This window comes from Clostridium cylindrosporum DSM 605, assembly GCF_001047375.1.
Classification (GTDB): domain Bacteria; phylum Bacillota; class Clostridia; order Clostridiales; family Caloramatoraceae; genus Clostridium_AB; species Clostridium_AB cylindrosporum.
In genome coordinates, this window is record NZ_LFVU01000004.1 from 173,014 (window position 1) to 214,349 (window position 41,336).

At 32.8% G+C, this 41,336-nt stretch carries 39 protein-coding genes, 1 rRNA gene and 1 other annotated feature; of the genes, 6 read left to right on the plus strand and 34 right to left on the minus strand.

The features are described from left to right. Positions 1-147 precede the first annotated feature (147 nt). From CLCY_RS02940 to metG, 18 genes are all read right to left on the minus strand, one after another. On the minus strand, positions 148-921 hold the full coding sequence (locus tag CLCY_RS02940; RefSeq protein WP_048569645.1) for an aldehyde dehydrogenase family protein: 774 nt from the start codon (positions 919-921) through the stop codon (positions 148-150). Between the two features lie 9 nt (positions 922-930). Continuing rightward, the gene (locus CLCY_RS02945) at positions 931-1,467 is read right to left on the minus strand and encodes a GNAT family N-acetyltransferase (RefSeq protein WP_048569646.1); all 537 of its coding nucleotides are present in this window, start codon (positions 1,465-1,467) and stop codon (positions 931-933) included. Positions 1,468-1,751: 284 nt separating this feature from the next. Continuing rightward, the gene (locus CLCY_RS02950; protein ID WP_200899959.1) at positions 1,752-2,063 is read right to left on the minus strand and encodes a nucleotidyltransferase domain-containing protein; all 312 of its coding nucleotides are present in this window, start codon (positions 2,061-2,063) and stop codon (positions 1,752-1,754) included. After that, positions 2,044-2,466, minus strand: a complete 423-nt coding sequence (locus CLCY_RS02955) for a nucleotidyltransferase substrate binding protein (RefSeq protein ID WP_048569648.1) — start codon at positions 2,464-2,466, stop codon at positions 2,044-2,046. The genes CLCY_RS02950 and CLCY_RS02955 overlap by 20 nt, the downstream gene beginning before the upstream one ends. 134 nt (positions 2,467-2,600) lie before the next feature. Beyond that, a complete protein-coding gene (locus tag CLCY_RS13870; RefSeq protein ID WP_053083244.1) occupies positions 2,601-4,862 on the minus strand; it encodes a DUF7922 domain-containing protein in 2,262 nt (753 codons plus the stop codon). A gap of 575 nt (positions 4,863-5,437) precedes the next feature. Then, complete coding sequence (rsmA, locus tag CLCY_RS02965; protein ID WP_048569649.1) at positions 5,438-6,280, minus strand: 16S rRNA (adenine(1518)-N(6)/adenine(1519)-N(6))-dimethyltransferase RsmA; 843 nt, start codon at positions 6,278-6,280, stop codon at positions 5,438-5,440. Positions 6,281-6,284: 4 nt separating this feature from the next. Next, positions 6,285-6,815 (minus strand): ribonuclease M5, encoded by a 531-nt coding sequence (gene rnmV, locus CLCY_RS02970; RefSeq protein ID WP_048569650.1) that lies wholly within the window; start codon positions 6,813-6,815, stop codon positions 6,285-6,287. A 124-nt stretch (positions 6,816-6,939) separates the two neighbouring features. Continuing rightward, the gene (locus CLCY_RS02975; protein ID WP_082141677.1) at positions 6,940-8,619 is read right to left on the minus strand and encodes a flotillin family protein; all 1,680 of its coding nucleotides are present in this window, start codon (positions 8,617-8,619) and stop codon (positions 6,940-6,942) included. Positions 8,620-8,639: 20 nt separating this feature from the next. After that, positions 8,640-9,218: a DUF1449 family protein gene (locus CLCY_RS02980; protein ID WP_152668079.1), complete on the minus strand. Its 579-nt coding sequence runs from the start codon at positions 9,216-9,218 to the stop codon at positions 8,640-8,642. 155 nt (positions 9,219-9,373) lie between these two features. Further along, positions 9,374-10,099 carry an ABC transporter permease gene (locus tag CLCY_RS02985; RefSeq protein WP_048569652.1) on the minus strand — a complete coding sequence of 242 codons (726 nt, stop codon included), beginning with the start codon at positions 10,097-10,099 and terminating at the stop codon, positions 9,374-9,376. Next, complete coding sequence (locus CLCY_RS02990; protein ID WP_053083246.1) at positions 10,071-11,075, minus strand: ABC transporter ATP-binding protein; 1,005 nt, start codon at positions 11,073-11,075, stop codon at positions 10,071-10,073. The genes CLCY_RS02985 and CLCY_RS02990 overlap by 29 nt, the downstream gene beginning before the upstream one ends. Before the next feature lie 12 nt (positions 11,076-11,087). Then, a complete protein-coding gene (locus tag CLCY_RS02995) occupies positions 11,088-12,227 on the minus strand; it encodes an ABC transporter permease (RefSeq protein ID WP_048569653.1) in 1,140 nt (379 codons plus the stop codon). 18 nt (positions 12,228-12,245) lie between these two features. Further along, the gene (locus tag CLCY_RS03000; protein WP_048569654.1) at positions 12,246-13,196 is read right to left on the minus strand and encodes a glycine betaine ABC transporter substrate-binding protein; all 951 of its coding nucleotides are present in this window, start codon (positions 13,194-13,196) and stop codon (positions 12,246-12,248) included. 18 nt (positions 13,197-13,214) lie between these two features. Further along, complete coding sequence (locus tag CLCY_RS14140; RefSeq protein WP_082141684.1) at positions 13,215-13,301, minus strand: 4Fe-4S binding protein; 87 nt, start codon at positions 13,299-13,301, stop codon at positions 13,215-13,217. A 6-nt stretch (positions 13,302-13,307) separates the two neighbouring features. Continuing rightward, a complete protein-coding gene (locus tag CLCY_RS14145) occupies positions 13,308-13,445 on the minus strand; it encodes a 4Fe-4S binding protein (RefSeq protein ID WP_082141679.1) in 138 nt (45 codons plus the stop codon). Between the two features lie 327 nt (positions 13,446-13,772). Then, positions 13,773-14,798: a 3D domain-containing protein gene (locus CLCY_RS14035; RefSeq protein WP_048569655.1), complete on the minus strand. Its 1,026-nt coding sequence runs from the start codon at positions 14,796-14,798 to the stop codon at positions 13,773-13,775. A 159-nt stretch (positions 14,799-14,957) separates the two neighbouring features. Further along, on the minus strand, positions 14,958-15,719 hold the full coding sequence (locus CLCY_RS03010) for a TatD family hydrolase (RefSeq protein ID WP_048569656.1): 762 nt from the start codon (positions 15,717-15,719) through the stop codon (positions 14,958-14,960). Between the two features lie 943 nt (positions 15,720-16,662). After that, the gene (gene metG, locus CLCY_RS03015) at positions 16,663-18,612 is read right to left on the minus strand and encodes a methionine--tRNA ligase (protein WP_048569657.1); all 1,950 of its coding nucleotides are present in this window, start codon (positions 18,610-18,612) and stop codon (positions 16,663-16,665) included. A 72-nt stretch (positions 18,613-18,684) separates the two neighbouring features. Continuing rightward, positions 18,685-18,891, minus strand: a binding site (T-box leader). Between the two features lie 384 nt (positions 18,892-19,275). Here metG and CLCY_RS03020 point away from each other — a divergent pair. Together CLCY_RS03020 and CLCY_RS03025 are read left to right on the plus strand one after the other, a co-directional pair. Further along, a complete protein-coding gene (locus CLCY_RS03020; protein WP_152668080.1) occupies positions 19,276-21,288 on the plus strand; it encodes a methyl-accepting chemotaxis protein in 2,013 nt (670 codons plus the stop codon). Positions 21,289-21,423: 135 nt separating this feature from the next. Next, complete coding sequence (locus CLCY_RS03025; protein ID WP_048569659.1) at positions 21,424-23,433, plus strand: methyl-accepting chemotaxis protein; 2,010 nt, start codon at positions 21,424-21,426, stop codon at positions 23,431-23,433. A gap of 491 nt (positions 23,434-23,924) precedes the next feature. Here CLCY_RS03025 and CLCY_RS13725 read toward each other — a convergent pair whose 3' ends face one another. After that, positions 23,925-24,083 (minus strand): hypothetical protein, encoded by a 159-nt coding sequence (locus CLCY_RS13725; protein ID WP_161797099.1) that lies wholly within the window; start codon positions 24,081-24,083, stop codon positions 23,925-23,927. A 362-nt stretch (positions 24,084-24,445) separates the two neighbouring features. Here CLCY_RS13725 and CLCY_RS03030 point away from each other — a divergent pair, with 362 nt between their 5' ends. Then, entirely contained in the window at positions 24,446-25,960 is a 1,515-nt protein-coding gene (locus tag CLCY_RS03030) for an RDD family protein (RefSeq protein WP_048569660.1), read from the plus strand. Positions 25,961-26,425: 465 nt separating this feature from the next. Here CLCY_RS03030 and CLCY_RS03035 read toward each other — a convergent pair whose 3' ends face one another. Both CLCY_RS03035 and CLCY_RS03040 read right to left on the minus strand, forming a co-directional pair. Next, positions 26,426-26,938, minus strand: a complete 513-nt coding sequence (locus CLCY_RS03035) for a spore maturation protein (RefSeq protein ID WP_048569661.1) — start codon at positions 26,936-26,938, stop codon at positions 26,426-26,428. A gap of 11 nt (positions 26,939-26,949) precedes the next feature. Next, positions 26,950-27,531, minus strand: coding sequence for a nucleoside recognition domain-containing protein (locus CLCY_RS03040; protein ID WP_048569662.1), 582 nt, complete (start codon positions 27,529-27,531; stop codon positions 26,950-26,952). A 356-nt stretch (positions 27,532-27,887) separates the two neighbouring features. Here CLCY_RS03040 and CLCY_RS03045 point away from each other — a divergent pair, with 356 nt between their 5' ends. Further along, the gene (locus CLCY_RS03045; RefSeq protein ID WP_152668081.1) at positions 27,888-28,349 is read left to right on the plus strand and encodes a hypothetical protein; all 462 of its coding nucleotides are present in this window, start codon (positions 27,888-27,890) and stop codon (positions 28,347-28,349) included. Between the two features lie 378 nt (positions 28,350-28,727). Further along, positions 28,728-28,964: an AbrB/MazE/SpoVT family DNA-binding domain-containing protein gene (locus CLCY_RS03050; RefSeq protein ID WP_048569664.1), complete on the plus strand. Its 237-nt coding sequence runs from the start codon at positions 28,728-28,730 to the stop codon at positions 28,962-28,964. A 152-nt stretch (positions 28,965-29,116) separates the two neighbouring features. Here the strand turns inward: CLCY_RS03050 and rsmI are convergent, their stop codons facing one another. From rsmI to CLCY_RS03080, 6 genes are all read right to left on the minus strand, one after another. Then, the gene (gene rsmI, locus CLCY_RS03055) at positions 29,117-29,962 is read right to left on the minus strand and encodes a 16S rRNA (cytidine(1402)-2'-O)-methyltransferase (protein ID WP_048569665.1); all 846 of its coding nucleotides are present in this window, start codon (positions 29,960-29,962) and stop codon (positions 29,117-29,119) included. A 4-nt stretch (positions 29,963-29,966) separates the two neighbouring features. Beyond that, on the minus strand, positions 29,967-30,692 hold the full coding sequence (locus CLCY_RS03060; RefSeq protein ID WP_048569666.1) for a tRNA1(Val) (adenine(37)-N6)-methyltransferase: 726 nt from the start codon (positions 30,690-30,692) through the stop codon (positions 29,967-29,969). A 13-nt stretch (positions 30,693-30,705) separates the two neighbouring features. Further along, on the minus strand, positions 30,706-31,248 hold the full coding sequence (locus tag CLCY_RS03065; protein WP_048569667.1) for a TlpA family protein disulfide reductase: 543 nt from the start codon (positions 31,246-31,248) through the stop codon (positions 30,706-30,708). A 217-nt stretch (positions 31,249-31,465) separates the two neighbouring features. Further along, positions 31,466-32,383, minus strand: a complete 918-nt coding sequence (locus CLCY_RS03070; RefSeq protein WP_048569668.1) for a PSP1 domain-containing protein — start codon at positions 32,381-32,383, stop codon at positions 31,466-31,468. A gap of 3 nt (positions 32,384-32,386) precedes the next feature. Beyond that, positions 32,387-33,355, minus strand: coding sequence for a DNA polymerase III subunit (locus CLCY_RS03075; RefSeq protein WP_048569669.1), 969 nt, complete (start codon positions 33,353-33,355; stop codon positions 32,387-32,389). 834 nt (positions 33,356-34,189) lie between these two features. Beyond that, positions 34,190-34,519, minus strand: coding sequence for a cyclic-di-AMP receptor (locus CLCY_RS03080; protein WP_048569670.1), 330 nt, complete (start codon positions 34,517-34,519; stop codon positions 34,190-34,192). 251 nt (positions 34,520-34,770) lie between these two features. Here CLCY_RS03080 and CLCY_RS13830 point away from each other — a divergent pair, with 251 nt between their 5' ends. Then, positions 34,771-35,016 (plus strand): hypothetical protein, encoded by a 246-nt coding sequence (locus tag CLCY_RS13830; protein WP_048569671.1) that lies wholly within the window; start codon positions 34,771-34,773, stop codon positions 35,014-35,016. 12 nt (positions 35,017-35,028) lie between these two features. Here CLCY_RS13830 and CLCY_RS03090 read toward each other — a convergent pair whose 3' ends face one another. The 7 genes from CLCY_RS03090 to rrf form a co-directional block, all read right to left on the minus strand. After that, positions 35,029-35,613, minus strand: coding sequence for a nucleoside/nucleotide kinase family protein (locus CLCY_RS03090; RefSeq protein ID WP_048569672.1), 585 nt, complete (start codon positions 35,611-35,613; stop codon positions 35,029-35,031). A gap of 12 nt (positions 35,614-35,625) precedes the next feature. Then, complete coding sequence (locus CLCY_RS03095) at positions 35,626-37,086, minus strand: aminotransferase class I/II-fold pyridoxal phosphate-dependent enzyme (protein WP_048569673.1); 1,461 nt, start codon at positions 37,084-37,086, stop codon at positions 35,626-35,628. Positions 37,087-37,266: 180 nt separating this feature from the next. Further along, the gene (locus CLCY_RS03100) at positions 37,267-37,806 is read right to left on the minus strand and encodes a hypothetical protein (RefSeq protein WP_048569674.1); all 540 of its coding nucleotides are present in this window, start codon (positions 37,804-37,806) and stop codon (positions 37,267-37,269) included. A gap of 136 nt (positions 37,807-37,942) precedes the next feature. Beyond that, positions 37,943-38,446 (minus strand): hypothetical protein, encoded by a 504-nt coding sequence (locus CLCY_RS03105; protein ID WP_048569675.1) that lies wholly within the window; start codon positions 38,444-38,446, stop codon positions 37,943-37,945. Between the two features lie 323 nt (positions 38,447-38,769). After that, positions 38,770-39,663, minus strand: a complete 894-nt coding sequence (gene thrB / locus CLCY_RS03110) for a homoserine kinase (RefSeq protein ID WP_048569676.1) — start codon at positions 39,661-39,663, stop codon at positions 38,770-38,772. 15 nt (positions 39,664-39,678) lie between these two features. Continuing rightward, a complete protein-coding gene (gene thrC, locus CLCY_RS03115; RefSeq protein WP_048569677.1) occupies positions 39,679-40,734 on the minus strand; it encodes a threonine synthase in 1,056 nt (351 codons plus the stop codon). A gap of 404 nt (positions 40,735-41,138) precedes the next feature. Next, positions 41,139-41,255: ribosomal RNA gene (rrf, locus tag CLCY_RS03120) — 5S ribosomal RNA — on the minus strand. Positions 41,256-41,336: the final 81 nt, after the last annotated feature.

The following is a 41,336-nucleotide window of genomic DNA, read 5'->3' on the forward strand; positions in this document are numbered from 1 at the left end:
AATTTTAGCCTTAGTATGGCTGCATGTTTGAGCCTTTAGGCGAGTTTGCGCCAAACTTAGGCTAAAGTTAATACTGAGTTTTAGAATATCTGCAGGCAATCTCACCGCATTGAGGTTTTGATAGCCCTAGTTGTAGCTTCACTTACCCTATTTAAACTTAATATGAAACTCCCAATCTCCACTTTTATAGTTTCCTGAGACTTCATATTTTGTTACTTTACCTTCTTTATCCCTAACTGATATAACAGCTTCACTTGATGTGTTGTTATATTTTCCTGTTTTTACTTCTATACTATAATCGAAGTTTTTAGAATCAGTTGGGAAATTTACTGATATTTTATTTGCACTTACACTGTTTAGAATACTCTTTTGGTCTACTGAGGTTATTGACCTTGTAACTGAATAGTCCTTACCTATATCAGCTACAACCTTGCTTCCCTCTTTCATTCCATGCTTCTTTATAATTGTGCTAATAAGGGATATGTAATACTCTGGTACATTTACTAGGTCGTTTTTCTTCATAAGTCTTTTCATGAATATGTCTTCTATACTTCTCGATATTCTGTATAGCTTTCCATTCATGTCTATAAGGTTAGCCTCACTTGAATCCGTAACCCCTGCTATATACTTAAAGTTACCAACACTTCTAGTTCCATCATATAGCTCAAATACGAAGTCAGGCTCAAGTCCTGGATCTTCCTTGGCTATTCTAGCCTTTTCTATATATCCCTTGAATCTTTCCATACTCTTTTTATCTATAATCGTATATCTTCCCGCATATCTCGCATTGGTAATTGTTATTCTTTCTATTTGTGCATTTTGCATAGCTTTCTTGATTTCTACTGCACTACCACCACCTGAACAAGCAGAAAGTAGTATAGTAAATATTAAAATAGCTACTATGGATATTGTTTTTTTCAATTTTCTCACCTACTTTAGTGTTTTTCCCATTAGATAAATATCGTAGAACCTACTATCTACAAGCATACCCTTTGATATTCTTCCCTCTATCTGAAATCCGAACTTTAGGTAAAGGCTTATTGCTGGTATATTGTCTTCTCTAACTAATAGGTCTATCTTCTTAGTTATTCCGTTTGACTTAGCCCACTTTAGGAAACAGTCCATAAGAGCCTTTCCAACACCTACTCCCCAAAAGTCTTTAAGTACTGCTATACCCATTTCCCCTCTATGTTCCATTCGTTTTCTACTTGAAGATAAAAAAGTAACAGATGCTACTATCTTACCATCTATTATCCCAACTAAAAAGCACGAATTTCTGGAATCTTTCAATCTACTTATATATGAATACTGTTGATCATAGGTCATGTAATATTCTCCTTTAGAGTAGGAAAGATTACTCGTTTCACCTGCAACCTGATTGGAAATATTCAAAATTTCCTCAGTATCTTCAACAACTGCCTTTCTTATACAAAGGCTTTTTGAATTTTTTAGAGTATATATATACAACGTCTTCTCCCCTTTAGTCTATAGATTTAGATTCCCTACTTCCTAGTAAACCCTTAATGCTAGAAAGTCATGGATTATTCCATGTATAGAAACTCTAGTATAAATTTCATTCTAATAACTTTAATCGCCTATCTAGAAGATATTCTTCATAAAATATTCTAGAAATAAAATTACACCTTAATAGAATTTATCTTCTACATGATTGATATCATTTCCTTGTTTTTTAATATGAAGTATATTCGCATATAGCACTTTTGGTGTATAAGAGGAAAAATTAGTCTCGTTTACTTATTCTTTATGTAAATTTGTTTACCATCTTTAAGTATGTTCTCTTTAAGACCATCCTTTTTTATATCCTCAAAATTTATAAGATCTACTGTATATATTATATCAAGTTCATAAATTGCATCTCTTAGTAAATTAAGTCTAGTAGAAGTTATTCTAGTTCCAAACAAAGCTATATCTATATCCGATGTAGTTTTATAGTCTCCTCTTGCCCTAGACCCAAAAATCATAGCCTTCTCTATCTCTTGAAATTTTTCTAACTGCTTTACTATGGACCCTATTACATAATCTTTAAGACCAAACATCATCATCAACAACCTTCATGCTTAATATATTCTTCATATTCTCAAGCTCACAAAAATATTTATCTATTATTTTTTTATAAATAATTTCTACCAATTCCTCATCATAAACATGTGATGTAAGATTTCTATCCTTAAGCATATCTATCCATAGTTCCCCATCACTGATAAGTCCATACTTAAATCCTTCTCTGAATGTAGAGCGAGGACTTTTAGCTTCTTCTATACCTTCATTTTCTAAAAATACCTTCATAGACTTCCAGCACAGCTCATATGTAAACTCAAATCTTTGAATTACTCCATCCTTTAAAACTGTTGATTCTACATTATTACTACTTTCCTCTATAGCTTCCTTAAGTCTCAAAACTGCTCTACTAAAATCATCAATTCTTTCTTCCCATCTCTTACTCATAACCTTCTTAACCGCCCTTTTATATAATCAATTCTCACTAAAATAATTATATCATTCTTTAGAACCTAAAACATATTCATCTCTATAAAAAAGGACCGTTGACAGTACTTGTCAACAGTCCTCTATAATTATTACTATTTTTTCTTCTTATCCTTTTCCTTAGGAAGCATTACACATCCTGTATATGGGTTATAGTACATAAGCCATATACCTGCGTTCCCATGCTTAGCCCAGCTTACAAATCCGGTCATTCCCTTATATGGTTGATGTGATTCCTTCTTTTCCCCTTCAACACCATATACAAGGTATTTAACTTCTCCATCCTTATCATACTTAATACCAAAGTAGTAATATCCTTTACACTTAAAGTATTTTACATAATTGATATATGGATAAGTCATTTTTAGATGATGGATTGCACTATGATATGGGTAATGTGCATTATCCTTATTAGGGAACTTGTGGTTTTCACGAACCTTCCAGAATCTTATATCCTTGGCTCCCTTAACTTTAACCTCTTCAAATTCCTCTAGAATTTTATGAAGGATTTTCGCATATCCCTTTTTCTTATGGTCATGATGATCATGATGCTTATTACCATGATCGTGTTTATGATGATTATGATTGCATCCACAATTATTATGATGACCATGGTGGTCTTTATCATGATGGTCATGACCTATATGATCTCCGTGTTTACCACACCCATGATGTTCATGGTGTCCTTGTCCATGATGCTTGTGGTCGTCATCATCATGGCATCCGTGATGTCCTTGGTGTCCATGTCCGTGATGCTTGTGGTCGTTATCGTCATGGCATCCATGATGTCCTTGGTGTCCTTGTCCATGATGCTTGTGGTCGTCATCGTCATGGCATCCGTGATGCCCCTGGTGTCCATGTCCATGATGCTTGTGGTCATCATCATCATGATCTCCGTGATGCCCCTGGTGTCCATGTCCTTGATGCCCGTGATTATCATCATCATGGCCTCCATGATGTCCTTGGTGTCCATGTCCGTGATGCCCGTAGTCGTCATCATCATGGCCTCCTTGGTGTCCATGTCCGTGATGCCCGTGCTCGTCATCATCATGGCCTCCATGATGTCCTTGGTGTCCATGGTGCCCGTGATGATTGTTACATGAGTGATTTTCTAGTAAATTTTTATACTTTCTGATTTCCTGATCTAAGAATTCTTTAAATAGCCTTTGGACTTCATCATCTAGCCTATCAAAGTCAACTTTAACATCATCAGAAAGCTTATCCTTATCTAAATTAACTACCTCTAATGCTCTAGTAAGAATACTTACTTCACAACCAATAGATCTATTAAGATCCCTTGCATCCTCTATAATTTCATCATAGTGGAAGGCATCTGAGAACCTATCTTCGCTTTCAAGTATATACATTTTATTAACTTCAGGAATATTTAGACAATCCATTTCTTCAAAATCTCTAGTCATACTTTCTGCATAGCTATTGTCAAAATCTATAAAACTTATTTCATTCTCATAGTGTTCAAACTTCAAGCCTTCTTCTGAATAAGAGTCTATATAATCATCGTCATTTCTTTGAAGTTGTTCGTCAATGTCACTAAGACTAGTGTAGTCAGGTATATCATTATCAACTTCCTCAAATTCAATTGAATCATTTCTATCTTCTACTGAATCTTCAGCATCAGATTGTACATCCTCTGTCTCTTCTATTGACTTTTCTACTAATTGTCTTGTCTCTTCAACTATGTCCTGACTTTCTTTTAAAACTTCTATTGACTCTTCTATAGATTCTTCTATTGATTCCTCTATTGATTCCTCTACTAGTTGTCTTGTTTCTTTAACTATATCTTGATTTTCTTCTAGAACTTCAACTTGAGCTCTTTCTACTATATCAGCAATTTCTTCTTCTATAGTAGTTTGTTCAGCTTGTTCAGTTTCTTTAATTTCTTCTGAAGAAGTTTTCTCCTCCTCAGCAGAAACGAATGACCTACTGCTAATCTTTTCCCTCCATGGCGTTCTATCCTTTCCAGAATAGCCTGCAAGTGGAACCTGTAGTCTGTTACCTTCCTTAACTACAGCTGCTACATTAAATTTATCTGGAGTAAGACCTGTACCAAATATGTTCTTTGCGTCTTGTTCCCATACAGTTTCTCCCTTACCAGACTCGTCAACTTCAAGTTCACCAAGATTTGCAACAATAGCTGGATTTTTAGATGAGTCTACTAAGTAACAAGAATATGGACCCTTATCCCTATTTAGGTTTTGAGCGTATACTGTGATCTTGCACTTCCCACTTCTAGTCTCAATTTTAGTGTACCCTGTAGGTTGCTTATCACTTGATATCTCAAAGCCCTTGTCTTCCTCACCAAATATGAGAAAGTATCTATTGTACTTTTTACTCAACGATTTCCCTCCCTAGGCATAGTTATCATTACATTATATGCATGGCTAATGAAAAATGTACCTTTAGGGGAAATTTTCTTTGTTAATGTAAGTATAGGGTGATGCAGTAGTTGTGTATGGGCTAAGCCAGGCGAGGTCTTCGAGAAGATCTTCTACTCTGCCTAAATGCTCCTAGACTAAGTGCGACGCAAACTCGCTTCTCTCAAACATGCTTTCTTACTAAGTCTAAGAACATTTAAACAGATAAGAAGCTCTACCTCTTGACTCTATTGACTTAGCCCCATGCACAACTACTTACAATCAAACAAATCCTATATAACGATATTGAATTTTGTCTTTGTATATATGAAGACTTTTTAGATGGATTGGCTTTTTACTTACCCGAAGTGTTTAAAAGTAAAGCATTATCCCTAGCACTGTGAAGATGATTAAGTCTTTTAGAGCACTTATAATATTAAAAACCTGTAAGCAATAGCTTTTTAAATTTAAGCATACAAAATATCCTCTGTCTAGAATCACTGCCTGAAGGTCTCGTGGTTTCAGACACCAATACCACTACTGCATAGCAGCCTTTCCTACATCATCTCATATATTACATTAGAAAGCATAGCAAATTCTTGAATAGTTAGTGTTTCTCCACGTCTTTTCTCATCTATTCCTGCTGCCGCAAATGCTTCCTTTAGCTTGTCACTTGGAAGACCCACTGGCTTTAAGCTGTTTAGTAGTGTTTTACGTCTCATGTTAAATGAGTCTCTTATTATTCTGAAGAATAGCTTTTCGTCTTTTACATCTACTTCAGGTTCTTTTATGTTCATTTTAACTACCATTGATTCAACCTTTGGATTCGGTATAAAGCATGATGGTGGTGCTTTTACTACTTTCTCTACATCTGAGTAGTAGTTAGCAAGTAGAGTTAATGCACCATAGTCTTTAGTTGAAGGCTTTGCTATAAGTCTTTCAGCTACTTCTTTTTGTATCATAACTGTTATACTTTTAACTCCCTTAGCTTCCTTGAATATCTTATTAATTATAGGAGTTGTTACATAATAAGGTAGGTTGGCAACTACTTTTATGTTGTCCATTCCCTTTTCTTCAAATAGCTTGTTAAAGTCAACCTTAAGTGCATCTGAATGTACTATTTCAACGTTATCATAACTACTTAGTGTTTCTCCAAGGATTGGGATTAATCTATCGTCTATTTCTATAGCAACTACTTTCTTACATCTGCTTGCCATTTCTTGAGTAAGGACTCCTATTCCAGGGCCTATTTCAAGTGCACATGATGTATCATCAAGTTCTGCTGAGTCTACTATTTTAGTTAGTACATTGTTATCTACTAGGAAGTTTTGTCCTAGTGACTTTGCAAATCTAAAGTCAAAATGACTTACTATATCCTTTGTTTTTGAAGCTAAATTCATATTATTATATCCTTTCTAGTGCTTTTTCAAATTCTTCACGTGTAATGGAATATCTATTTAGTCTACTTAGGAACTGCTTAGCATTACCATAGCCTATTCCAAGAATGGCACCTAACGCATCACGACGCTTCGTAGCATCGTTTCCTCCTGAAAGTCTATAGACAATCATATCAGTCATAGTGAATTCCTCGCGAGGGTTCTCAACCTCTGTCTTAACCTTAGATAAGGCTGCAAGTATGCTCTCAGGAGATGCATTCTCTATTCCTATATCTCCATTTAGTGTTCCCTCAATTCTTGGAAGATACGCATGCTTACATCCTTTTATCTTAGATGCTATAGTTTTTCTGATTTTCTCCCCTGGAAAATCTGGGTCAGTGAATATAATCACTCCCCTTTTCTCTACTGCATCTTCTATTCTCTTAAGTATCTTAGGGGTAATCCCGAAACCAGATGTAATAATACAGTCAGCATCTACTGCTCTTTTAACTGCACTAACGTCATCTTTCCCCTCAACTACTATAAGTTCTTTTATCATAAGTTCAACGCCTTTCTTTTATGACTACTATTTATTCTATTATATCATCTTAATAGAAATAAGCGGTAAATAACTTTTAATCTTGTTAGTTATTCACCGCTTAGGTTTAATTTAATAGTACTTTTTAATTTTTCTCACTTTCAGTTTCAGATTCTTCTATATCTATTTCTGGAATTATAACATTCTCTTCTTCTATATCTACCTCTGGCACTATGACATCCTCTATTACTATATTTTCAAATACCGCTTCATTCACCCTTTGACCCTCAGGTAACCCTTTAATATCTAGGTTAATGTTCTTCATAGTCTTAGCTTGAATTGTATTTGATTTCATTACATCTGTTAAGTCAAATCCTATTGTCTCCTTTACTGCCTCATTAACAGCCTTCATCGCTCCAACTGTGTACCTTGCAACATCACTTGCTCCGTTTTGACCCTCACCAGAGCCTCCTATGATTGTAATATTTCCAATCTTAGATAATGGTTCTGCTACGGCTCTCGCTATTTCCGGTAGTTTCTCAATTACCATTTGCAGCTTACCAGCCTCATCCATTTTAGCAAGTGCTTCAGCTTTCTTTTCTAGGGCCTCTGCCTCAGCGAGTCCCTTTGCCTTTATTGAATCTGCTTCAGCTTTACCTTGGGCCTCAATTACCTTAGCCTTAGCTTGTCCTTCAAGTTCAAGCTTTCCAGCCTCAGCTTCTGCTTTCTTTAATTCCTCAAACTTGTTAGCTTCAGCCTCAAGTTCTCTCTTCTTTCTTTCAGCCTCAGCTGGTTTTACTACTGTTTCTAGTAGTTCAGCTTCTTTTCTTTCAGCTTTCTTTTGAGCTAGTTCGATATTTCTTTGTTCCTTGGCTATTTGAACTTGTACCTCTGCTTCAGCAACTTCTTTATTACGTTGCTCTTCAAGAACTCTTGCATCCATTTCAGTATTTTTAACTTCCTTAGATGTTATATTTTCTTGAATCTTATATGCTGCATCTGATACTGCTCTTTGAGTCTCTTGTTCTCTACTATAGTCTAATATCTTAAGCTCTTTATTTTTCTCTGCTTCAGCGATTTGTGCCTCTGCTTCTAGTTCAGCTTGCTTACCAAGTTTACGTGCTTCAGCTGTTCTAATTTGCTTTTCCTTCATAGCTTCTGCTGTACGTATTTCACGTTCCTTAGCAGCTTCTGCCTCTGCTATAGCCGCTGATGACTTAACCTTAGCGATTTGCTCCTTACCTAGTGCCTCTATATATCCATCATCATCGGTTATATCATTAATAGTAAATGACTTAAGTTCAAGACCCATTTCTCCAAGCTCAGTTCCTGCTACTTCTTGAATTCTAGCTGCGAAGTCTTCTCTGTTATTGTATATCTCTTCAACACTCATTGCTGAAACTATTTCACGAAGTTTACCTTTACATACCTCAGATGCTTGAGTTCTAATTGTATCTACTGTTTGAGATTCCTTAGCACAGTTAAACTGTTGAACCGCTGCCATTATACTATTTTCATCGTTTTTAACTTTTAATACTACTATACCTTCAGCATTAATTGGTACCCCAAGGGATGTCTTAGTTTGTTTTATTTGTACATCAAACATGATATTCTCTAGTGTAATTATATCCATTCTCTGAACTATTGGAATAACCATGGTTCCTCCGCCTGTTACAACTTTAGGCTTTCCAAGACCTACAATGATTGCCGCCTTATCTGAGGGTATCTTCTTCCATGTACTCAATATCCCTATTAAAATAATTACAAGCCCCAGAATAATTAATCCTGCAACTCCTAAAGCTGAACCAAATATCAAATCTCCCATTATTCTTCCCTACCTTTACTTTAATATTTTTGTAATGGTGACACATAACAAACCTTCGCCTGCTTATCAAAGTCTACTATTAGAACCTTATCCCCTTGACGCAGTTCATATAGTTCCTCAGTATCTAACTCATGACTCATTTTTGCTGCATATGTTATTTTGGCTCCTGTACTGTCCAGTATCGATACTGTGCCAGCTTTGTCATTTGTCACTCTTAGTGTTAATGTTCCTGTTTTTCCAACTAACTCATTATGTGTTAATGCCCTTGGTACATTAGCCTTAAGCCTTTTTATTATTAGCTTAAAACATAACACGTAAGCTATTATTGAAATAAATAATGATGCTACTATACATATCATTATAGTTAACTTATTGGTTGCACCTTGTACTAGAAACCTTCCAAGTGCACCAAACACTATTAATGAAAAGCATAAACTCATTAAATTAAATGGGAGAGCTCCTTCACCCCCTGCATCTGTATCGAATCCCACATGAAAAGCTGCTCCCATTGTTCCAATAAATATATTTAGTAGTGGTATACCGATTCCTAGTATCATACATACATTAAAAATCAGTATTAACCTATCTACACTCAACATACCACCCCCTATAGATAATGTTTAATTTCATATTGTATAAAATATTACCAACAAAATCACCATTTGTAAAATATTCACTAATTTTTACCTTAATAAAATTAAAACAAAAACTCCTCAAGGATTCTCTCATATATCCCTGGGGAGTTAATCTTCATCTAGGCAAAGTAGTTCTCTATATTTTTTAAGGATCTATCTACAATTAAAGCAATTAAGCATATTGGAATGGTTCCTTCCATTATAGCTATAGGATTACTATTTTTCATGGATGAAAATAAAAGCATTCCAAGGCCTCCACCACCTATATTAGAGGCTAAAGTAGCTGCAGATATATTTATTATAAGTGAAGTTCTTAAACCTGAAATAATAACAGGAATAGACATAGGCAATTCTACTTTATATAAGCACTGTAGCTCACTCATTCCAATCCCTTTAGAAACTTCTTTAATATCATGTGGAACATTTTCTATTCCTGAAACAAATGCCATAAATATAGGTACAATACCTGTTATTGTAAGTGCTACTATTGCAGGTTTTATTCCTGTTCCCATAAGGGGTACCATTATATATAGTATTGCCATTGATGGCACCATATATAAAGTGTAAGTCCATTTTTCAAAAATCAATTTTACTTCTTTACCGATTTTTAACGAACATATTATTCCTAAGGACCCCCCTATTAATATAGCTAAAATACTTGAGATTAATACTATATTAATATGCTGCTTAATTAACTCTAACAATTCATACCTACCATCCCAGGCAATATTAGAGCCAAAAATATCATATAAATAAACCTTATACTTTTGAAAGTAAAGTGTAAATAGTAATAATATAATACTATTTATTATTACACTAACCCATGACTTTAGCTTTGAGTTCATTTGCAGTTCCATCCAATCTATTACAATTATTCTCTGTAATATTAAGCCTTAAAAAACTTAATATATCTTGAATCTCAACAGTATACTTGTACTTGCTTTGAATATCGTTAATTTCAATTTTACTCTTACCATCCTTAACCATAACCGCAAGTAATTCTTGTATAGACATTTCTTTTATTACTATATTTTTGCTACTATACTCTACTTTGCTTTTTAACACATCTGAAACTTTATACTTTAATAATAACTTTAAGGAATATTCACTTCCTAAAAAGTCTTCTACGAATTCATTTTTATTTTTCATTATTAAATTAACAGGGTCATCATAATTTTGTACTTTCCCATCACTTAAAACAGCAATTTTGTTCCCTAAGATTATAGCTTCCTCTACATCATGGGTAACAAATATAACTGTTTTCTTTAATGACTGTTGTATTTTTAAAAATTCTATCTGCAGCCTTTTTCGATTTAAAGGGTCAACAGCTCCAAAGGGCTCGTCCATCAATAATATTGGTGGGTCTCCAGCAAGTGCCCTAGCTACACCAACTCTTTGTGCTTCTCCACCTGATAATTCCCTTGGCTTTTTTTTCTTAAATGTTTCTGGTTCTAATCCTACTAATTCAAGTAATTCATTTACTCTATTATTAATTTTGCTCTTAGACCATTTTAGAAGCTTTGGGGTTACAGCAATATTTTCATAAACCGTCATATGTGGAAAAAGCCCTACAGACTGAACCACATATCCAATGCTTCTGCGTAAAGCTACTATGTCATAATCATTAATATTTTTATTATCAATATAAATATTGCCTTTACTTGGAGTAATAAGTCTATTTATCATTCTTATGATTGTTGATTTCCCACATCCTGAAGACCCTAATAAAACCGATATTTCACCTTTGTTTATTTTTAGGCTTACATCATTTACAGCTAAAGTGTCTTCATATGTTTTTGTGATATTTTCTAAACGTATCATAAATTCACACCTTTAATATTTTGTTTTTTCAATTATTATCTTTATAAAGCTATCGAATAAAAATGTTACTATTACTATTGGCAATATTCCTAGTATCATAAGATCCATAGATTCCCTCTCTACTAGAAATACTCCTAGGCCTCCTCCACCAGTAAATGCAGCTAATGATACTGCGGATATAGTATAAATTACAGCTAATCTAATCCCTGATAAAATAATTGGTAAGGCAATAGGAACTTCTATACTAAGAAAAATCTTCCCATATCTCATTCCCATAGATTGAGCTGTTTCTAAATAGCTTTTATCAATACTTTTAAATGCCGCTCTTGTATTATGTAAAATAGGAAACAATGCATAAAATAATAATGCAATAAAGGCTGGTGCAACGCCAAACCCTGATATTCCCATTTTCCTCAATACGTGAAATTTATTAGATAAAATATATAAAGGAATCATTAATATAGCAATAAATGATATAGCAGGTAAAGTTTCCGTTATATTTAAAATGCTAAATATTATTTTGTCTAACTTTTGTGATCTATTTATCAAATAGCCTAAGGGAACACCTATTAAAATAGCTGATGCAATAACAGAAATTGAAATTTCAATATGCTTTATTAATGCAAGCCATAATCGATCTTTTTTACTTTCGTATTCCATAACAATCCCTAATCCAGATAAATTGTGTGTTATTAATAAAATAATTAATAATGCTAGTGGAATAAAAATAATAGAATACCTTTGAAATTTATTATTGATACCTTCTAAGGACTTAATAATTATTCCATACATAACAAATAACCATATCCACATTGTTAATCCTATAGTTAAACGTGAATAGGGAGTTTTATCTAAAGGTAACCACTTAAGTGCATTTGACATGTAATATAGAGTAACAATAATCAATATGCCAGCTAACAAACCACAAAAATACCCAGTATATTTATATCTTTTTCTAACTAAACTTAATAAAAATATAATTATGCATCCTATTAATATAAATTTAAAACCAGAACCAAGACAAGTGTTTGCGCTAAGCGAAACACTTGTCTGAATTCTCATTTTCTTAAAATTAATAAAATTAGGGGAAAATAAAAGCATAATTGAAAATAAAGTAAGAACACTTAATACCTTATCTATTTTTCCGCTCATTTTACTCTCCTTAAAACACTACTTAATATAGCCCTTTTGCTTTAGATACTCCTTAGCTACTTCTTCACCACTTGCACCCTTAGATAGTACCTTTGCATTCATTGTCATTAATTCATCTGTAGTCATATTTTCAAATATAGGATTTAATATTTTTGAAATCTGTGGATACTTTTCTAGAGTTTCACCTGAAACTACTGGAGTTGGAGCATAATATGGTGGGATTTTAAGTGGATCTTCTATGATATACATACCTAATTCCTTTAATATCCCATCAGTTGTAAATACCATAATACTGTTTAGACCATCTACACCACTGGCTACTTGCTCTGCTTTAAACTCTCCAAGTACTAACTGTTCTTTTTTAAGTTTAAATCCATATGCCTTTTCAAGGTCTCCTAATCCACCATCTGGTTCAGCCCAATAGGCAAGTGTTGCTAACTTTACTTTTCCACCTTTATTTACATACTTAGCAAAGTCATTCATGTTTTTTATATTGTTTTCTTTTGCAAATTTATCAGTAACAGCTATAAGTTCAGTGTTGTTAGCCTTAGCTGGGGATAGCCAAACTAGATTATTTTGCTTTTTATCAAAATCACGAATAAGTTTATACCCATCTTCTAATTTTCTCCATGCTGGGTCTTTTACATTTGTTTTATCTCCCATGTAGTACATTCCACTTCCTGTATAACTTACTGTTATATCAGCTTGACGTTGAATTGCAGCTTCTCTATTAAGTTTAGTACTACCTAAAGTTCCTGTATTATCTTCTACTTCAAATCCATTTGCTTTTAGGGCTTGTACAATAATTTGTCCTAGAGTACTACCTTCAGTATCTGTCATAGTTGAAACTATAACCTTTCCTGTTTTTTCATTAGAAGTAGATGTTGAACTAACTTCTTTGTTAGATGAACATCCAATTAATGATATTGAAAAAACCACTAAAATTAAAAAAGTAATTATTCTTTTCATATTTTACCCCTCCATATTTTAAATTTTCACCATTGTAATTGCACTTACTGGGCACTTACTTTCACAAAGTCCACATCCAATGCATTTATCACTTTTGATATTAATATGTCCTTATTCTTTAGTTATAGCTTTCATTGGACATCTTTTAATACATACCCCGCACTTAAGACATTTTTTATTGCTAATAACAGCGTTGTATTCTATTTGAGAATAATTATTCTGAAATCCTTCTTTTATTAAAAATCTCATAGGATAACAGCAACAATTACAACAGTTGCAAATATAACTACCTTAGGTACTTTAAATAAATTAAAAAACTCCCTAATATTGATCATCTCTATTAATTTTTATTACTTTTAATGCATAATTATTATTTTTATCACATTCCAAATTTTATCAAACATTTAAAATTCATTCAAATAGAATATTCTAATATAATTTCTGTTTACTATTTAGTAAATTTAGCATTAATTTGTAAAACCTTCGCATTATCATACAATACTATTTTGGCATAATTATAAATTTATAAAAAAAAACCTCAGGGATTCTCTCATCTATCCCTGAGGGTTCTATACACTATTTTATAATGTAAACCTTAACTGTCTTCTTACCCCATCTCTCATATTCTGAGCCTGGGTTAAAGTATAAGTCTATTTTGTTGCCCTTAATAGCTCCCCCTGTGTCTGAAGCTATTGCCATTCCGTACCCTTCAACATAAACCTTTGTTCCTAGTGGAATTACTCTTGGATCAACTGCAACAGTACTAATACCTTTAGGATTTCTTATAACCTTAGTACCTGATGCTGTTATACTTCCTCCACCAGTTGGGTCGTATGGTGCCTGTGAATAAGCTGTAGCAGTCATTGTCATAATACTCTTATATGTGAAGTCCAATCCCCCTCTTGAGGCTGTTAGGACTACCTTCTTAGGTCCTGATGCTATTAACTTATTTACTGGTTTTACAACTATCTTTTCTTCTATCTTTTGTTTACTAATTAATTTTCCGTTTTCGTATACTGACTTAAAGACTATTTCACGTCTACCGTTAGCACCTTCTTTAACAACCTTTGTTGTTCCTGGTGAAAGTGACTTATCATCTTGCTTTTTTATAGTATAAGGAATAGTCTCTGAATTTGCTTCTAATTTCTCAGTTACTCTAGTTATATTTATCTTCATGTTTGGTTGAATTTTCGCTGTCACACCTGGATTAATTTTGTCTAGAGCACTAATGCTCAACTTTTCTTCCTTTAGCATATCAGAAACAGTAGTAGCTGTTGTTTTTATTTCCTTTAGCTTTCCTGCTTCTTCAACCTTTATAGGAACTGCTCTTTTTATACTTATTTTCATATCCTTTTCCAGGTTACTATCTAGTGAATGGGATATCTTATCTTCTTTATCTAGCACTATATTTTGTGCCTCGATAAGTCCCTTAACTGTGCTTTTGTTTGTTGTAAGGATGTCTATCCTTCCATCATATGCTAGTGTTACTTTTTTTCTTTTCCCTGCGATTACGAAGAATGAAACCACAAGCATTAGAATTAATGATGCGATAAGAATCTTCTGCCCCGAGGGTCCTTTTAGTGTTTCCTTTAGTTTAGTCATATTTTTACCTCCCTTTCGTTGACTGAAGATAGAGATAGGCCTCTTCTCTTCTTCACCTTGATAATTCTCGGTTACTCAATTTAGGGGTACGTATCAAAATTCATAAGCCTATTGGCATTTACTAAATATATTATTAGTAAACCAGCAAAAGTATTCCATCTATTTTAAACCAAATAGATTTGAGGCATTTTCAAATGTTAGTTGACATGTCTCGTTGTAAGTCTTTCCTATGGTCTTAGCCATAACATTTAAAGTATGAATTAAGTAAGAGGAATCATTTCTTTTTCCTCTATTAGGAACAGGTGTTAGGTATGGACAATCTGTCTCAACCAATATTCTGTCTAGAGGAGTTTGTTCTAATACCTCTAGAGATTTTCTAGCATTCTTAAATGTAATCACACCTGTGAAACCAAGATAATAATCAAGTTTTAGTACTTCCTTCGCAAATTCCGGGCTTCCTGAGTAGCAATGAAGTACCCCTTTGACGCTCTTAAATTCCTTTAAGATTTTTAATGTGTCCTCATGAGCGTCTCTGTCGTGTATCACTACTGGAAGATTTAAATCCCTTGCAAGTACCATTTGTTCTCTGAATATTTTTTTCTGTATCTCTCTATCTGAAATGTCATAGTAGTAATCAAGTCCAATTTCTCCTACAGCAAGTATCTTATCACTCTTACCAAACATGTCCCCTAGTATGTTAATACCACCTAGCAGCTCCTCTGCATCGTGTGGATGCACTCCTAGTGCACCATAGAAGAAATCATGTTTTGAAGTAAGACTTAGAGTATCTTCACAGCCCTTAAGATTCGCTGCACAATTAAGTACTCTAGTTACCCCTGCTTTATTTATCTTATCTATAACATCGTTTCTGTCTTCATTAAACATCTCACTATCATAGTGAGCATGTGAATCAAATATCATAACTTAAATTCTCCTTTTGCGCTTGTAACACTGTCAGAAAACTAGCCTAATTTATTTACTTCGCTCATTATAACAGTAAGAGAATTAAAAGGCAAATTTACAAATCAGTATAGTGTGTGAACATTTTGTTAACAATAACCAAAATTTCCTGCCTTTTAACACATTTTTTTACATTTTGTCCTAAGTTATGACATAATATTATCACTGCATATTTTTTGTGAAATTCAACATAATTTGAAAATGGCTATTTTACCCATGTGGATAACTCTAAATAACAGGAGAGATTGTCAAAGCCTTTATTTACAGTAAATCACAAATAACCTAAAACTTATTTACCACAATTATCCACACAAAATTTCATCCAAAACTTTACAATTATCTATGTCATAATATTCAGATAATACTGTAAAAATATTCACTTCAATTTTCTACACAACATTTTTCAAATCTTTAAAGTTTTTATTTACAATTGTTTAAAAAAATTTTTTTAAGTTTGTTTTTCATCTAGGTTTGCGCTCTTGTAAGGATGTGTATCTAAAACAACTTTTAAATTCGAGGTTTAGTTTTTAATTTTTTAATTACCTAGAACATATATAAAAACTATATATTGATTTAAATTGTAAAAACTATCAACTATATACTAATTATCCCCACTTCTAATAAATGTAATATGGCCTTATTTAAAAAAATCCCTTCTATTATATATACGCTTTTTTTGGTATGTATTTTTTGATTCATAAAAATATCTGTAAATACAAAAAAATCCTTAACATATAAATTCTATAATAATATTAATTTCATAATTTTTGGATTCTATATTTGTAGATTTAACAAATCCAAATTCGGTACCTTTTGAGCATTTTCAACCCCACTTTAAACTATTCAAATTTACATAAAAGAAGGCCGCTGACATTTTCATGTAAGCGGCCTTAAATTTTTATATCTATCTTACTTGGCTTCCTGATGGAATATCCTTATTTATCATTGGAATTTCTAGTATTGAATCATCATCTGTTGATGCTGCAAGTATCATTCCATGTGATTCTATTCCACGTAGTTTTGCTGGCTTTAGGTTAGCTACTAGTATAACCTTTTTACCTATTATGTCCTCTGGTGCATAGTGCTTAGCTATTCCTGAAACTATTGTACGAGTTTCTCCTCCTAGTTCCACTGTTAGCTTAAGTAGCTTATCAGCTTTCTTTACCTTTTCGCACTCTAGTACCTTTACTACTCTAAGGTCTATCTTTGAGAAGTCATCTATTGTTATCTCTTCTTTTATAGGGATTATTTCTCTCTTTTCTACTCCTTGAGCCTTTAGCATTTCTTCTCTTATCTTGTCTAGTTCTTCTAGCTTCTTTTCTACGTCTATTCTTGGGAACATTACTTCTCCTCTTTCAATGCTTAGGTTAAAGTCTATATCCCCGAATACTTTTATGCTGTCTAGTGTAAGAATATTTTCTTCAAACTTGAACTGTGAGTTTATCTTAACTGCTGTGTCTGGAAGGAATGGTGATATAAGTGTGCTTATAAATCTTATAGCTTCAGTTAGGTTGTATAGTACACCCTTTAGTCTTTCACTATTTGCTTCATCCTTCGCTAGTACCCATGGTGCAGTTTCATCTATATACTTGTTCGCTCTAGCTACAAGCTTCATAACTGATTCAACAGCATCATTAACCTTTAAATTGTCCATGAACTTATCCACATTATTAACAGTTTCCTCTGCAAAACTCTTTAAAGCTTCATCAAATTCATCTTCAATAAGTCCCTTTGAGATATTACCATCAAAGTATTTTACTATCATTTGAAGTGTTCTTGAAACAAGGTTTCCAAGGTCATTTGCAAGGTCTGAGTTTGTTCTCTTTATGAAGTTTTCACTTGTGTATTGTCCGTCACTTCCAAATGATACTTCACGAAGTAGGTAGTATCTAACAGCGTCTACTGAGAAGTGCTCTGAAAGTAGAATTGGGTCTACTACATTACCCTTTGACTTTGACATTTTTCCACCGTCAACTAATAGCCAACCATGTCCATATACCTTTTTAGGTAGTGGCATGTCTAGTGCCATTAATAGAGATGGCCATATAATAGTATGGAATCTTATAATATCTTTTCCTACTATGTGAACATCTGCTGGCCAGAACTTTTCTAGCATTTCTTCATTTTCTGAACTATACCCAAGTGCTGTTATGTAGTTTGAAAGTGCATCTATCCAAACATATACAACGTGGTCAGTATCAAATGTTACAGGAATTCCCCAGTTAAATGTAGTTCTTGATACACATAAATCCTCAAGTCCTGGCTTTATGAAGTTGTTTATCATTTCGTTTTGTCTACTAACTGGTTCTATGAACCCTGGGTTTTCTTCTATATGCTTAAGTAGTCTATCTTGGTATTTAGATAGCTTAAAGAAGTATGCTTCTTCCTTAGCCTCTTCAACATCTCTTCCACAGTCTGGACATTTTCCATCTACTAATTGTGTTTCTGTGAAGAAAGTTTCACAAGGTGTACAATACTTTCCTTCATAATGCCCCTTGTATATATCACCTTGATCATAAAGTTTTTTGAATATCTTTTGAACTGCTGCTATATGATAATCATCAGTTGTTCTTATGAACTTGTCATTAGATATATTCATTACCTTCCAAAGGTCTTGAATACCAGCTACTATCTCGTCTACGTATTCCTTAGGAGTTACCCCTTTATCCTCTGCTTTTCTTTGAATCTTTTGACCATGCTCATCTGTTCCAGTTAAGAACATAACATCGTATCCTGCAAGTCTTTTGTATCTAGCAATTGCATCTGCAATAACTGTTGAATATGTATTTCCTATATGTAGTTTATCACTTGGATAATATATAGGAGTAGTAATGTAAAAAGGTTTCTTTGTCATTATTATTCCTCCATTCTATATAGGGTTTCCCCTAAAAGTTACTTAAAAATAAAAAAGCCCCACCCCTAGTATCCTAGGGGCGAAGCGCCGCGTTACCACCCTAATTCATCTTAATGACCTTAAGTGCTATAACGGTGCAACCGTTTTGACCTAAACTAAATTAGATTCAGCCAAAAAGCTCAGGAGCCATCTTCCTATAATACACATTCTATCGGCTTTCACCTAACCCGACTCTCTTGAAGATACACATTATAGTACTCTTTCCTTCGTAGCTATAAACAGAATTCTTAAATCAGTAGTAGTTTTACTCCAACGGATTCTTAGATGTCCTTATCCAGGAACTTAGCGTAGCTAAGTTATCGGATAAAAAGAATTCTCTTATCATTATGTTATATCAAAATGTAAATAGAGTCAATTACAACTCTAGCCTAATTTTCACTGTTACAAATAGCGAATTATTTTGAACAAATTCACTATAATATTCTTAATTGTCGAGCAAATTCCAACTGTTTCAACAGTATTTTCACTTTTTTACTGTATAAAGTCGATATACATATATATTTTTTACATTTTTAATCGAAAATTATTATAAACGCTTCTATTTTAGTCGATAACTAATTTTTTTGATTTATTTTTAATATTTATTTAAAGGGGGTAATACAAATGCTAAAAATTCAATTTAAAAGTTTAAGTAGACAAATGCTGTTAAGTATAATTCTACTGATAACTATAGTATGTTTAGGTATAGCTATAATTTCAAATATAATATCTAAAAATGCTATTATAAAAACAGTAAATACTGATCTACCTGAAATAGCAGATCAAGCTTCAAAAACTATAGAAGCTGAGATAAACCAACAACTTAAAGTATTAGAACTATTTTCTCTGAATCCTACTTTAGGTGATGAAAAGGCTCCTATAAACATTAAAATGGAGCTACTAAACAAAGAAAAAACTAGAAGTGGACATTTAGATATGGCTATAGTAGATGCTGCTGGTAATGGCATTAATACTAGTGGTGACACTTTTAATTCTAAGGGTCAAATAGGATATGAAAAGGCAATATCAGGTACACCTAACGTTTCTGATCCTTTAATTAGTAAAGCTAATGGTAAACTCATAGTTATATATTCTGTTCCTATAATAAAAAATGGTTCCTTAGTAGGGGTTTTACAATCAGTTAGAAGCGGTGATGCATTAAGTGCTTATACAAGTTCTATTAATCTCGGAAAAACAGGTAAAGCATATATTATAAGTAAGGATGGTACATTAATTGCAAGTGAAAATAAGGATCTTGTAATGTCTCAAAGCAATAACATAAAAAATTCTGAGAAGGATTCATCTCTAAAGGAAATTGCAGATATTGAAAAAGAAATGGTTTCAGGAAAAAAATCCGCTGCTAAATACAAGTCTAATGGAGTTGAACACTATATAGGTTATTCTCCTATAAAAAGTGCAGGTTGGTCACTTGGAATAGATGTTGAGTCAAGTGAGGTTCTAGCTTCAATTACTACACTAACAAAAAGTATAGTAGTTGTGTCCATTTTATTTATCATAATCGGTGCTGCAATTGCATATTTAATTTCAAAGTCTATTACAAAACCTATTAATAATTCTGTAAGTGAACTTGAGACTATTGCAAACGGAGACTTAACTGGAGAGATATCAGATAAGCTTCTTTCTAGAAAAGATGAAATAGGAAGTATGGTTAAGGCTATAAACACTATGAAGGAATCAATTTTACACATGTTACATGATGTAGAAGGCAGCTCATCAAGCATAGATCAACAAATAAACACTATCCATGGAATCTCCCAGGAATTAGCTTCATCAAGTGAAGATATAACTGTTGCAACAAATGATGTTGCTAAGGGAAATACAGAACAAGCAGGTGATCTTGTTGACATAACCTCTATAATTGAAGACTTTAGCAATAAACTAAGTGATATGATCGACCTTATAAAAAATGTTGATACTAGTACCGTAGATATTAAAAATATGGCCGATAATAGTAGTATAGACATGGATAATCTCGTAATATCTATAAAAAATGTTAATGAGGTATTTAGGGACCTCATTATAAAAACGAAAAACGTCGAAGAAAACATTCTAAAAATTAACACAATCACTAATCTAATAAATCAAATTTCAGATCAAACTAACTTATTAGCACTTAACGCAGCAATCGAAGCAGCAAGAGCTGGAGAAGCTGGTAGAGGATTTTCAGTGGTAGCCGACGAAATAAGGAAGCTAGCTGAACAAAGTAAAACCTCATCGGTTAATATTTCAAGCTTAATCGAACAAATTTCCACAGATACAGAGCGTATGGCAAATGCTACTGATATAGTAAATACAGAACTTAGCGCTCAGGAAGAGAATATATACACAGCTATAGAATCCTTTAAGACTATTACACAGGCTGTAGACGATATTACTCCTAAAATGCATGAAGCTAACAAATCAATAGCGCACTTAAACGAAAGTAAAGAAGTAATTCTATCTAAGGTAGAAGGCGCATCTGCAATTGCTGAGGAAGTATCAGCATCCTCTGAGGAAATAGCAGCTTCTACTGCGGACATGGGTACATCAGCTAAAAATATTGAAGATTCACTTGCATTATTATCAGATATGAGCCAAAAATTAATGAACAATGTAACAAAATTTAAGATTAATTAATTATAATAGGTCTTTTTCAGGATACCTTTGTTATAGTATTTGAAGTTTTTACATACTAGTCCTACTTTGTATTATGTTTTGAAGATTTACGATATTATTAATATTTTTTTAAAATATTTATTTGGGGGTAATGTTATGAAACTAGTACAATTTAAAAGCCTAAAGCAACAAATGCTAGTAAGCATAATAATGCTAATAGTATTGATATGTTTAGGACTATCTTTAATATCAATTATAGTTTCCAAACAATCTATAATAAAAACTGCAAATAAAACATTACCAGAAGTAGCTAAGCAAGCAGCTTCTACGGTAGAAAGTGGAATTCAAGAGGAACTTAAAGTACTTGAATTACTTGCAACAAACCCTATTCTAAGCGATGAAAAGATAGCAATAGAGCAAAAAATGCAAGTACTAAAGGAAGAAGTAAAAAGAAGTAATCATATAGATATGACCTTAGTTGATGTAAATGGAAATGCCTTAAATACATCTGGAAATAAGTTTAACATCAAGGAACAGGAGCATTTTAAAAAGGCCCTAGGCGGAGTCAGTAACGTATCTAATCCTATGATTAGTAAGAACAATGGAAAGTTAATAGTTCTTTATGATGTTCCAATAAAAAAGAATGGTAATGTAATTGGAGTTATTAATGCTGTAAGAAGTGGTGATGAACTTAGTAGTTACACAAAGCCTATAAAACTAGGTGTAACAGGACAAACCTATATGCTAAGTACTGAGGGAACACTGATTGCAGACAATAACTCAGAGCTTGTTTTATCCCAAAATAATAACATTAAAAACCTAGAAAAAGACCCATCTCTTAATGATGTTGTAGACATAGAAAAGAAAATGATTGCAGGAGAAACTGGCGTAGGCAGATTCGTAAAAAATGGCATTGAAGAATATGTTGGGTATGCCCCTATCAAAACCGCTGGATGGTCTATTGCAACAGTTATTGAGTCAAGTGAACTACTTGGTGAGTTAAACAAACTAAACATAAGTATAGGTATAGTGTCTATAATCTTCTTAGCACTTGGTACACTACTTGCTTATGTTATATCAAGTTCTATTTCAAAACCTATAAACGCATCTGTTAATGAACTATCACTTATAGCAGATGGTGACTTAACAGGAACTATTCCTGATAAGCTTCTTAATAGAAAAGATGAAATAGGAAAAATGGTTAAGGCAATTGATACTATGAAACACTCTATTCTATCAATGCTTGATGATATAAAAATAAGTTCTATTAACATTAATGACCAAACTGAGCAGCTACACATTGTATCTAAGGAACTTATGGCTTCAAGCGAAAATATCAGTATTGCAACTAGTGACGTAGCTAAAGGCAATACTGAACAAGCTGGTGATTTAATCGACATAACACAAATTGTTGAAGCATTTAGTTCAAAGCTTGATGAAATGACTACTTTAATAAAGGATGTAGACAAAAACACAACAAACATAAAGGATATGGCTGATAGTAGCAGCGTAGACATGGATAACGTTGTTAACTCAGTTAAAAATGTTAATGAGGCATTTAAGGATCTTATTAATAAAACACAAAATGTTGAAATTAATGTAGTAAAAATAAATGAAATAACAAACCTTATAAACAGCATCTCTGAGCAAACCAACCTACTTGCCCTTAATGCAGCAATCGAAGCTGCTAGAGCCGGTGAATCAGGCAGAGGCTTCTCAGTGGTTGCAGATGAAATAAGAAAACTTGCAGAACAAAGCAAGGCTTCATCAATTAATATCTCTAAAATAGTAATGGAAATATCTAAGGACACAGACCTTATGGTTAAAACTACAAACACGGTTAATGAAGAAATAAACACCCAAGAAGGTAGCATAAGTACAGCCATAAAGTCCTTTGAACTAATTACAGACGCTGTAAAGGAGATAACCCCTAAGATGGATGCTGCAACATCATCTGTTATTGAATTAAACGTAAGTAAGGAAACAATCCTAGAAAAGGTAGAAGGCGCATCAGGAATCGCACAGGAAGTATCAGCCTCATCTGAGGAAATTGCTGCTTCAACTGGAGAAATGGGACAATCAGCTAAAAACATTGCTGACTCATTAAATAACTTAACAGATTCAAGTCAAAAACTTATGGATAATGTGAATAGATTTAAGATGTAATAGAAAATCCCTAGTTGATGTATTCAGCTAGGGTTTTTTATGTGAGGTTAGGTGTCTTGCAAGGATGTGTTGTCTCCGCCTAATCCGACGAGACCTTCAAACAGATCTTCTAATATGTATAAATCTTCTTAAACTAAGTGCGGCGCAAACTCGCTTCGCTCAAACATGCTTCCTTACTAAGTTTAATAACATTTATACATATAAGAATCTCTAGTTTTTGGCTCTATTGTTTTAGTCGCAGACAACACATCCTTGCAAAGAAACTTTCCCCACATAACAAAACACTTGCTTTAATCACAATAAGAGATATTAGGGGGATTGGAATCTTTTATATATCTATATTTTGATGAAGTTATCGATTAAAGTATTCGTTCTTGACTATTACTTTATGTTTTTATTTTAATAGAGTAATTTTATGAACAAGTGAAGTTCTTGTTAAATTATCATTATATTTACGCCTCTGCTATGACACTGAAAAATAATAATCTCTTTTAATCACTTTTCATAACCCTACACACAGTTAAAATAATAGCTCCTATCATAGCTACTAAATATATACTTCTAGATGCAAGTCCCATTGGATATAATGCTCCCAAAAGTATTAATAAAACCCCTAAATATGATCCATAGTCAAGGAATTTATTTTTCATATAATATTTCCTCCCCTATCTATTTTCATTCATATACATATTATACTAAAACCCTCTCTCAAAAGTGAAATTAAACATTGTTATATAGGGATAGTTTCTTTGCAAATAGTGTATCCTAGGGTTAAACCATAGAGGCAAGAGCTAGAAATTCTTATCCTTATAAATGCTCTAAGACTTAGTTCGGCAGCATGTTTGAGCGAAGCGAGTTTGCGTCGATCTTAGTCTCAGAGCATTTGTGGGGATTAGAAGTTCTTCTCGAAGATCTCGTCGGTTTAATCCTAGGCTACACTACTGCAAGGCGCACCACCCTCCCAATGTATATTTCATCCTCAATTCTGTAAAAATAGTATAAGGTGATGTATATGAAATTAATCTTTTTATCTTTAAGAGCAGGTTCTTATATTATTGATATTATATTTTACACAGCATGTGTATACATATTAGGAGGTTTGTCCTACTACTCTATTATTTTAAGTCTTCTTATCCTTTTTACATATAGGATTATTACAAGCTGTCTTTTAGGGGCTACTTTAGGTATGAAGGTTTTAGGACTTTCTTTAAGTAGACATGATTTTAAGACAGTTCTTAAGAGGGAACTTTATAGAATAGCTTCAAGACCTTTTTATATAGGTTATTTATTTGCCCTAGGTGGAGACCACTCTCAATGTCTCCATGATAAGATGGCAGGTGTTAAAATCATCTATATATCTAGAAAAAAAAGGCATGATAAAAAGCCTCATGATAAGTCTATTAATGACTCTAGACTTCCCTTAAAGAAGCCCTCATCCTATATGTTGATACTAACGGTCCTACTAACTGTACTCTCTATAGGAAACTTTACTACTAAGTTTCTTATGAATCATGTAGGTATGATTGGATTTACTAAGAAGTATACTTCAAGTGAGTATTATAACAATCTTGATTCTGATTTAAATACTATAAAAAGCCAAGAGGGACTTTTTAAGTCAACTATAGGTATGAAGTTTACTGAAGTTATAACCATAGGCTCCCGTGACACCCTTATTAAAATTTCTCCTAAGGACAGTACAACTGAGGTGTATATGATGAAACCAAGGGGCAAGGATATAATCGGTGAATATTTGTACACTCTACCCTACAAGGCTGAGTATATCGATACTGTAAGCTTAAATGGAAAAAAGCTTCTTACATACCTTACTAAGGATAAGAAGCTTCATATAGTAGATAGTTACGGCAATATAATTCACTCTACTGATTCTAGCCTAAATACACCAATTGACCTTAAAGTAGGGATACTAAATGGCATCCAGTCAATTGTTGTTATTTGTAATAATGGTTATGCTGAAATCTTTCACATAGGTAATGATATAACTAGTGTATATAAAGGCAAAATAGGTGAAGATATATCCCCAGAACAGTTTTTAGTTGATGATTATCTATATATTCTTACAAGATCTAATCCTAAACTACTTTATAAATATAAATTTAATAACTCCATGCACTTTTTAGCAAAGAACCCTATTAGTATTGACTCTGCATCTACCTTTGAGAAAATAAATCTTAAAGGTAAGGAATATTTTGTCTTATCAGATGTAAAAAGAGCAAACATGACCTTTAACGCTGGAAGAATTCAATTAAGTAAAATATTCACTAAAGATGGTAAGCTTAAGTATAACCTAGGCGCTAGAAGAGGTTCACTTTACACATACAAAGTAAATCAAGTTGAAAACGTTCTAGACATAAACGGTGATGGAAAGGATGAAATTATCATTAAATCCGTTAGAAAAGGAAACGTAACAGGTGATTCCTATACTCTTAATGTATATGAACCTAATGCATTTCTTACTGTTAATGAGGTTCTAACTAAGTTACTTAAAGTTTTTAATTATGTTATATAAAAACAAAATCCGTAGAAACACTTCTTCTCCAATAAAATTATGTTATGTAAGGGAAGTTTCTCTTCTGAGATGTGTTGTCCCTTACTAAATCAATAGAGTCAAAAATTAGAGCTTCTTATCTGTTCAAATATTCATAGATTTAGTAAGGCAGCATGTTTGAGCGAAGCGAGTTTGCGCCGCACTTAATCTATGGATGTTTGGATAGATTAGAAGCTCTATTGGAAGATCTCGTCGTTTTAGTCAGGGACAATACATCTCGAAGGACACCTTCCCACATAAAAATTTTTTCTACTTTATGTATAACTCTTCTAATTATGGCTATACTAATAATACAAAGGCAATATTAAGTACTCCCTTTTACTTCTTATTGTTTTTGTAAAAATCATTTTCCCAAAATGATAGTAAAAAATTAATAAATACCCCCCAAAATAATTCCTTCCGCCCCCCCGTGAAGGAATTATTTTTTTATGCGAAGAAAGCATAACATATGTAAACTGTAGCAACACTTCCTAAAATATGCGCTATAAGTGCAGCTGATAGTGAGTGTCTTATTTTCTTAATTCCAAGTGCCCCAAAGTATATTGATAATGTATAGAATATTGTTTCTGTAGACCCCATTAAAACAGAGGCTATTTTCCCTTCTATTGAGTCTACTCCATATGTATTCATTATATCTGTCATAACTCCAAGTGATGCACTCCCTGATAGTGGCTTTATAATTATCATCGGAACTACCCCCTCAGGTATTCCAATAAGTTTTGCTAATGGTGCGAAAAATGATAGTAACCACTCTAGGGCTCCAGATTGTCTAAATATATCTATTGCAAATAGCATTGTTAATAGAAATGGTGCTATCTTTACTACTGACTTGAATCCATCCTTTGCACCATCAACAAACTCTTCAAAAACCTTAACCCTTTTAAATACTGCGAAAAATAATATACAAAGAATCATAATTGGAACTATGTACTGTGACATTTTTATCCCTCCTACCTGTAAAATCTTCTAAGAAGTGATGATGCAAAAAGTCCTATAATAAGTGAAGCACCTGTTGCTAGAATTGTAGGTAATATTATGTCTGAAGGGTTTGCACTTCCAAGACTACCTCTTATAGAAATTACTGTTGTCGGTAGAAACTGAATGCAGGCAGAGTTAACAATTAAAAATGTTACCATGTAGTCAGATGCCCTCTCCTTATTTGGATTTATCTTTTGAAGGCTTTCCATTGCCTTTATTCCAAATGGTGTTGCTGCATTTGAAAGACCCATCATATTAGATGCTATATTCATAATTATGTTTCCTTGAGCCTCAGGGCTTTTTTGATATAGTCCCCTAAATAAGAATCTCATAGGTAGTGACAGTGCCTTTGATAATAGGTCAACTAATGATGAAGCTTGACATATTTTCATAATTCCACTCCATACAGCCATCATACCACCAAGAGTTACAAGTAATTTAATACTCTTTTCAGCTGAAGAACCTATAGTCTCTACCATCAAAGTGGCTTCCCCCTTAATAAGAAAGCTTATTATTCCAAGTACAATCATTACAAACCAAATAACATTTATCATTTACCATCCACCTTCCTATTTTAATTATGCATAGGCATATTTTAAATTCTGTATAATGATTTAATCCTACTTTCATTCTCTATGTATATGTTCCTATTTTGGAAACTTTACCACTATATTTAAAATATTTTACATAATTATCACTATAATGTATAAACTAAACAGGAAATGTTACGATTTATTAAATAAGAAGACAAAGCTATATTGCTTTTTTTATTAATGTTAGATTTGCGTGAATAATATTTTGAATTTTTTTTACTTTTATTTAATTTAAAACATTCTTATTTATGTTAGAATAAGTATATATATATTGTAAGACATCTTTTGAAGTGACTAAATTTAATTTGGAGGTGTCTGTGTTGATATTTAAACCAGATGAGGTTGCCACTCTTAAAAAGGGTAGTCACATTAATGTTGAAATAACTGAAGAGGACATTAGAATTTTAAAGAGAAACTTTTGTGGAGTTTATGAGCTTTTTAAACCTGACAGTAGTAGATGTGTAGAGTACTTTGATGACCTTATACTTTTCAAGAATAGGTATGGCTCTGTCCAAAGAAAGTTCGCTTTATATAGTCTCTATGCACAAAAGAAGGATATATATACTTTAACAGAAAACATGAGCCTAAAAGAGGTTCTTAGATGGTTCTCTCAATACGGTACAGTTGAAAATGTTAGTTCTGTTAAAATAGACAATATAAATATAGATAATTATTGTTGGACATCAGATATCGGAGATAATGTATGTTATTTTAGTGTAGCTACTACTCCCTTTGATTTTAAAATAAATATAAATAAAAAAATAAAGAAAGTTGTATAGGCGCTAAATCTAGTGCCTATTTTTTATCATATCTAATTTATATAATTTTCAAAATATTCATGTAGAATTTTGTCGAACCTTTTAATTAAATTATTGGTAAAAAATAAAATTTTGTCAGTAAATATATTACTTATATAGTCTTTTATTACTTAACAAATAAGAATAAATTTGTTAATTATAGAGATTTTATTGATTATTGTGTTAAATAATTACATGATTTGGTTCCAAATAGGTATTACCATTGTATAATTTATCCCAAAAAATCAATTATTTTAAGAAAACGTTTAATAAAGGGTTGACTTTAATTGGTATTTTTGTTATTATTCATATTGATGAAAAATGTCGAAGATTGTTACACAAAGGGGAGGAATATTTGTTATGAAATCAACAGGTATAGTTAGAAGAGTAGATGAACTAGGAAGAGTAGTTATTCCAATAGAATTAAGAAGAACACTTGAAATCGCTGAAAAGGATGCACTTGAAATATATGTTGATGGTGAGCAAATCATTCTTAAGAAATATCAACCAGCTTGTATTTTCTGTGGAAATGCTAAGGACGTTGAGAACTTCAAGGGTAAGAACATTTGCCAAGCTTGTTTAGCTGAACTTAAGTAATTCTTTATTAACTACATAATTAAACGAATGAACAGTATGTTATACATACTTAAAATACTTAGATAAATTAAGCTTATTTAAAAGTGGTACTTTCTATGAAGCCAAAGCCCAAAATACATAAACTGTATCTTGGGCTTTGGTTATTTAAATATTTAATTCTCAATTTTTAAACTTTCTTTATATACCTCTGACTTTGGAAGTTTTCTTTCCTTAGAAACAAGTTTTATAGCGTCTTTCTTAGAATTCCCTTCCTCTATGTACTTAAGTATATGATCAACTATAGAAAGATTTTCGTATCTCTCTTCTCTTTCCTTATCTATGTCTTCTTGAGTTAATCCTTGAAGAATAAGTACAAACTCTCCCTTAGGATTATTCTCCTCATAATATTTTATAGCCTCACCTACAGTAAGTCTTAGTATTTGTTCATGCCTTTTAGTTAACTCTCTACATATAGCTATTCTTCTATCTCCAACATATTCGTATATGTCACTTAGGGTTTTTTGTAGTCTATGTGGTGCTTCATATAGAATCATAGTTTTTGTTTCTGCTTTAAGCCTTTCAAGGTCTTCACGTCTACCCTTACCATCTCTTTCTATGAAGCCTTCGAATACAAATTTATCAGTACTAAGGCCTGATACTGTTAGTGCATATATTCCTGCAACTGGTCCAGGACAAGCGTAAACCTCTATCCCTTCTTCAACGCAAAGCTTTACAATATCCTCTCCAGGGTCAGATATACCTGGAGTTCCTGCATCTGATACAAGTGCTATTTTATTTCCTTCTTGAAGCCTTTTTATAAGCTTTTCACCTGCTTCACGTCTATTGTGATGATGATAACTTATAAGTGGCTTTTTTATTCCTAAATGATTTAGAAGCTTTAGAGTTTGTCTTGTATCCTCTGCAGCAATTAAATCTACTTCACCTAGAATCTCTATTGCCCTAAGGGTTATGTCCTTAAGGTTACCTATTGGTGTTGCAACTAGGTATAACTCTCCCATTTAATCACCTACCGTAAATTCTATTTATTTCATCTGTGTAGCTTCCATCTTCATTATATACATATAATGGGCTATCTATAGTTAAAAAGTCTCCTCCGCTGCGTACAGCCTCAATAAGAAGCATTGTAGGCTTCTTATTTATATTTGGATGTATAAATCTAATTCTTCTAGGTGCAAATTTGTATTTATTAAGTGCTACTAGAATATGTGAAAGCCTCTCTGGTCTATGAATCATGTAAAGCTTTCCTCCACTTTTTAGGACCTTAGATGCAGAAAGTATAATTTCATCAAGATTAACTAATATCTCATGGCGAGATATTGCCTTTTTATCTGTAGGATTTTTAATTCCTGTATTATCCTTCTTATATGGAGGATTACATACTACTACATCGAAGTAATTACATCCTATATCTTTGTAGTTTTTAATGTCCTCATTTATTATCTTAATTTTATCCTGAAGATCATTAAGTTCTATGCTACGATTAGCCATTTCAGCAACCTCAGCTTGAACTTCAACTCCAACTATCTCCTTTGGAGAGTATCTTCCCTCCATAAGAAGTGGGAGTATTCCTGTTCCTGTTCCGAAATCAACTACTCTACTATCCTTTTTAGCATTTGCAAAGTCTGCTAAAAGTACAGCATCAATTCCAAAACAAAACCACTCTTTATTTTGTATTATTTTAAGTCCTTTAAGTTCTAAATCTTCTATCTTTTCTCCTGGGTTTAGCATATATTCACCTTCCTTATAGTACAGACTTTATTGTACTTATAAGCTCATCCTTTGAAATAGTTTTTGCAAATCTTGCAAATATATATCCATCTCTATCTATTACATAGGTAGTAGGTGATGAATCTACTCCATACTTTTTAGTAACCTCGCTATTTAAATCTAGCAATACGTTTAAAGATGCTATAGGGTTATCACTTATAAACTGAGTAACATCCTCACCTTTCTCTCCTGAATTAATAAATAAGATTTCAACACCCTCTTTTTTATAGGTATTTCCTACCTTCATAAATTCAGGGATTTCCTTTATACTGTCAGCATTCCATGTATTGAAAAAGTTTACAACTAAAACCTTTCCAAGATAATCTGTTGAAACTTGTTTCTTTCCATTTGCATCTAACAGTTCAAATTTCGGAGCCTCCTGTTTATCTTGCCCTTTAACCTCATTAACCTCTTTATTTACCTCTATTTTTTTCGTGTCTATTTTACTACTTGTTGAACATCCTGTAAATCCGATTGATAAAATTGCTGCTGTAAGCATATATATAAGTTTTTTCATATCTTCCTCCAAGTTGTAATGAAGCTTAATATAATATATTAATTTACATAAACATTATATTCCTCTTATTAATTTCTTGTCTATTAGTGTGATGTAGTAATACAGTTAAAACTATAAAAGACTACTTAAAAATTACATAGGTAAGTTTAAGTAGCCTAATATCACTATGAATTAAGTTAAATTAGGTATATATAAATAAGCTTTAAAGCATTCTAAACTATTCCTTTAAAAGATTAGAAATACTTTTAACGTCATCGACATCTCCTAATTTCTTAAGCTCTTTTTTGATTTCTTCCTCAGAAAGTTCTATGTGTTCAAACTCGCCTTTTTTCATCTTAACGTCCTTAAGATCGTACTGTCTGATTTCAAAGGCATCTTTATCAGCTTTAACTTTAACTTTAAGTGTTTCCTTTAGAACATTATTCTCAACAACTTCACCTATTCCATCTGGAGTAGAAACTATAGAAGATGGCTTCGGTAGTCTCTTTCTTATGTGTACATATGTCTCTTGTTCATAGTTTAGACAGCACATAAGTCTACCACATACCCCTGAAATCTTAGTGGGATTAAGTGATAGATTTTGTTCCTTTGCCATTTTTATTGATACAGGCTCAAAATCTCCAAGGAAACTTGAACAACACATGCTTCTTCCACAAGGACCAAGCCCTCCAATAACCTTGGATTCATCTCTAACCCCTATTTGACGAAGTTCTATTCTCGTTCTAAATATAGATGCAAGGTCTTTAACTAGTTCTCTAAAATCTATTCTTCCATCTGCTACAAAATAGAATATGATTTTGCTGTTGTCAAAGGTGTATTCAACGTCTATAAGCTTCATAGGAAGTCCATGCTTCACTACCTTCTCAAGACAAATACTTAAAGCTTCTTCTTGCTTTATTTTATTCTCTTTGTTCTTGTTGATATCTGCCTCAGTAGCCACTCTAATAACCTTCTTTAAAGGTGCTACAATTGATTCTTCAGTAACCTGTCTTGGTCCAATAACAACATCACCAAATTCAAGTCCTCTAGCAGTTTCTACTATAACCTTATCATCTTTTTTTATATCAATTGTATCAGGATCAAAGTAATATATCTTACCTGCTTTTTTGAATCTAACACCTACAACTGTTATCATAATTTATTTTGCCTCCTGTATACTAAGTATCATAACTTCCATAGTTAGCTGAAAGTTAGTATCCCTTGTTAACTTATCTCTAGTCTCTTTAATTACTCTAAGCGACTTATCTAATTTATTATAAGATAATCTGTAGCTTTCCTCAACTAATATTTCTAATTTATCCCTATTTATTACATTGTCATTGTTTTCCTTTAGTTTAAGCATAATTATATCTCTATATAAGGAGGTAAATATGTTAAGAACCTCCTTAATATTATCTTTGTGCTTCATAAGTGACTCTCCATACTCTAGAGCCTTAAACCTACCACAACTAAATATATTAAGTCCCATATCTATAATCTCTTCACGAAGTTTTAAAAACTCATCACTACATGCACGAAGGGCTACACCTAAATTTCCCTCACTATAAAGAGATGCAAAATCTGCTTTCTTCTCATCTATTCCAAGAGCTATTAGTCTCTCCCTTACTAGAGATGTATCTACTCTAAAAACCTTAAGTATCTGACACCTTGATTTAATAGTATCTAATATATTAAGGGTGTTTTCTGCTAGAAGTATAATTGTTGCTGTATTTGGAGGTTCCTCTAGGGTTTTTAGGATTGCGTTTTGGCTTTCTGTAGTTGCTGTGTGGAAATTCTTTATAATAAGGACCTTACGTCTTCCCTCGTATGGCTTCTTATGAACCTCTTCAATTGAAGACCTTATAGTATCTATTTTAACAGTATCCTCATCTATAACCCTAAGGTCTGGATGACTTAACTTATCTATTCTTTTACAGTTAGAACATAGAGTACATGCTCCATTTGAATCAAGGGATGTGCATAGCAGAGATGCAGCTATAAACTTTGCCATCTCCATCTTCCCAAGTCCCATTTCCCCTTCTATAAGATAGGAATGAGATACTCTATCCTTATTAATAGATGCCCTAAATAAATCCTTTAAAACTTCCTGCCCTAGTATATCAAACATTGTTAATCCTCCATATAAGCTTCATAGTTATATTATATACTTTTAAAGATTTTTAAGCCACACTCTATAGAAACATCGCGATTCTGCAAGGAGTAGAGTTAAGGCCTAAATCGACGAGTTCTTCAAGAAGAGCTTCTAATCTGCTCAAATTTACATAGATTAAGTGCGGCGCAAACTCGCTTCGCTCAAACATGCTTCCTTACTAAATCTATGTAAATTTAAACAGATAAGAATCTCTAGCTTTTCACTCTATTGATTTAGGCCTTAACTCCACTCTTTGCAATGATACTTCTTCTGTTTAATTATAGGTTGATCGATGGAAGATTTTTGTTTTGGTTTAATTTCTTAATGTTTTATATAAATTAATATAACCGTGTTAAGTTTTATTATTTCTATTCTTTTTTAAATCTATCAAAGACCTTATCATTTAAGTCAGCATTTTTAAAGAAGTATATAATCCAAATAATTAAGACTATAAATAAGCACCACTCAGAGATTAAAATACCTTCTATTTCATAAACTAAATTCTTAAAAAGCCTGTTCTGTAGGGATGGTCTCTCTGCAAGTATGTGTTGTCCCTGTCTAAAGCAATAGAGCCCTGAACTAGAGCTTCTTATCTGAGGAAATAGCTATAGAATTAGAAATAAGTCGTGAAGCGAAGCGGTTTGAGACTTAGTTCTTATTCTATAGCTATTTCTACGGATTAGAAGCTCTGGGAAATGGTCTCGTCGTTTTAGATAAAGGCAACACATCCTTGCAGGACACCCTATCCCACATAAAAAAGGCCATTGACTTTCCATCAACAGCCTAATAAATAAAATTAGTATAAATCCTTTATGCCTTTTCAAATTCTTCTACATTAAGAACGAATATAGTTGCTCCGCCGATTGCAACTTTAACAGGAGATGGCATGAACATTCCTCCTCCTCCAATTAGAGAGTTAGGTGGCGCAACTGTTGTTTCTCTAGTTCTACATACTTCTCTTATGATTTCTTTTACATCTTTAACTCTTTCATCTTCAACCCCTGTTAAAAGAGTAGTATTTCCTGATTTAAGAAACCCTCCAGTAGTTGAAAGTTTAGTTACTTGATAATTTGCTTTATTTAATTTCCCGATTAATTCGTTAGCATCATCATCATGAACAATTGCTATTACGAGTTTCATAAGTATCACTCCTATACTAAATAAATTTAGAATATTAAAAATATTGTAATATATATATTATATCTAATATATGTTTAGTTGTGAAATACATAATTACTATTATTCTATTATATGTATTGATTTATGTAACATTGCTTTAAATCTCTTAGAATGTCTAAAAATCCCAAGGTTTTCTTTATAAATTAAATTTCATTATAGTATTTGATATATCCAAGATATTATTTACATATATTTATTTAGAGGTGAATGATATGCGTGGTTTTTTCTCATTAAGTCCTAATGAACTAATACTACTTGCTACAACAATTTCTCTTCAAATTGCTGAGGTTACAGATGCTGATCAACAAAATGTACTTGGAAACTTCTTCGGTGCCTTATCCTCTAATTTGCAAACTATAGCTGCACAAGCCGAGTCTCTTAAATCTGCTTCAGAGTCTAATTCTAAAAAAGGGTCTAACTCTTCAGATGATTCTTCTGATGATTCCTCTGAGGGTTAAACCCTATTAACCCTATATTAAATTTAGAATTTCTTTCTTTATTTTATCAATACATTTATCAAGGTCATAGTTAGAGTATGATTTTTTAATACCTAATTTACTTAGGTTCTCTTCACTAAAATCTACACTGTCTGCAAGAAACCTTCTACATAGCTCATCATAATTTGGATTTTCTTGCTTCATCTCTCTTATTAATGCCCTTTCAAGACGAATACCATCATCAACCTTAATATAGAAAGGAACTACATACTCTTCACCGAAGTAAGCTTTAAGGCTATTATAGGACTCAAGAGTTGTAATAAGTATATAGTTTTTGCTTAGGTCTATCTGTCCATCATCTAGTGTACAGTAATGCCAATCGCCACTAACTGTATTGTATACCCTCTCCTCTATTAGTTTTCCACACTCTCTATATCCACTCAGAGTATTGTTATCGATGAAGTAATACTCTACCCCATTTGTTTCATCTGTTCTCTTAGGTCTTGTTGTATAACCTATAATGGGTAAAAGACCTAGATTCTTATCCTCTTTAATCTCTCTAAATATAGTATCCTTTCCAGAACTACTTTTCCCCATTAAACAAAATATTTTACCCATAGTTTCCTCCGATTAATCTAAAGTATTAACTATAACTTTAATAGTTTTAAGACTTTTATCTTCAATTCCATTAACATCTATTTTTAATTCCTTACATGCTTTTATACACTTTATCTTGTCATTTGTTATTAACTCCCCTGGTAGTAGTATAGGAATACCAGGTGGATATGGTGCTACCATCTCTCCACTAATTCTACCTTCGCTCTCTTCTAGCAAAATCTTTTCCTTAGCTAAGCTATATCCCTTGAAAATAGGAAGTTTTACTTTGTATGTATAATCTTGAATCCTTAATTCCCTGTTATCTACATAGTTTAAATCACCACTACTAAACCTAGTCTCTATATCATTAAGTGAAGTGTAGAGTTTATTATAGTACTTCTTGCTATCAAATATAGTTCCTATAATTACTATATTTCTCCCATCCGCCATTTCAGCCTGTATAGAGTAATCACTTCGAAGTAGTTCCATAAGCCTTACTCCTCCTATGCTAGAGGATATTACAATTCTAGTAGGATCTATATTATGTATAGATGCTCTTCCTATATATGATAAATCGAGGATTTTAAAAATCTTTGAACCCTCCATTTTCTTTCTAAATTCATATATATAGCCTAAAACATTCTCTATTAGTTCTTCTCCATGATTCTCCATTACATCCCTTGCAGCCTCAATTGATGACATTAGGATGTATGATGGACTAGTACTTTGATATAAGCTAAGCATAAACTGAAGTTTTTCACCACCTACTACATCTAACGCCCTTGTAGATATATTTAATACCCCTGTTTGAGTTAATGCAGGTAATGTCTTGTGAAAACTAACAACCTCCATGTCAGCTCCAAGTTCTATGGAAGTACTAGGAAGACTACTGCTAAATGGAAAGTGTGCACCATGTGCAGAGTCAACTAATAATAACATGTTATATTTTTTCGCAATTTCACTAATTTCTGATATATTGCAGCATGTTCCATAATAAGTAGGAGATGTTATAACAATAGCCTTAGCATCTGTGTTATTCTCAACAACGCGCTTTACCTCATTTACATCTATAGATACAGCTAGTGAAAATTCATCTAGAACTGTAGGAATTATATACTCAGCATTTAATTCTCCCATAAAACATGCCATATAAACCGACCTATGGCAATTTCTTTGTATAATTATCTTATCACCCTTGTTAACAGATGATAAGATCATTGCATATATCCCCGCTGTACTACCATTAACTAGATAAAAACTTCTAGCTGCACTATAGCAAGCTGCTGTCTCCTCTTGAGATAACTTAATCGAATCCATAGGACAGTGCAAATCATCAGTACCATCAACCTCAGTTACGTCAAAGGAATAAAGATTGTCTCTTATATTATTTAAAATATCATACCCCATGTCACTACCCTTGTGCCCAGGCATATGAAATCTTATATTATCCTCTTCATTGTATTTGATAAGTGAATTAATAATCGGCGTTGTCACCTTGTCACCACCTTAGAAATTAATATCTAAATTATATCATACCCTGTTTATTAGATGTTTATCAAAGTAGAGTGTCTTGCAAGTAGTTGTGTTGCCTTTGGCTAAAGGCAACACTAATGGATCTCCCCCTTTTTCCATATAACAAAATAACAAAAGCACCTCCACATTGTGAAGATGCTTTTATAATACAGGATAAGTATATTGTCTTAAAAAACCATTATATATAAGTCTTTTATTTACTATATTTAGAAAGTCCCTTGGTTTTACCATTGTAAATTCCTTATCAAGTTCTGCTGCACCGCTTTCTAGTAAAACATAGGCTACAAACTGTGAACAAACAAAATGTCTTTCTCTTTTATAAGGTATGTTAAAAAGTATAAGTGGAAGCCCAATAAAATTATATTTATATGTATGCTTGTGTTCTTCAAATACATTAATAAGTTTTTTGATGTTTTCATAGGTTTCTTCTGTTACATCAAGCTCATATATTACACATTTTGTATTATCATATTTTTTATATACACCACTATTAAGATCTTCTCGAACAAAGCCAGCTATAAATGGAAGCATCATGTTTCTTCTTCCAAAACTATATAACTCCTTTAAATCCTTGTCCAAAGCTATAGATGCATGTGTGTATTCATATCCAGTTGCCCTATAGATCATACTAGAAAACCTTGTACCTGTTCTGGTTAAAAGTAGGTATATCTTTTTACTCATGCTTAAAATTCACTCCTCTTTTCACAGTAAGTTTAAAGATATTTATCTCTAAATTATACCATAGAAGTATTTGCATAATATGGTGATATTAGTAGAACAAAAAATAAAGAAGGAGACATATTTCTCCTTCTTTCGACTACTTAACTATTCCTCTTAAACCATCTATCTTTCTTATAAGAGCTTCACTTGGTTCAAATTTTAAGCTATATAATTTTCCTTCTCTTTCAAATATACACCTTTTAACATTCATACACTTAGAGTTACAAGTGAAATCATACTCTCTAACTATTCTTTCTTTGCCACTATATTTAACTCCTAATTTATCTATAGTAACTATGTTCTTAGCCTTGAAATTAATCTTTACTATTCTTCTACCCTTAGTTACATCTTCTATTAATATCTCATTATCAATTATCTGGTATCTATATACCCTATCCATTTTTCTTCTAAACTTAATTGTTGATGTAATAGATATAAGGGCAGTTACTCCTAAAACAACTTTATAGTAATCCCCAAATAACATTATATCTGAAATAAAGCATAATATTAGTACAGCCAATATGATAGCCATTATGCCTATTGCAATTTTTAATACGCGCTTATCATAACACTGTACTTCTTCTCTGTATAAAGCCCCCATTTAAGTTTTCCTCTCTTTTTAAAAATAATAACAAACTGATTATACAGAAAGGTATTACTCTTTACTACATCCAAATAAGGTTAAATTACACTCCATTTTGATGTTTTAGCCTATTTAGATTATTTATTAACTATTATCATAAGGTATATAGGTAATACTATGTTTTTCTAAACCTTTTAACTCAAACCCTTTTATTTGCTATATTCTTAAAGAAATAATTTAATTTTCGACTTATTGTTGTTTTTTGTAAAATTTAAGCTTTTATTAACTTAATTATATAAAAAAGGAATTCAGCATAGCCGAATTCCTAATCATTTATAAATCTATTTAACTACAGATGCACCTTCAAAATTAGGTGATACTATTTGAATTGTCCATTCATTATCAAGTTTACCTAAAACACTTTTCATATTTTCTAGATACTCACTGTTATCTCTATGAACAAAAGCAAGTAGTGTTGAACCTGAACCACTTATAAACTCACATAGTCCACCTGCATCCTTAGATGCCTGAAATACCTCATCTATATTAGGTATAAGCTTACCCCTATAAGGCTCATGTATTCTATCCTGTACTACGTGTCTTAAAGTATCAATCTCCCCATTATGCAGAGCAGATATAAATAAAGACGCACGGGATATATTAAATACACAATCTTCCCTTGAGTATGAAGTAGGTAGTACTCCTCTTGCCTCATTGGTACTTACCTTAAAGTTAGGTACCATAACAGCACATAGAACTTCACTTGGTACACTTACCTTTGAATAATAAACTTTGCCATCTTCTTGAACAGATGCAACCATACCACCAAGAAGTGCAGGTGCAACATTGTCAGGATGCCCTTCCATGCTATTTGCGATTTCAAGCATTTCTTGTTCAGATAGCTTACCTCCAAGAAGTTCATTTGCAGCAAGTATTCCACCAACTATACAAGTAGCACTGCTCCCAAGTCCTCTAGACATTGGAACATCACACTTATACACGTGAATCTTAAAGCCACCAAATGATTCACCTACTTTATCATATACTCTTTTTATAGCCTGATAAATTAGGTTTTCTTCAAGTTCTAGATGAAGATTCTCTGATTCAACAAGGGTTTCTACACCTTCATCTGTAGGTATAACTTCTATATAGTTATATATACTTAGGGCCATACCAAGTGCGTCAAAACCTGGTCCCATATTTGCTGTTGTAGCAGGTACCTTAACCCTTACCATTAATCTCACTCCTAACTAGCCTTGTAGTATTTCCTTCTCGATTGCTGCTAGATCTGCTTCTAGAACCTTAAAGTCTCCTCCAAGTCCTACAGCAGTATCTGGGTCCTTAATACCATTTCCAGTTAGAATACAAACAACCTTTGATCCCTTCTTGATCTTTCCTTGGTTGTATAGATCATATAGTCCAGCAACTGATATACTTGATGCAGGTTCAGCAAATACACCTTCGCTTGAAGCTAGCATCTTGTATCCCTTTAGTATTTCTTCGTCTGTTATCTTGTTTATTTCTCCATTTGATTCTTTAAGAGCAGCAACAGCCTTATCCCAGCTAGCTGGGTTACCGATTCTTATAGCTGTAGCTATAGTTTCTGGGTTTTCATAAACCTTGTTATCAACTATTGGAGCAGCTCCTGCAGCTTGGAATCCTATAAGTGTTGGTAGGCTACTTGACTTACCAAGTTCCTTATATTCCTTAAAGCCCTTCCAGTAAGCAGTTATGTTTCCTGCATTACCAACTGGAATTGAAAGATAGTCAGGTGCATCCCCTAATTGGTTACAAATTTCAAACGCAGCTGTCTTTTGTCCTTCTATTCTATATGGATTAATTGAGTTAACCATAGTTATTGGGTGCTTTGATGAAATTTCCTTAACCATATCTAAAGCATCATCAAAATTACCTTCAATAGCTATAATCTTAGCACCATATGCAATAGCTTGTGCTAATTTACCCATAGCAATTTTCTTATTTGGTATAATAACTACACACTTCATTCCTGCCTTTGCAGCGTATGCAGCAGCTGCAGCTGAAGTGTTTCCTGTTGATGCACAAATAACAGCCTTTGACCCTTCTTCATAAGCCTTAGTAACTGCCATTGTCATTCCTCTATCCTTAAATGACCCTGTTGGATTTAAACCTTCATATTTTAGATATATTTCTATACCAGGCATAAGTTTTTCTAAGTTTTCAGCTCTTATTAAAGGAGTATTTCCTTCATGAAGAGTAATTGCCTTAGTATCCTCACTAACTGGTAAATATTCTCTAAACTCGTTGACTAATCCCATCCACCTCATATAAATAAACCTCCGAAATTGTAAAATGTATTTTCTATATAAACAAATGTATTTCTACGGAATACCATAAACATATAATAACATACAAATTATATGTTATCAATAAAAGTTTGCTTCCTTATAAAATACATGTATTTCTATAAATTCTAACACAGATTACGCTATTTTAATAGGTTTTATGTATATCCAAAAAAAGAAAAAAGCTATGGAAACTCCATAGCCATAAAAGTAAATAAAATTTAGTGAAGAAATAGATTCGCCATTTATTAAGTTACTTATTCTAGACTACCTTGGAAAGATTACTTTCTTCAGTAGTCTACACTTATGAGCTTTAGCCCAGAAGTTTCCTTTTGAGAACTTTTAAGCAACATAAAAAACCTCACAGGTTTGTGAGGTTTTTATTTACCAAGCGACTTCCTACCCTCCCAGTCCGTCTCCAGACTAGTACTATCGGCGTTAAAGAGCTTAACCTTCGTGTTCGGAATGGGAACGGGTGTATCCTCTTTGCCATCATCACTTGATATGATTCTTTGAAAACTGCACAGCATTTTTGAACTTAATCAAGATTAAGCCCTCGATCTATTAGTATCAGTCAGCTACAC

Excerpts from the sequence above, each read along its gene's own strand:
- CLCY_RS02950 (WP_200899959.1), bottom strand. The coding sequence starts at position 2,063 with ATGATGATGTTTGGTCTTAAAGATTATGTAATAGGGTCCATAGTAAAG.
- CLCY_RS02955 (WP_048569648.1), bottom strand. The coding sequence starts at position 2,466 with ATGAGTAAGAGATGGGAAGAAAGAATTGATGATTTTAGTAGAGCAGTT.
- rsmA (WP_048569649.1), bottom strand. The coding sequence starts at position 6,280 with ATGAATTTAGCTTCAAAAACAAAGGATATAGTAAGTCATTTTGACTTT.
- rnmV (WP_048569650.1), bottom strand. The coding sequence starts at position 6,815 with ATGATAAAAGAACTTATAGTAGTTGAGGGGAAAGATGACGTTAGTGCA.
- CLCY_RS02975 (WP_082141677.1), bottom strand. The coding sequence starts at position 8,619 with ATGGGAGATTTGATATTTGGTTCAGCTTTAGGAGTTGCAGGATTAATT.
- CLCY_RS02980 (WP_152668079.1), bottom strand. The coding sequence starts at position 9,218 with ATGTTGAGTGTAGATAGGTTAATACTGATTTTTAATGTATGTATGATA.
- CLCY_RS02985 (WP_048569652.1), bottom strand. The coding sequence starts at position 10,099 with ATGAACTCAAAGCTAAAGTCATGGGTTAGTGTAATAATAAATAGTATT.
- CLCY_RS02990 (WP_053083246.1), bottom strand. The coding sequence starts at position 11,075 with ATGATACGTTTAGAAAATATCACAAAAACATATGAAGACACTTTAGCT.
- CLCY_RS02995 (WP_048569653.1), bottom strand. The coding sequence starts at position 12,227 with ATGAGCGGAAAAATAGATAAGGTATTAAGTGTTCTTACTTTATTTTCA.
- CLCY_RS03000 (WP_048569654.1), bottom strand. The coding sequence starts at position 13,196 with ATGAAAAGAATAATTACTTTTTTAATTTTAGTGGTTTTTTCAATATCA.
- CLCY_RS14145 (WP_082141679.1), bottom strand. The coding sequence starts at position 13,445 with ATGAGATTTTTAATAAAAGAAGGATTTCAGAATAATTATTCTCAAATA.
- CLCY_RS14035 (WP_048569655.1), bottom strand. The coding sequence starts at position 14,798 with ATGACTAAACTAAAGGAAACACTAAAAGGACCCTCGGGGCAGAAGATT.
- CLCY_RS03010 (WP_048569656.1), bottom strand. The coding sequence starts at position 15,719 with ATGATATTTGATTCACATGCTCACTATGATAGTGAGATGTTTAATGAA.
- metG (WP_048569657.1), bottom strand. The coding sequence starts at position 18,612 with ATGACAAAGAAACCTTTTTACATTACTACTCCTATATATTATCCAAGT.
- CLCY_RS03020 (WP_152668080.1), top strand. The coding sequence starts at position 19,276 with ATGCTAAAAATTCAATTTAAAAGTTTAAGTAGACAAATGCTGTTAAGT.
- CLCY_RS03025 (WP_048569659.1), top strand. The coding sequence starts at position 21,424 with ATGAAACTAGTACAATTTAAAAGCCTAAAGCAACAAATGCTAGTAAGC.
- CLCY_RS13725 (WP_161797099.1), bottom strand. The coding sequence starts at position 24,083 with ATGAAAAATAAATTCCTTGACTATGGATCATATTTAGGGGTTTTATTA.
- CLCY_RS03030 (WP_048569660.1), top strand. The coding sequence starts at position 24,446 with ATGAAATTAATCTTTTTATCTTTAAGAGCAGGTTCTTATATTATTGAT.
- CLCY_RS03035 (WP_048569661.1), bottom strand. The coding sequence starts at position 26,938 with ATGTCACAGTACATAGTTCCAATTATGATTCTTTGTATATTATTTTTC.
- CLCY_RS03040 (WP_048569662.1), bottom strand. The coding sequence starts at position 27,531 with ATGATAAATGTTATTTGGTTTGTAATGATTGTACTTGGAATAATAAGC.
- CLCY_RS03050 (WP_048569664.1), top strand. The coding sequence starts at position 28,728 with ATGAAATCAACAGGTATAGTTAGAAGAGTAGATGAACTAGGAAGAGTA.
- rsmI (WP_048569665.1), bottom strand. The coding sequence starts at position 29,962 with ATGGGAGAGTTATACCTAGTTGCAACACCAATAGGTAACCTTAAGGAC.
- CLCY_RS03060 (WP_048569666.1), bottom strand. The coding sequence starts at position 30,692 with ATGCTAAACCCAGGAGAAAAGATAGAAGATTTAGAACTTAAAGGACTT.
- CLCY_RS03065 (WP_048569667.1), bottom strand. The coding sequence starts at position 31,248 with ATGAAAAAACTTATATATATGCTTACAGCAGCAATTTTATCAATCGGA.
- CLCY_RS03070 (WP_048569668.1), bottom strand. The coding sequence starts at position 32,383 with ATGATAACAGTTGTAGGTGTTAGATTCAAAAAAGCAGGTAAGATATAT.
- CLCY_RS03075 (WP_048569669.1), bottom strand. The coding sequence starts at position 33,355 with ATGTTTGATATACTAGGGCAGGAAGTTTTAAAGGATTTATTTAGGGCA.
- CLCY_RS03080 (WP_048569670.1), bottom strand. The coding sequence starts at position 34,519 with ATGAAACTCGTAATAGCAATTGTTCATGATGATGATGCTAACGAATTA.
- CLCY_RS13830 (WP_048569671.1), top strand. The coding sequence starts at position 34,771 with ATGCGTGGTTTTTTCTCATTAAGTCCTAATGAACTAATACTACTTGCT.
- CLCY_RS03090 (WP_048569672.1), bottom strand. The coding sequence starts at position 35,613 with ATGGGTAAAATATTTTGTTTAATGGGGAAAAGTAGTTCTGGAAAGGAT.
- CLCY_RS03100 (WP_048569674.1), bottom strand. The coding sequence starts at position 37,806 with ATGAGTAAAAAGATATACCTACTTTTAACCAGAACAGGTACAAGGTTT.
- CLCY_RS03105 (WP_048569675.1), bottom strand. The coding sequence starts at position 38,446 with ATGGGGGCTTTATACAGAGAAGAAGTACAGTGTTATGATAAGCGCGTA.
- thrB (WP_048569676.1), bottom strand. The coding sequence starts at position 39,663 with ATGGTAAGGGTTAAGGTACCTGCTACAACAGCAAATATGGGACCAGGT.
- thrC (WP_048569677.1), bottom strand. The coding sequence starts at position 40,734 with ATGAGGTGGATGGGATTAGTCAACGAGTTTAGAGAATATTTACCAGTT.